55 protein-coding genes (1 of these 55 cut by a window edge) are annotated in these 55,528 nt (G+C 72.4%); 24 read left to right on the forward strand and 31 right to left on the reverse strand.

What is annotated here, in order from left to right:
• Positions 1-141: 141 nt before the first annotated feature.
• A complete protein-coding gene (locus tag HII36_RS14610; protein WP_173523705.1) occupies positions 142-1,056 on the reverse strand; it encodes an SDR family NAD(P)-dependent oxidoreductase in 915 nt (304 codons plus the stop codon).
• A 677-nt stretch (positions 1,057-1,733) separates the two neighbouring features.
• Here HII36_RS14610 and HII36_RS14615 point away from each other — a divergent pair.
• The 4 genes from HII36_RS14615 to HII36_RS14630 all read left to right on the forward strand — a co-directional run bounded on the left by HII36_RS14615 (position 1,734) and on the right by HII36_RS14630 (position 4,735).
• Positions 1,734-2,186: a hypothetical protein gene (locus HII36_RS14615; RefSeq protein ID WP_173523706.1), complete on the forward strand. Its 453-nt coding sequence runs from the start codon at positions 1,734-1,736 to the stop codon at positions 2,184-2,186.
• 45 nt (positions 2,187-2,231) lie between these two features.
• A complete protein-coding gene (locus HII36_RS14620; protein ID WP_173523707.1) occupies positions 2,232-3,461 on the forward strand; it encodes a sensor histidine kinase in 1,230 nt (409 codons plus the stop codon).
• The gene (locus tag HII36_RS14625) at positions 3,458-4,123 is read left to right on the forward strand and encodes a response regulator (RefSeq protein ID WP_173523708.1); all 666 of its coding nucleotides are present in this window, start codon (positions 3,458-3,460) and stop codon (positions 4,121-4,123) included. Before HII36_RS14620 ends, HII36_RS14625 begins: the two co-directional genes overlap by 4 nt.
• A 78-nt stretch (positions 4,124-4,201) precedes the next feature.
• Entirely contained in the window at positions 4,202-4,735 is a 534-nt protein-coding gene (locus HII36_RS14630) for a VOC family protein (protein ID WP_173523709.1), read from the forward strand.
• A gap of 188 nt (positions 4,736-4,923) precedes the next feature.
• On the opposite strand, the gene HII36_RS14635 is transcribed toward HII36_RS14630, so the two are convergent.
• The 3 genes from HII36_RS14635 to HII36_RS14645 are packed head-to-tail and all read right to left on the reverse strand — an operon-like array spanning position 4,924 to position 6,406.
• Entirely contained in the window at positions 4,924-5,550 is a 627-nt protein-coding gene (locus tag HII36_RS14635; RefSeq protein WP_173523710.1) for a DNA-3-methyladenine glycosylase I, read from the reverse strand.
• Positions 5,547-5,831, reverse strand: a complete 285-nt coding sequence (locus HII36_RS14640; protein ID WP_173523711.1) for a YciI family protein — start codon at positions 5,829-5,831, stop codon at positions 5,547-5,549. Before HII36_RS14640 ends, HII36_RS14635 begins: the two co-directional genes overlap by 4 nt.
• Positions 5,831-6,406, reverse strand: a complete 576-nt coding sequence (locus tag HII36_RS14645) for a TetR/AcrR family transcriptional regulator (RefSeq protein WP_173523712.1) — start codon at positions 6,404-6,406, stop codon at positions 5,831-5,833. Before HII36_RS14645 ends, HII36_RS14640 begins: the two co-directional genes overlap by 1 nt.
• A gap of 283 nt (positions 6,407-6,689) precedes the next feature.
• Here HII36_RS14645 and HII36_RS14650 point away from each other — a divergent pair, with 283 nt between their 5' ends.
• Positions 6,690-7,757: a GNAT family protein gene (locus tag HII36_RS14650; RefSeq protein ID WP_173523713.1), complete on the forward strand. Its 1,068-nt coding sequence runs from the start codon at positions 6,690-6,692 to the stop codon at positions 7,755-7,757.
• 58 nt (positions 7,758-7,815) lie between these two features.
• On the opposite strand, the gene HII36_RS14655 is transcribed toward HII36_RS14650, so the two are convergent.
• Positions 7,816-8,670 carry a TauD/TfdA family dioxygenase gene (locus HII36_RS14655; RefSeq protein WP_173523714.1) on the reverse strand — a complete coding sequence of 285 codons (855 nt, stop codon included), beginning with the start codon at positions 8,668-8,670 and terminating at the stop codon, positions 7,816-7,818.
• On the opposite strand from HII36_RS14655, the gene HII36_RS14660 reads away from it, so the two are divergent.
• Positions 8,662-9,066, forward strand: coding sequence for an acyl carrier protein (locus HII36_RS14660; RefSeq protein ID WP_173523715.1), 405 nt, complete (start codon positions 8,662-8,664; stop codon positions 9,064-9,066). The genes HII36_RS14655 and HII36_RS14660 overlap by 9 nt on opposite strands.
• On the opposite strand, the gene HII36_RS14665 is transcribed toward HII36_RS14660, so the two are convergent.
• Positions 9,017-9,565: a hypothetical protein gene (locus HII36_RS14665; protein WP_217369529.1), complete on the reverse strand. Its 549-nt coding sequence runs from the start codon at positions 9,563-9,565 to the stop codon at positions 9,017-9,019. The genes HII36_RS14660 and HII36_RS14665 overlap by 50 nt on opposite strands.
• Before the next feature lie 88 nt (positions 9,566-9,653).
• Between HII36_RS14665 and HII36_RS14670 the strand changes: the two genes are divergently transcribed.
• Together HII36_RS14670 and HII36_RS14675 are read left to right on the forward strand one after the other, a co-directional pair.
• Positions 9,654-10,595, forward strand: a complete 942-nt coding sequence (locus tag HII36_RS14670; protein WP_173523716.1) for an LLM class flavin-dependent oxidoreductase — start codon at positions 9,654-9,656, stop codon at positions 10,593-10,595.
• A 30-nt stretch (positions 10,596-10,625) separates the two neighbouring features.
• Positions 10,626-11,282, forward strand: coding sequence for an O-methyltransferase (locus tag HII36_RS14675; protein ID WP_173523717.1), 657 nt, complete (start codon positions 10,626-10,628; stop codon positions 11,280-11,282).
• Between the two features lie 33 nt (positions 11,283-11,315).
• Here HII36_RS14675 and HII36_RS14680 read toward each other — a convergent pair whose 3' ends face one another.
• From HII36_RS14680 to HII36_RS14700, 5 genes are all read right to left on the reverse strand, one after another.
• Positions 11,316-12,380: a serine hydrolase domain-containing protein gene (locus tag HII36_RS14680; protein ID WP_173523718.1), complete on the reverse strand. Its 1,065-nt coding sequence runs from the start codon at positions 12,378-12,380 to the stop codon at positions 11,316-11,318.
• A 16-nt stretch (positions 12,381-12,396) separates the two neighbouring features.
• A complete protein-coding gene (locus HII36_RS14685) occupies positions 12,397-12,645 on the reverse strand; it encodes a phosphopantetheine-binding protein (RefSeq protein ID WP_173523719.1) in 249 nt (82 codons plus the stop codon).
• Positions 12,629-14,065 (reverse strand): AMP-binding protein, encoded by a 1,437-nt coding sequence (locus HII36_RS14690; protein WP_173523720.1) that lies wholly within the window; start codon positions 14,063-14,065, stop codon positions 12,629-12,631. The genes HII36_RS14685 and HII36_RS14690 overlap by 17 nt, the downstream gene beginning before the upstream one ends.
• Positions 14,058-14,291 (reverse strand): acyl carrier protein, encoded by a 234-nt coding sequence (locus tag HII36_RS14695; protein WP_173523721.1) that lies wholly within the window; start codon positions 14,289-14,291, stop codon positions 14,058-14,060. Before HII36_RS14695 ends, HII36_RS14690 begins: the two co-directional genes overlap by 8 nt.
• 63 nt (positions 14,292-14,354) lie before the next feature.
• Entirely contained in the window at positions 14,355-15,173 is an 819-nt protein-coding gene (locus tag HII36_RS14700; protein WP_173523722.1) for a hypothetical protein, read from the reverse strand.
• 72 nt (positions 15,174-15,245) lie between these two features.
• On the opposite strand from HII36_RS14700, the gene HII36_RS14705 reads away from it, so the two are divergent.
• Positions 15,246-16,253, forward strand: coding sequence for an aldose epimerase family protein (locus HII36_RS14705; RefSeq protein ID WP_217369530.1), 1,008 nt, complete (start codon positions 15,246-15,248; stop codon positions 16,251-16,253).
• A 12-nt stretch (positions 16,254-16,265) separates the two neighbouring features.
• On the opposite strand, the gene HII36_RS14710 is transcribed toward HII36_RS14705, so the two are convergent.
• The 12 genes from HII36_RS14710 to HII36_RS14765 all read right to left on the reverse strand — a co-directional run bounded on the left by HII36_RS14710 (position 16,266) and on the right by HII36_RS14765 (position 30,000).
• Positions 16,266-17,651: an aldehyde dehydrogenase family protein gene (locus HII36_RS14710; RefSeq protein WP_217369531.1), complete on the reverse strand. Its 1,386-nt coding sequence runs from the start codon at positions 17,649-17,651 to the stop codon at positions 16,266-16,268.
• Positions 17,652-17,705: 54 nt separating this feature from the next.
• On the reverse strand, positions 17,706-18,971 hold the full coding sequence (locus HII36_RS14715; RefSeq protein WP_173523723.1) for an MFS transporter: 1,266 nt from the start codon (positions 18,969-18,971) through the stop codon (positions 17,706-17,708).
• Positions 18,968-20,269, reverse strand: a complete 1,302-nt coding sequence (locus HII36_RS14720) for an ATP-grasp domain-containing protein (RefSeq protein WP_173523724.1) — start codon at positions 20,267-20,269, stop codon at positions 18,968-18,970. The genes HII36_RS14715 and HII36_RS14720 overlap by 4 nt, the downstream gene beginning before the upstream one ends.
• Complete coding sequence (locus HII36_RS14725; protein ID WP_173523725.1) at positions 20,266-20,529, reverse strand: acyl carrier protein; 264 nt, start codon at positions 20,527-20,529, stop codon at positions 20,266-20,268. Before HII36_RS14725 ends, HII36_RS14720 begins: the two co-directional genes overlap by 4 nt.
• Complete coding sequence (locus HII36_RS14730) at positions 20,444-21,769, reverse strand: serine hydrolase domain-containing protein (protein ID WP_173523726.1); 1,326 nt, start codon at positions 21,767-21,769, stop codon at positions 20,444-20,446. Before HII36_RS14730 ends, HII36_RS14725 begins: the two co-directional genes overlap by 86 nt.
• Positions 21,766-23,370, reverse strand: coding sequence for an amino acid adenylation domain-containing protein (locus tag HII36_RS14735; RefSeq protein ID WP_173523727.1), 1,605 nt, complete (start codon positions 23,368-23,370; stop codon positions 21,766-21,768). The genes HII36_RS14730 and HII36_RS14735 overlap by 4 nt, the downstream gene beginning before the upstream one ends.
• Positions 23,367-24,515 (reverse strand): acyl-CoA dehydrogenase family protein, encoded by a 1,149-nt coding sequence (locus tag HII36_RS14740; RefSeq protein WP_173523728.1) that lies wholly within the window; start codon positions 24,513-24,515, stop codon positions 23,367-23,369. The genes HII36_RS14735 and HII36_RS14740 overlap by 4 nt, the downstream gene beginning before the upstream one ends.
• 15 nt (positions 24,516-24,530) lie before the next feature.
• A complete protein-coding gene (locus HII36_RS14745) occupies positions 24,531-25,397 on the reverse strand; it encodes a phytanoyl-CoA dioxygenase family protein (RefSeq protein ID WP_217369532.1) in 867 nt (288 codons plus the stop codon).
• A gap of 39 nt (positions 25,398-25,436) precedes the next feature.
• Positions 25,437-27,047 carry a class I adenylate-forming enzyme family protein gene (locus tag HII36_RS14750; RefSeq protein ID WP_173523729.1) on the reverse strand — a complete coding sequence of 537 codons (1,611 nt, stop codon included), beginning with the start codon at positions 27,045-27,047 and terminating at the stop codon, positions 25,437-25,439.
• Positions 27,044-27,838, reverse strand: coding sequence for a BtpA/SgcQ family protein (locus HII36_RS14755; RefSeq protein ID WP_173523730.1), 795 nt, complete (start codon positions 27,836-27,838; stop codon positions 27,044-27,046). Before HII36_RS14755 ends, HII36_RS14750 begins: the two co-directional genes overlap by 4 nt.
• Positions 27,835-29,394: a pyridoxal phosphate-dependent aminotransferase gene (locus tag HII36_RS14760; protein WP_217369533.1), complete on the reverse strand. Its 1,560-nt coding sequence runs from the start codon at positions 29,392-29,394 to the stop codon at positions 27,835-27,837. The genes HII36_RS14755 and HII36_RS14760 overlap by 4 nt, the downstream gene beginning before the upstream one ends.
• A 165-nt stretch (positions 29,395-29,559) precedes the next feature.
• A complete protein-coding gene (locus HII36_RS14765; protein WP_173523731.1) occupies positions 29,560-30,000 on the reverse strand; it encodes a cupin domain-containing protein in 441 nt (146 codons plus the stop codon).
• 143 nt (positions 30,001-30,143) lie between these two features.
• Here HII36_RS14765 and HII36_RS14770 point away from each other — a divergent pair, with 143 nt between their 5' ends.
• The gene (locus tag HII36_RS14770; protein ID WP_173523732.1) at positions 30,144-31,217 is read left to right on the forward strand and encodes an acyl-CoA/acyl-ACP dehydrogenase; all 1,074 of its coding nucleotides are present in this window, start codon (positions 30,144-30,146) and stop codon (positions 31,215-31,217) included.
• An 85-nt stretch (positions 31,218-31,302) separates the two neighbouring features.
• On the opposite strand, the gene HII36_RS14775 is transcribed toward HII36_RS14770, so the two are convergent.
• The 3 genes from HII36_RS14775 to HII36_RS58635 all read right to left on the reverse strand — a co-directional run bounded on the left by HII36_RS14775 (position 31,303) and on the right by HII36_RS58635 (position 35,181).
• On the reverse strand, positions 31,303-32,406 hold the full coding sequence (locus tag HII36_RS14775; protein ID WP_173523733.1) for an SIS domain-containing protein: 1,104 nt from the start codon (positions 32,404-32,406) through the stop codon (positions 31,303-31,305).
• A 130-nt stretch (positions 32,407-32,536) separates the two neighbouring features.
• Positions 32,537-33,490, reverse strand: a complete 954-nt coding sequence (locus HII36_RS14780) for a ParB/RepB/Spo0J family partition protein (RefSeq protein WP_173523734.1) — start codon at positions 33,488-33,490, stop codon at positions 32,537-32,539.
• Positions 33,491-33,912: 422 nt separating this feature from the next.
• Entirely contained in the window at positions 33,913-35,181 is a 1,269-nt protein-coding gene (locus HII36_RS58635) for an FG-GAP repeat domain-containing protein (protein WP_173523735.1), read from the reverse strand.
• Positions 35,182-35,702: 521 nt separating this feature from the next.
• Between HII36_RS58635 and HII36_RS14790 the strand changes: the two genes are divergently transcribed.
• Together HII36_RS14790 and HII36_RS58640 are read left to right on the forward strand one after the other, a co-directional pair.
• Positions 35,703-39,395: an nSTAND1 domain-containing NTPase gene (locus HII36_RS14790; protein ID WP_173523736.1), complete on the forward strand. Its 3,693-nt coding sequence runs from the start codon at positions 35,703-35,705 to the stop codon at positions 39,393-39,395.
• Positions 39,396-39,513: 118 nt separating this feature from the next.
• The gene (locus HII36_RS58640) at positions 39,514-40,692 is read left to right on the forward strand and encodes a pentapeptide repeat-containing protein (RefSeq protein WP_173523737.1); all 1,179 of its coding nucleotides are present in this window, start codon (positions 39,514-39,516) and stop codon (positions 40,690-40,692) included.
• Between the two features lie 28 nt (positions 40,693-40,720).
• Here HII36_RS58640 and HII36_RS14800 read toward each other — a convergent pair whose 3' ends face one another.
• Positions 40,721-41,629: an RNA polymerase sigma-70 factor gene (locus HII36_RS14800; RefSeq protein WP_173523738.1), complete on the reverse strand. Its 909-nt coding sequence runs from the start codon at positions 41,627-41,629 to the stop codon at positions 40,721-40,723.
• Between the two features lie 203 nt (positions 41,630-41,832).
• Between HII36_RS14800 and HII36_RS14805 the strand changes: the two genes are divergently transcribed.
• Both HII36_RS14805 and HII36_RS14810 read left to right on the forward strand, forming a co-directional pair.
• Positions 41,833-42,264 carry a carboxymuconolactone decarboxylase family protein gene (locus HII36_RS14805; protein WP_236003504.1) on the forward strand — a complete coding sequence of 144 codons (432 nt, stop codon included), beginning with the start codon at positions 41,833-41,835 and terminating at the stop codon, positions 42,262-42,264.
• A gap of 14 nt (positions 42,265-42,278) precedes the next feature.
• Positions 42,279-43,034, forward strand: a complete 756-nt coding sequence (locus HII36_RS14810) for an SDR family oxidoreductase (RefSeq protein WP_173523740.1) — start codon at positions 42,279-42,281, stop codon at positions 43,032-43,034.
• A gap of 499 nt (positions 43,035-43,533) precedes the next feature.
• Here the strand turns inward: HII36_RS14810 and HII36_RS14815 are convergent, their stop codons facing one another.
• The 3 genes from HII36_RS14815 to HII36_RS14825 all read right to left on the reverse strand — a co-directional run bounded on the left by HII36_RS14815 (position 43,534) and on the right by HII36_RS14825 (position 46,259).
• Positions 43,534-44,208: a GAP family protein gene (locus HII36_RS14815; protein WP_173523741.1), complete on the reverse strand. Its 675-nt coding sequence runs from the start codon at positions 44,206-44,208 to the stop codon at positions 43,534-43,536.
• Complete coding sequence (locus HII36_RS14820; RefSeq protein ID WP_173523742.1) at positions 44,205-45,572, reverse strand: DUF1254 domain-containing protein; 1,368 nt, start codon at positions 45,570-45,572, stop codon at positions 44,205-44,207. Before HII36_RS14820 ends, HII36_RS14815 begins: the two co-directional genes overlap by 4 nt.
• A gap of 84 nt (positions 45,573-45,656) precedes the next feature.
• Positions 45,657-46,259: a helix-turn-helix domain-containing protein gene (locus tag HII36_RS14825; protein ID WP_173523743.1), complete on the reverse strand. Its 603-nt coding sequence runs from the start codon at positions 46,257-46,259 to the stop codon at positions 45,657-45,659.
• 139 nt (positions 46,260-46,398) lie between these two features.
• Here HII36_RS14825 and HII36_RS14830 point away from each other — a divergent pair, with 139 nt between their 5' ends.
• The 10 genes from HII36_RS14830 (at position 46,399) to HII36_RS14875 (ending at position 54,309) form a co-directional block, all read left to right on the forward strand.
• Positions 46,399-47,388, forward strand: a complete 990-nt coding sequence (locus HII36_RS14830) for an alpha/beta fold hydrolase (protein WP_173523744.1) — start codon at positions 46,399-46,401, stop codon at positions 47,386-47,388.
• A 226-nt stretch (positions 47,389-47,614) separates the two neighbouring features.
• Positions 47,615-48,625 (forward strand): AraC family transcriptional regulator, encoded by a 1,011-nt coding sequence (locus HII36_RS14835; protein WP_173523745.1) that lies wholly within the window; start codon positions 47,615-47,617, stop codon positions 48,623-48,625.
• Positions 48,626-48,817: 192 nt separating this feature from the next.
• On the forward strand, positions 48,818-49,714 hold the full coding sequence (locus tag HII36_RS14840) for an alpha/beta hydrolase (RefSeq protein WP_173523746.1): 897 nt from the start codon (positions 48,818-48,820) through the stop codon (positions 49,712-49,714).
• 30 nt (positions 49,715-49,744) lie between these two features.
• On the forward strand, positions 49,745-50,353 hold the full coding sequence (locus tag HII36_RS14845; RefSeq protein ID WP_173523747.1) for a YceI family protein: 609 nt from the start codon (positions 49,745-49,747) through the stop codon (positions 50,351-50,353).
• Between the two features lie 60 nt (positions 50,354-50,413).
• Complete coding sequence (locus tag HII36_RS14850; protein ID WP_173523748.1) at positions 50,414-51,004, forward strand: zinc-binding dehydrogenase; 591 nt, start codon at positions 50,414-50,416, stop codon at positions 51,002-51,004.
• A complete protein-coding gene (locus HII36_RS14855; protein WP_173523749.1) occupies positions 51,001-51,987 on the forward strand; it encodes an alpha/beta hydrolase in 987 nt (328 codons plus the stop codon). Before HII36_RS14850 ends, HII36_RS14855 begins: the two co-directional genes overlap by 4 nt.
• Before the next feature lie 19 nt (positions 51,988-52,006).
• Positions 52,007-52,693 carry an isochorismatase family protein gene (locus HII36_RS14860; protein WP_173523750.1) on the forward strand — a complete coding sequence of 229 codons (687 nt, stop codon included), beginning with the start codon at positions 52,007-52,009 and terminating at the stop codon, positions 52,691-52,693.
• Between the two features lie 90 nt (positions 52,694-52,783).
• Positions 52,784-53,104 (forward strand): hypothetical protein, encoded by a 321-nt coding sequence (locus tag HII36_RS14865; protein WP_173523751.1) that lies wholly within the window; start codon positions 52,784-52,786, stop codon positions 53,102-53,104.
• 41 nt (positions 53,105-53,145) lie between these two features.
• A complete protein-coding gene (locus HII36_RS14870) occupies positions 53,146-53,946 on the forward strand; it encodes a helix-turn-helix domain-containing protein (protein ID WP_173523752.1) in 801 nt (266 codons plus the stop codon).
• 9 nt (positions 53,947-53,955) lie between these two features.
• Positions 53,956-54,309 carry a YybH family protein gene (locus tag HII36_RS14875; protein WP_173523753.1) on the forward strand — a complete coding sequence of 118 codons (354 nt, stop codon included), beginning with the start codon at positions 53,956-53,958 and terminating at the stop codon, positions 54,307-54,309.
• Between the two features lie 37 nt (positions 54,310-54,346).
• Here the strand turns inward: HII36_RS14875 and HII36_RS14880 are convergent, their stop codons facing one another.
• Positions 54,347-55,528 carry the 3' portion of a hypothetical protein gene (locus HII36_RS14880; protein WP_173523754.1) on the reverse strand. The gene runs 174 nt beyond the window's last position, so 1,182 of the gene's 1,356 nt are visible here — the last part of the coding sequence; its start codon lies beyond the right edge, outside the window; its stop codon occupies positions 54,347-54,349.

Genomic DNA, 55,528 nt, shown 5'->3' on the forward strand with positions numbered 1-55,528 from the left:
GCCACCGCCCCTCACCGCCACCGCCCCGCGCCGCCCGCGCGCCGCGCCGCGATCGTCGGGGCCGGATCGCCGGGATCGTGGCGATCCTGGGAACGTCGGGACCCCAGGAACGTCGGGACGGCGCCCGGCGGCCGCTGGGCGTCAGCCGGTGAGGTAGCCGCCTGAGGCGTCGATGTCGGTGCCGAGGACGGCGGTGGCGTCGTCGGAGGCCAGCCACATCACCACCCGCGCCATCTCCTGCGGTTGCACGATGCGCTTGATCGGGTAGTCCTGGGCGATCTGCTCATAGGTGACCCCGAAGGCCTCGGCCGCGCGCCGCAACATCGGCGTGTCGACGGCGCCCGGCGCGAGCGCGTTGATCCGGATGTTCTTGGCGGCGTATTCGAGTGCGGCGACCTTGGTCAGCGAGGCGACCGCGTGCTTGCTCGCGTTGTAGGGCGCGATCGTGGCGAACCCCACCTCGGCGGAGATGGACGCGGTGTTGATGATGATCCCGGCGCCCTGCCGGAGCATGTGCGGGATCTCGTACTTCATCGCGAGGAACACCCCCGCCGCGTTGACGCGCCAGACGGTCTCCAGGTCGCTCAAGGACTGCTCGTGCAAGGGCGCGGCCTTCGGGCTTTCGATCCCGGCGTTGTTGAAGGCGATGTCGACCCGCCCGTAGCGCCGTACGCACGCGTCGACGAGAGCCCGTACATCGGACTCCTTCGACACATCGGCCCGCAGGTACGTGGCCTCTCCCCCGAACGCCCTGATGGCCTGCTGGTGCCGGCGGCCCAGTTCTTCGCGCCGTCCGCAGAAGAACACGTGAGCGCCTTGCCTGGCCATCTCGTACGCCGTCGCCTGACCGATGCCGGACGTCGCTCCGGTGATCAGCACCACCTTGCGGGCGAACCGGCCCCGGCGATCAGCTCGTCCGGTGGACGGTTCGGGCGGATTCTGGGTGTTGGCCGAGGCGGGCGCGGCGGTCGCCACCCCGGCCGCCGCCAGGGCCACCAGCCCCGCGGTACCGGTGGCGAGAACTCCGCGTCTGGACATCTGGGGATCGTCAGTCATGGATCTTCCTCCTGCGCCGTCGTCAGAGGGACCCATGCTGATCAGGACGGGCTCCGGCCGTCCAATACCTGTGGCCATAACCATCGGCTATCGCCGCCGTGTCGGAACGGCCCGCAGACCGTTGGCGACCGATCCCGATGCGCTTGCCGGTGGAGGACGGACCTGATGATCGTCCACGACCTCTCGAAGGGATAAGGTCTGACCGCTGTGGCGGCCCCACCAGCGGCGGACGTCCTCGTCGCGCGTGCGCGGGTTCGCCGCCGGCCGGCCGATCGACGGGAGGGCGGAGATCGAGCCAGCGCCCGTGGCGTACCGGTTCAGGCGTGGTCATCGCGTTCGGGTGCGCGGCCGTCCACCACCATCCCGCCTTCGCCGTGACGGCCGGTGTGACCAGCCGGTGTGACCGGCCAGCGTGACCGGGCGGTGTGACCGGCTGCCGAGACAGGGCCGCTGTGACAGGCCGCCGCGACAGGGCCGCTGAGGCGTACGTCGAGACGCGTACGGCGGTCGCGACTTCGGGCCGACGACGGGCCGGACCCCGGTTCCCTAGCGTGACCAGGGTCCGAACCGTTGCGAGCCCGTGAGTGAGATGCGATGCGACACCGATCGTCCCCCGCCGCCCCCAGACCCGCCGCACCGGCCGTCGCCGCCCTGCCCGGGGCCGCCGGGAGTGCGTCGTGAGGCGGCGGCGGCTGGGCCTGTCCGCGTGGGCGATCCTGGGGCTGGCCGCGCTCGGCGTGCCGCGCGTGGTCGCGCACGACCTGCGGCTCGCCGGGCCGGCGGTGAACGCGTTGCTGGTGTTCGTCCCGATCGCGGTCTGGGCGGCCGTGGTGTTGTGGCGGCGGGTGCCGAACCCGTTCCTGACGCTGCTCGCCGTGGGGGCCGTCCACGGCGTCCTGCTCGGCGTGACCCATCAGCTCCTCTGGGACGCGTCGTTCGGCGGCGAACCGCCGCGCCTCGGCGGCACGCTCGCCGGTGCGCTGTCGCCGGCCGCTGAGGGGCTGCTGCTGCGCGGGTTCGCGCTGCTCAGCAGCCTGGCGACCGGCCTCGGGACGGGTGCGGCGGTCGGCGCGGCGGCCTGGGTGATCAGCAGGATCGTGCCGGGCTTCCGTCCGCACCCGCGAGACTGACCAGAGCAGACGTCACGGAAGCGGGCGAAGAGTACGAACGACATCATGCACGGCGAACCGTCCGAGGCGCGCGGTATCGCGGCCGATCTCGCCCTGGCCATGCTGGTGCTGGTCGTCGTCGGCACCGCCGTCACCGCGGACGTCGGGAACGCCTCGGCCGGGCCGGGGCCGGCGGCGTACGCGTTCGGCGGGCTGCTGGCCGGGCTCATGTTCGTCCGGCGCCGCTGGCCGGTCGCGACGCTCCTCGCCACGGCCGCCGCCCTGATCGTGTACTACCGGCTGTCGTACCCGCCGATCGGCCTGGCCGCGCCGCTGGGAGCGGCGTTGTTCTCCGCCGCCGAGCAGGGCAGGCTCCGCTGGTCCATCGGGACGGCGGCCGTCCTGCTCGCCGTCTCGACCACGCAGCGGATCGCCGAGGGGGACGACCCGGCGTACGTGCTCGGCTTCGAGAGCGTGACCACCGTCGGGCTGATGGCCACCGCCATCGCGCTGGGCGACGCCGTGCGCGCCCGCCGAGGCTGGCGGGCCGAGCTGGCCAGACGCGAGCACGCGGCGGCGCTGGAACGCGAACGCGAGGCGGCCAGGCGGCTGGAAGGCCAGCGCCTGCGCATCGCCAGGGACCTGCACGACCTGCTCGCGCACACGGTGTCGGTGATCTCGCTGCACACCGACGCGGCACGCGAGTCGCTGCGCGACGCCCCCGACGTGGCCGAACGGTCGCTCGCGGCGGCCCGCGCCGCCTGCGCCGACGTCAACCGCGAGCTGCGGATGACGCTCAAGGCGCTGCGCGGCGCCAACGCGGGCACCGGGAGCACCGGGAGCACCGGGAGCGACGGAGACGGAGACGGCCCGGTTCCCGGTCTGGACCGGCTCGGCGCGCTCGTGGACACGGCCGCCGCGGCGGGGCTCGACATCGAGGTACGCGTCTCCGGCCCGTCGGTACGGCTGCCCGCGATCTCGGACGCGACCGCCTACCGGGTGGTTCAGGAGGCGCTGAGCAACGTTCTCCGGCATGCCGCGGCGCGGGCCGTCCGCATCGACCTCGACTACGGCGCCGACGAGCTGCTGCTGCGCGTCCGCGACGACGGACGCGGCGACGGACGCGGCGACGGACGCGGCGACGGACGCGGCGATCAGGGCGCCGGCCGGCCCGGCTGGGGGCTGGCCGGCATGCGCGAACGGCTGACGCTGCTGGGCGGCGACCTGCGCACGTCCTCACCGCCGGACGGCGGTTTCCTGGTCGAGGCCGGCATCCCGCTGCGGGACCCGGCATGATCCGGGTGGTGATCGTGGACGACCAGCACCTGGTCAGGGAGGGACTGCGGCTGCTGCTCGACCGCGCCGAGGACATCACCGTCGCCGGTGACGCGGGAAGCGCCGACGAAGGCGTGGAGCTGGTCGGCCGCCTCCGTCCCGACGTGGTGCTCATGGACATCCGCATGCCGGGACGCGACGGCCTGGACGCCACCCGGCACATCACCGCAGATCCAGACCTGCGGCACGTCCAGGTCATCGTGCTCACGACGTTCGACACCGATGACAACCTGCACGAGGCGCTGCGGGCCGGAGCCGCCGGGTTCCTGCTCAAGGACACCACGCCGGAGGGCATGCGCGAGGCGGTGCGCGTGGTCGCGGGCGGGGACGCGCTGCTGTCGCCCGCTGTGACCCGCCGCGTCATGCGTGCCGCCGCGGCAGGTGCCCGCCCTGAGGCCGCGGCGCGGCTCGACGTGCTGACCGACCGGGAACGGGAGGTGCTGGCGGAGGTCGGCGCGGGACGCGGCAACGCCGAGATCGGCCGGCGGCTGTCGATCAGCCCGGCGACCGCCCGCACCCATGTCGGACGGCTGCTGACCAAGCTCGGCGCGCGCGACCGGACGCAGCTCGTCGTGCTGGCGTACGAGACGGGACTGATCACCCCCGGCGGCCACGAGCACTGAACACCGCCCAGAAAGGCGTCCTTCGGACCGATTCCATCGCGGCACGAATCTGACCGCGATCGTCTCTAGCCTCACGGTATGCAGAAGACCAAGCAAGATCCCGAACCTCAGGGCGAGAACACCGTCAACGGATTCGTCGTCGTCGACGGAGCCGCGCCTTTCATCGACTTCCTCGTCGCCGTCTTCGACGCGACCGAGCGGGAGGAAGCCCGCACCCCTGACTTCTACGCCGAAGACGGAACGCTGATCCACGCCGAGGTCAAGATCGGCAACTCGTTGCTCATGGTCGCCGACCGCAAGGCCGGCTGGCCGTTCACCCCGGCCCTGACCCAGGTGTACGTCGCCGACCCCGAGGAGACGCTGCGCCGAGCGGTCGAACGCGGCGCGACCGTCGTCACTCCGGCGTCTCCCTTCTACGGCGGGTACGGCATCGCCCGGTTCCTCGACCCGTGGCGCAACCTGTGGTGGCTGTTCTTCCCATCGGCGGAACCCGATCCGGCGGCCGGGGAAGAGCCGAGCTGGGAGGAACCCGTTGAACCCGGACCCGTCTACACGACGCTGCTCGAAACGATGGCCACGCTGACCGATCCCCGCGCGGGTGTCGCTGGATAGCCTGACCGTAACCTTCACCCCTCGGCCCCGTGACGGGCGCCACGGGTGCGCCGACGTGCCGCCCCGCCGCCCCCGCTCGGGCCGGCACGTCGGCGCCGTGCACTGCTTCACCTGCAAGACGTTCCGAACTTCCAGCGGGTCGGGCAGGAACCAGCGCACGGTCAGCTTCCGGCCCGCGATCGGCGACCCTACATAGCGGCCATACGCCGTCGGGGCCGGACGAACGCCTCACGAGCCGCCCCAGCCTCGGACCGGATGACGCACTCCTCGACGTGATCGTTGATCAGCCCAATCGCCTGCAGAAACGCGTACACGGTGGTAGGCCCGACGAACTTCCAGCCCTGCCTGCGCAGATCCTTCGACAGCGCGATCGAGGCCGGTGACGTCGAGACGGTCTGCGGTTCGGGCAGCTCACCGTCGTCGGGCTCGTAGCGCCAGACGAAGGCCGCGAGGCTTCCCTCGCGCTCGATCAGCTCTTCGGCGCGGCGGGCGTTGTTGACGACGGCCTCGATCTTGCCCCGATGACGGACGATGCCGGCGTCCAGCAGCAGACGCTCCACGTCGCGCTCGCCGAACCCGGCGACGGCGGCGATGTCGAAGCCAGCGAAGGCGGCGCGGAAGTTCTCGCGCTTGGCCAGGATGGTGCGCCAGCTCAGACCGGACTGGAAGCCTTCCAGGCTGATCTTCTCGAACAGCCGGGTGTCGTCGGCGACGGGGAATCCCCACTCGGTGTCGTGGTAGGCGAGGAATTCCGGGGCGCCGCCGCTCCAGGGGCAGCGCGGTTCGCCGTCCGGGCCGATGAACGGTGGCGTCACAGCAGGAACCCCAGCCGCTCGTCCGCCCTGCCCGGCGCGATCTCGATGATCTCCGCGGTGACGACGTTCTCGGCCACGAAGGGGTCCTCCTTCACCCGCTTCTCCAGCTCGGCGAGCGAGGTGCCGTGCGCCAGAACCGCGCCGCCGAGGCCCGGCAGGATGCTGCCTACCAGCAGGAACACGCCGTCGTCCAGGCCGCGCTCGATCCACTCCTGGTGGCCGCTCAGGTGCCGGCCGGCGGCGTCCTTGTTCTCGGCGAACCGCAGCAGGACCACGAACATCAGATCTCTCGTTTCTCGTAGGCGCTCAGCCAGTCGCGCATCCGGTCGACCTCGCGCCGGACGAATTCCTCGTCGCCGAAGGCCTGGGACAGCACCGCGACGCCCTGGCTGAAGGCGAGCACGTGCATGGCCAGCTCGTCGGCCTGCTCGGCGTGCCCCAGCAGCGTGAACTGCTCGCGCAGCCAGTCGCGGAACAGCGTGAACAGCCGCCGGGCCTGATCCCGCAGGGTGTGGTCGAGCTTGGCGAGCTCGGTGTTCAAGGTGCCGACCGGGCAGCCGTACCGCCGGATGTCCGGGCCGTTGGTCAGCACGATCTCGACGAACCGCAGGATGCGGCCGCCTGGCGTCGGCTGCTCGTCCTCCCACTGCTCCAGCATCCGCCGGGTGCCGGCCAGCCGGGATTCGATCACCGCGTCCAGGATCGCGTCCTTGGACTTGAAGTGGTAATAGAAGTTGCCGCGCGACAGGCCCACCGCCGCGGCGATGTCGGCGAACGAGGTGTGCTCGTAGCCGCGGTGGTAGAACAGCCGGTCCGCGGACTCGACGATCTGGTCACGGGTCGCCGCGCCACTCATCAGCCCCTCCTTCGACCACGCCCGCCCACTAGGACGCTTGACCTAACGGACCCTAGGTCAGTTGTCCTAGCGAGGTCAAGCCGGCCCATGTCACCCCTCTCGGACTGCCGGCTCACCACTTACGGCTGAGGTGCGCGGGCGCGTTCCCGATGAGGGATGAGGACGCCACCGCGAAGGGCCGGCGCCTCGGGTGGTGCGCTTCCGACGGTGGCCATGGCCGCTTTCGTGGAGCGGAGGCTACGGTGGCCTCCCCGATCCCCGTTTCCCGTACAGGACGGACCGCATGCACACTCCCCTCCCGCGTACGGACGACCCGTCCCTGGTCATCGAGGTCGTGGAGCCGGAGGACGCCCAGGACGTCCTGGAGTTCAGTGACTGGACGGCGGCCGGGCTCGCGCTCTCGCCGTCGCGGCTTCGCGCGGTGAGCCGTGACCGGCGACGGCACACCCGCTGGGCGGTCGCGCGACGGGGCGCGAGGGTCGTCGGGCTGCTGGGGATGTACCGCTGGACGAGCGCGACGGCAGGCGATCCGAGCTGGGATCCCCGGGTGGTCGCCCCGTCCCTCTGGGGCTCCTCGCCCGACGACGCGCGGAGGTGGTGTCACGTCGGCGGGTGCGTGGACCTCCTGTCGGGGGTGACGCTCAGCGCGGCCGACGAGCCGGCGCGGCGTGAGGCCGTCGGCCGTCGGCTCGTGCGGGCCGCGTTCGACGCGTGCCTCGATGAGGGGCTGGAGCCGGTGAGCCTCTACCTCCGGCCCGGGGACTTCGAGCTCTTCCGCCACGCGCTGGGGCCCGCCGCCGTGTTCGCCCCGCTGTCCGCCAACGCGATCATCGACGTGGCCGGCGGCTCCGTGGACGAGTACGTGGCCACGCTCGACAAGAAGCGCAGATACCGCATCCGCCAGGAGGGCGCGCGGCTCGACGCGCTGGGGCTGCGCGCGGACCGGGCCGACCCGCTCGGCGTCCTCGGGGAGGCCGCGCCGCTGATCGCCCTGGTCAAGGCGCGGCACGACGTGGCCGACCACCCGGCGTTGATCGAGCTGAGGCTGCGGGAGTGGGCGGCGGGCGACGCCGACGAGTTCCGCGCGCTGGTCGTGCGCGACGGCCGGGGGCGGATGGCCGGTGTGTCCTTCGTCGCCCGGCGCGGCCGGCGGGTCGAACTGTACGAGATCGGGCTGGCCGACGAACCTGAGGAGCGGCATCTCGTCTACACCGAGTTGCTGGTGCACGCTCCGTTGCGGTACGCCGTCGACCATGGCTGCTCGGTCCTGGACCTGGGCATGGACGCGCCGCGGCCGAAGACGCTGAGGGGCGCCCGCCTGGAACAGGTCTGGGCGCTCGGCGTGCGCTGACGAGGGCTCGGCGTACGGTGACGGGGTTCGGCGTGCGCTGACGCGGTCCCGAACGGCCTCAGGTCACCGGCCGCCCCACGATGCGCAGGCGTTTGAGGTGCCGGCGACGGGTGGCGGGGTGGGGCCGGGCGGTGCGGCCGTGGAAGAAGACCCGGTTGTCGAAGACGACGAGCAGTCCGGGCTCCCACTGGACGGCCGTGGCGGGGCCGGGGTCGTACATGGCGGCCAGCAGCGCGCCGATGGCGGCGTTCACCTCTTCCGCAGCGGCGTCCGCCTCGGTGACCCACTCCAGCGGCTGCGCCATGAAGTCCCGGAAGGAGAAGACCGGCCGGCCGTTCTCCGTCCGCGTGAGCCTCAGCCGGGGGTCGCCGTGCCGGTAGCGGGTGGCCCGCAGGATCGCCAGTTCGTCCTCCGTCAGCCGCCCGGCGACGCTCGCCATGGGGGTCAGCACGGTCAGCGCGGCCCCGGGATCGTCGCCGGGCTCGCGGCACATGAGCGCGAGGTAGCGCGGCTGTTCCGCCACCGGCCGGCCGCTGCTCTCGCTGTGCAGGGACAGGTAGTTGGCCGCGAACGGCTGCAGGCTCGCGTCCATGGTCTCCTCGTGCGAGCTGATCAGGTTGAGCACGACCCGGTCCTCGACGAACGGCTGCACCGCGGGGTCGGTCTCGGCCATGGGGCTGCCCAGCGCCGCGCCGAGCTCGCGGAATTCGCCGTTGGTCAGCGGCCGGTCGAAGCGGCGCAGGGCGAGGCCCGTCTCCGCCAGGTCGGCGAGCAGGCCGTCCGCGGGCACCGGGCCGGACCGGACGGCCGGGGCCGGGCCGACGCGTGGCAGGCCCGAGCCGTCACGCAGCAGCCCGTCCCTGAGCCGCGCATGCGGGTCGTCCGGACTTTCCACGAATTCGCCATGACTCACGCCTGGGACTCCTTTTCCGGCGAACACGTAAAATCGATGACCACCTCACTCTGCAAGAAAGCCGGGCCGCCGGACAAGCATTCTCCGGCACCGCATCCCATCATTGACGGGGAATCCGCACGGCTGTTAGTAAGCGTCGATATGGATGAATGCATCGACGAGATCACCGCCGCCGTCCGCCGGCACATCGCGGATGAGCACGAGTCCCGGCTGGTGGGTCCCGACACCGCGCTCTCCGACCTCGGGTTCGGGTCGCTGCGCATGGTCGCCCTCATGGTCGACGTGGAGGAGAACCTTTCGGTCTCCTTCCCCTCGGAGATGATCAACGCTCAGACGTTCAGGACCGTCAGGAGCGTGGCCGACGCGGTCGCGAAGCTGCTCTCGACGCCGTCATGACCGGGCGCAGCGGCTTCCTGAGGCTCACGAAACGCCGGGGGCCGTCCGACCCGACCGGGCCGGACTGGACGAACCCCAGGCCGCGCAGCAGCGCGAGGGTGTCCGCGAGGTCGGGGTTGGCCTCGGCCAGCAGTTCGCCGGCGCCCGACGCGACGGCCAGCTCGACGGCCCTGCGCACGCACCGTACGCCGATGAGCCGCCCCGCATCGATCAGCCGGGGTGCCACGCACAGGCGGCTGAGGTTGGCCGGACGGTCGCCGGGCTCGGCGCGCGGCCGGGTGAGGGTGAAGGAGCCGGCGATCTCGTCGCCGGCCATCAGCAGGTGCACGGCGCCTTCGGCGACCAGTTGCTCGGTGCGCGCCAACCGGCGCACCGGCCGCGGAGAGCCCCATCGGGCCGCCTGGTGGGCGTCACAGTCGCGCAGCAGCGCGTGGACCGGCCAGGCGTCACGGGCCACCAGCCACGCCCAGTCCGCCGCGGGAATTTCCGGAGCTGACATATCTCACCCGTTCGCTCGCAGGCATCGAGAATCGGCGAACAATCTTCCTATCTCCCTTCTCCAGAAAAAGCGAGGCGAGAAAACGCATATGCACGACACCGGGATCCGTTTCGGGCTGCACTCTGGCCAGCAGTATCGGAGCATCGACGAATGCCGCGAGCTGTGGCGGCGTGCCGAGGAGCTCGGCTTCGACCTTCTGTCGGTCTTCGACCATCTCCGGCCACCGCTGGGCGGCCCCGCCGGGCCCTGTTTCGAGGGCACGACCCTGCTCGCCGCGATGGCCGCGAGCACGAGCCGGATCCGCTGCGTCATGCTGGTCTCGGCGGTGACCTGGCGGCATCCGGCGATCACGGCGGCCGTGGCGGCCACCGTCGATCACATCTCGGGGGGCCGGCTGGAGTTCGGCATGGGGGCCGGCGGCCCCGACCTGGGCTACGAGCAGTACGCCATCGATCTCCCCCGCCGCCCGGCCCGGCTGGAGATGCTCGACGAGGCATGCGAGGTGCTGCGCGGGCTGTGGAGCGGCCGTGAGTCGTCCTTCGCCGGGACGCACTACCGCCTCGACCGCGCCCACCTCCAGCCGCCACCGGTGCAGCGGCGTCTCCCGCTGGTGATCGGCGGCGAGAGCGACGAGATCCTGCGGATCGCCGCCCGCCACGCGGACGTGTGGAACACGATCGTGTCCGACCCCGGCGAGTACCGGGAGAAGCTGGCGCGGCTGGCCCGCCACTGCCGGGACGCCGGCCGCGACCCCGGCGAGATCCGCAAATCGGTGACGTTCCGGGCGGCGCTGGCCGGCGACGAGAGCGAGGCACGGCGCCGTCGCGCCCGGCTCTCCGCGACGCTGCCGCCGGAGGTCCTGCGGGAGTACCTGACCTTCGGCACGCCCGAGCGGTGCGCCGAGGACCTGCGCGTCTACCGGGAGCTCGGGGTCGGTGACTTCGTGCTCGGCGCCAGGCCCCCGATCGACTGGACGACGGTGGAGCTGGTCGCGCGAGAGGTCGCCCCCGCGCTGCGCGAAGCCTTTTGAGACGCCGCGATCGGGGTTAGCGTCGCCTCCGTGTCCCCCAAAACCTTCACTCTCAGCAATGAGCTGCACGCCTACGTCGTCGCCCACGGCAGCGAGCCCGACGACGTGGCCAAGCGGCTGACCGCGGAAACCCGCGAGCGGTTCCCCGACGACGCGGGCATGATGATCTCTCCGGAACAGGCCAGGTTCCTCACCCTCATGACCAAGGTGTGCGGGGCCGGGCACGCCGTCGAGGTCGGCACGTTCACCGGCTACTCCGCGCTGGCCATCGCCCGCGGGCTGCCCCAGGACGGGAGGCTGACCTGCTTCGACACCTCGGCCGAGTACACCGGCGTGGCACGCAGGTTCTGGGCGGAGGGCGGCGTGCTCGGCCGCATCGAGTTGCGGGTCGGCCGGGCCGAGGAGAGGCTGCGCGAGCTTCCCGCCGAGCCCGGGATCGACCTGGCCTTCATCGACGCGGACAAGACCGGCTACCCGACGTACTGGGAGGAGATCGTCGTCCGGACGCGGCCGGGCGGCCTGATCTTCGTGGACAACGCGCTGCGGGGCGGGCGGGTCCTGAGCCCGGGTGATTCCGCCGACGTGCGGGCCGTGGTGGAGTTCAACGCCATGGCGCGCGAGGACGACCGGGTGGAGATCGTGCTGCTGCCGATCGGCGACGGGCTGCTGATGGCCCGCCGCCTGTGACGGGCGGCGGCCCGGTCGCCGGGGCCGCCGCCCTCACTGCCCGGCCAGCGCCTGGTACACGTCCGTGACCAGCAGGTTCGCCAGGCCGCGCAGCAACGGCTCGCGTACGGTGGTGTTGGCCACGAACGCGATCACCAGCCCGCGGTCGAGGTCGGCGACCGACAGGACGGTCACGTATCCGGTGTGCCCCACGATCCTGGCGCCGGAGGGGGCCCCGAACCAGCCGGGCTCGGTGCAGAACCCTCGGCTCCAGCTCAGGTCCAGCCCCTGGAAGTACTCGTCGGCCAGCCCCACCCGGAGCGGCGCGCAGAAGTGCTCGACGGCCTGCTCGGACAGCAGCCGCGTGCCGTTCCACACCCCGCCCGCCGCGATCGCTTCGAGTGGCCGCGCCAGCTCCGCCACGGGGCCCCACATCTCGGTGCCCGGCCACCGCTCCTCGTCGGGGAACGAGATCTGCGTGCGCAGTTCGCCCTCCGCCGTCCGCTCGGACAACGCCCCCTCGGGCACCGGAACGTCGTCCCGGTCGAAGCCCGGCCCCAGGAACGCCACGGTCCGGGACATGCCCAGCTCGTCCAGGACGTCCTCGCGGATGACGTCGTGGTAGTCGCGGCCGGTGACCCGCTGGATCACCTCGGAGAGCACCAGCCAGGAGCTCATCGCCTCGTACGCGGCCCGCTCTCCCGGAGGGGCGGCGATCGTGGCCCGGCAGACGTGGCGCAGCGCCGCCGCACGGTCCAGCCCCCAGGGAGGCTCGCCCCCGCTCTCGTAGACCACCGTGTGCGTCAGGAGATGGTCGAGCGTCACGTCCTGCTTGCCGCCGGTCGCGAACTCGGGGATGACGTCGCCGACCCGCATCCCGGTGACGAGCCGGCCGCGGTCGAAGAGGCGGGCGAGGGCGATGACCGTCAGCGGTTTGCCCGCGCACATCCACGGCATGCGGTGCTCCACGGTCAGCGGCTCGTCGGCCAGGAACTCGCCGAACGCCTCATGCCACACGGGCCGCCCGCGCAGGGACACGTACACCTGCACGCCCAGCCGTCCGCCGGGGCCGACGGCCGCCGCGACCCGCGCTCGCGCCCCGTCCAGCGGTCCGGTCATCGCGGCGAGCTTCCCCTTAGGCATCTGTGTCCCGCAGCTCCGCCAGACGCTCGGCGAACAGCCGCGGCGTCGGTGCGGTGATCAGGGCGTCGAGCGGGATCCGCAGCCCGAACGCCGTCCGCGCGCGCTGCAGCAATCGGACCGCGTGGATCGACGTGCCGCCCGCGTAGAAGAAGTCCGTGTCCTGGCCGGCCTCGGGCTGTTCCAGCAGCTCCCGCCACAGGTCCAGCAGCGCGGGCAGGAACTCGTCAACGGCCGTGGTCATGCGTGGCGCTCCTCGGTGTCAGGGTCTCGGCGATGCGCACCCGGTCGAGCTTTCCCGCGGTCGTGCGGGGCAGCGACCCGGCCAGGTGCAGGCTGCGCGGCAACATCGGGGCGGGCAGCCGGTCGGCCAGCCATCGGCGCAGTTCGCGGGTGGTGACCTGGCCGCGCGTGGTGACGGCCGCCGCCAGTGTGCCGCCGTCGTGCCGGTCGCCCGCCACGAGCACGACGATCGCGTCCACCACCGACGGGTGCTCCTCGAGCACCGCCTCGATCTCGCCCAGCTCGATCCGGTGGCCCCGGAGCTTCACCTGCGTGTCCGACCGGCCGAGGAACTCCAGCGAACGGTCGGCCCGGTAGCGGGCGCGGTCACCGGTGCCGTACGCGGGCGCGGCGTCCGTGCCCCTGGCGGCGAACCTGGGGTCCTGCTCGGGGCCGGCGCCGAGATAGCCGTCGGCGAGGCCGGCCCCCGACAGGACGATCTCGCCCGCCGTCCCCGGCCCAGTCACTTGGCGGTCGCCATCGAAGAGCCGCAGCGTCGTGCCGGGCAGGGGCTCGCCCAGGGAGATCTCGTGGTCAGGCGACACCCGCCAGGCGGTGGCCCAGATGGTCGCCTCGGTGGGGCCGTACAGGTTCCACAGCTCGTCACCGCACGGCAGCAGCGCCTGTGCCAGGGACTTCGTCATCGGCTCACCGCCGCACCACAGCGTGAGCCCGCGCCGGCCGGACCAGCCCGACGCCAGCATGAGCCGCCAGAACGAGGGGGTCGCCTGCACGACGGCGGGCCGGTAGGTCTCCACGGCGGCGCCGAAGCGGTCCGTGTCCACGCGGGCGCGCCGGTCCACGGCGACGACGCTGCCACCGGTGACCATCGGCAGCAGCGTCTCCGCGAGCGCGATGTCGAAGGAGACGGCGGTCAGCGCGAGGAACGAGTGGTCGGCGCCGAAGCCGGGAACCCGGCGCAGGCCGTCGAGCCGCTCCGCCAGCGCCCGGGCGGAGACGTGCACGCCCTTGGGCCGGCCGGTGGAGCCCGAGGTGAACATCACGTAGCCGGGGTCGGCGAGCGGCCACGCCGGTCCGGGGTCCGCGACCCGGGACACGCGCAGGGCGAAGGGCCCCGTCTCGGTGAGCACGGCGCGCGCCCCGGCGGACTCCAGCACCTGACGCCGCCGGGCGGCCGGCATGGTCGTGTCGAGCGGCAGGAAGGCCATGCCCAGCCGTAGCGCGGCCAGCATCCCGACCAGTGCGGTCTCGGGCGCGGTCACCTCCAGCGCCACCACGTCGCCCGCCGCGGCGCGGCGGCCCAGCTCGGGGGTGACGGCCTCCACCCGGCCGATGAGGTCCGCGTAGGTGAGGTCGTGCAGACCGGTCACCGCCGCCCGCTCCGGCGGGTGACCGGTCACCAGCGACCACAGGTCAGCCATGGCGCGCCTCCGCGAGCGCGGCCACGAGCCCGCTGACCGTGGGGTCGGCGAAGAAGTCGCCGAGGTCCATCTTGACGCCGAACTCGTGGTGCACGCGGTCGACCAGTTCCACGGCCATGAACGAGTTTCCGCCCAGTTCGAAGAAATTGTCGTCGTCGGCGACGTCGTCTCCGTCGAGCGCCTCCCGCACGAGGCGCCGCATGGGCCCGAACAACTCCTCGTCCACCGATTCTCTCCCCTTTCAGCCTGGTCATTCCGGGGTATGGCAGCGGACCACGACCGGCGTCGTTCACACAAGAAATATCGGCGGCCGTACGAGAAACGCCGTGATCGCGGCGGCGACACCGTCATCGGCGAGCAGGCGGGTCCTGGACACGTCCGTCTCGACCCGCTCCCCCCAGCCGGCCGTCTCGTCCAGGGCGAAGCCGCTGGACGTGATCGTGAGGGTGTGCGGCAGCCCCAGGGGACGCTCACCGGTGAGCGCCGCGACCGTGAGGTAGGCGAGATACCGCTCGAAGAGCCGCGCCAGGTCCGTCATGAGGTCCTGGCTCACCTGGAGCCGCCGCGCGACGGCGGACGCGTGGGCGTGGTAGCTCCGGCTCAGCCGCCGCGCCAGCACCGCAGGACCGATCGGCCCACCGGGCCTTCCGGCCTGGTCCACCTCGTCCGGTGGGGCGGGCCCGTCCGGTGGGGCGGGCCCCTCTGGTGAGGCGGGCAACGACGCCAGCGCCGTGCGGTACGCCTCCAGCATCACGTCGGCGGTGGCGAACGCCGGATCGACCAGCACCAGCCTCGTCCCGCCCGCGCCCGCCAGGGACTCGGCGAGACGGCCGGCGATCGAGGCGCCCGCGCAGTTGGCCAGCACCCCGGCGACCTCGACACCCCCGGCCGCCAGGTCGTCACGCCACCCGGCGAGCACGCGGGCCGCCTCCGCCTCGTCCTCAGGCACCCGCTCCGGCGGGCGCGCGGCCAGCACCGTCCACTCCGGCGGCAGGAGCCTGGCCAGCATGCGGAACCCGGCCGCCGCCCGCCCGCCCTCGAAGTCGAGCGTCAGCACGACGGGACCGTCCGGCCCACCGGTCCTGAGCCGGTGCCACCTTGTGAGCATCGCGCTCCCCCTCACCGCGTTCCGACTGCGGAAAATCCGCAGTCGCACTCCTCTGCTCTACGATCTGCGCCGGTGGACATTCGTCATGAGATCGCCGGTCTGACCACCATGGGCCCGGCCCCGGGAACACCGGTCGACGCCTACACGCTCTCCACGGCAGGCTCCATGGCCGTCACCGTGTGGAGCTACGGCGCGACACTCGTCGAGGTCCTGGTCGAGAACAACATGGGTGATCCCGTCAACGTGGTCAAGCGGCTGCCCGGCCTCGCCGCCTACGAGGACCGGGCGCTGAACGCCTACCTCGGCTGCACGATGGGCCGGTTCTGCCGCTGCGTCCGCGAGGGGCGGCTCGTCCTCGACGGGACCGAGCACGCGCTGGACCGCAACGAGGGGCGTCATCACGTGCACGGCGGCCCGGACGGCTTCGACCGCAGGGTGTGGGAGTCGCGGGTCGAGGAGGCGCCGGACGCGGCGTCGGTGGTGTTCCGGCTCGTCAGCCCGGACGGCGACCAGGGATATCCGGGCCAGGTCACCGTGGAGGCCGCGTACCGGCTGCACGAGTCGGGGCGGCTGACGTTCGACTTCACCGCCACCACCACGGCGCCCACCATCGTCGGCCTCACCAACCACGCGTTCTGGAACCTGGCCGGCGCGGGCACGATCGACGATCACCTGCTGGCCGTCAACGCCACGCGGGTCATGCGGTTCGACGACGAGCTGATCCCCCTCGGCGGGGCGCTCGACCCGGTCGCGGGCGGCCCGCTCGACTTCCGCGCGCCGCGGCGGATCGGCTCCGCCAAGGTGGACAACTACCTGGTGCTGGACGGCGATCCCGGCTGGGCGGCGGAGCTGCGCGACCCGCGAAGCGGCCGCAGGATGCGCGTCACCACCGACCAGCCGGGCTTCGGCGTCTATTCCGGTGACGGGCTCGCCGAGCCGCGCACCGGCCTCTGCCTGGCGGCGAGCGCCTGGCCGGACGCCCCCAACCTGCCCGGGGCGCCGTCCGTGCGCCTGGACCCCGGGACGACCTACACCCATCGCACGGTGCACGAGTTCCCGCCGCCCGACGGGATCACCTGACGGGCGCGCCGCTCACTCGTAGCGCATGGTGATCGTCTTGGGGCGCTGGTACTCGGTGAGCGCGAGCACGCTCAGGTCGGTCCCGTGGCCGGAGCCGCGGCGGCCGCCGTGCGGAAGTTCGGCGGTCTGTTCGAGGTGGCAGTTGATCCAGACCTCCCCTGCGTCGAGGCGCGTGGCCACGGCCATCGCCTGCCCGGCCGGGCCGCCCCACACGCTGGCGGCCAGCGCGTGCTCGCCGCCGTTGGCCAGGCGTACGGCGTCGGGTACGTCGGCCGCGGCCTGGACCGTCAGCACCGGCCCGAACACCTCCTCGGCCACCGCCGGATCGTCCTCATGGAGATCGGCCAGGATCCGCCCGGCCCGCCAGAACCCGCCGGCCTCCCCGTCGGTCACGTCGATCCCGGCGACGTGCCGGAACCCGGCGGCGCTGCCGTCCATGAGGCGGTCGAACCTGGCGAGCTGGCCGGGGTTGTTCAGCGGCCCGAAGTCGGCTCCCGCGCGCCGGGCCGACATCGCATCGGCCAGGCGCTCCACGGTCGCGTCGTGGTTCGCCGCCAGCGTGATCACCCGGGCGGGCGCCGCACAGCTCTGGCCGGCGTTGTAGAGGCAGGCCGCGACGATGGCGTCGTAGCTGTGGTCGGGCGCGTCGGGCAGCACCACGACCGGGCAGTTGCCGCCGAGCTCCAGACTGACCCGGCGCAGCCCGGCCCTGGCCAGCACGTCCAGGCCGCCCTCCCGGCCGCCGGTGAAGGCGATGGCGTCGACGTCGCTCCCGGTCAGCAGCCGGCCGGTCGCCCGGTCCCCCGGCAGGGCCGTCAGCACGCCTGGGCCCAGCGCCTCGGCCGCGTGCGCGGCCAGCAGGATGGCGCTGTCGGGCGTGGTCTCGGCGGGTTTGAGCACCACGGTGTTGCCGGCCGCCAGCGCGGGCCCGACGCGCCAGGCCGCCATGAGGAGCGGATAGTTCCACGGGACGATCGCCGCGACGACGCCCATCGGCTCCCACCGGACCCAGCTCTCCCGTCCGGGGAGGCGCTGCCCGCTCGCCGGGGTGAGGTCCGCGCGGGCGGCCCCGGCGTAGAAGCGCAGCACGTCGACGCCGGCGGCGATCTCCGACCTGGCCTCGTGCCGCGGTTTGCCGGTGCCCGCCGCCTCGGCGAGCGCGTAGTCCTCGATCGTCGACTCCACGAGAGCGGCCAGGTCGAGGAGCCGGCGCGCGCGGGCGGCCGGGGTCAGGCCCGCCCACCCGGGCAGGGCCCGCCGGGCGGCGGCCACGGCGGCGGTGACCGCGCGCTCGTCACCGCGTGGCGCCTCACCGCGCACGGCTCCGGTGCGCGGATCGACCAGCTGGCTCACATTCGACACGGACGGCGTGGACGGCACGGTCGGCATGATCGGCATGGCCCGGGAGCCTAACCACGATCACCGGCGGCGGTCACGGCGTGCGGACGGCGCTCACGACGATTCGCATGCCGGCTCCCTGTCGCCGGCCGGCGGCGGGGCGGCGAGCGCGCGTACGGCCCAGACGCTCGGCAGCGTCAGCCCCGCCAGCCTGGTGAGCACCAGCGTGCCCGCCGCCACCGCCAGGACGGCCGGCACCCCCGCGTGCGCGCCGAGGGTGCCCGCCAGGGCGTAGCCGATGGGGCGCAGCGCGAACGAGCCCATCCAGTCGTACGACGAGACCCGGGCCAGGACGTGGGGTGAGAGCTGCTGCTGCAGCGCGGTGAACCACAGCGAGTCGGGCAGCGTCACAGCCAGGCCGCCGGCGACGGCCGCCGCGAGCAGCACCGGTAACGGCGCGTCCAGGACGAACGCCACGAACAGCGGCACCGCCAGCAGTTCGACCAGCCTGGCAGTCACGATCGGCCGGCGAGGCGTCAGCCGCAGCGCCGCGAGGTCGCCGGCCGCCTGCCCGACGCCGAGGCCCGCCACGACGGCGCTCCAGGTCAGGACCCCCTGGTCGCTCCCCGCCAGCGTCGCGGGCCCGAGCACGAACAGGACCGCGCCGCAGAGGTGGGTGAACATGAACGCCACGATGCTCGACCAGACCCAGGCCCGCCCGGCCACCTCGCGGAACCCCTCGGCCAGTTGCCCGGCGAACGAGGAGCGTTCCGTGGCGGGCGGCGGGGGGCCCACGCGCAGCCGTCTCAGGCACATCGCCGCCACCGCGAACGTCACGCCGTCGAGGAGCAGCGCCCAGCCCGCGCTCGACGCGACCACGAGCAGCCCGGCCAGCAGCGGGCCCAGGCTCGCGGACAGGCTGGTGGTGAGCGACAGCAGCGCGTTGGCCTTCTGCAGCAGTTCCTTCGGCACCGTCTGGGCGGTCAGCGCCCCGGTGGACGGCAGGAAGAAGGCCATGGCGGTGCCGTAGAGGATCTGCAGCGGGACGGCCGCCTCCGCGCTGAACGTGCCGGTGATGAGCATGACGGCGAGCGCGGCCTGCGTCACGGCGCAGATCAGGTTGCTGGCCGTCATCACCTTGTGACGCGGCAGCCGGTCGGCCCACACGCCGCCGACGAGCAGCATCACCACCGTGGGGACGCTGCTCGCCGCCAGCACCACGCCCAGGACCGCCGGGGACCCGGTCGCGTCGAGGACGCCCAGCGACAGCGCGACCGGGCTGAGCGTGCTGCCGAGCATCGAGATCGCCTGGGCGGTGAACTGCCGGCGGAAGGCGGGGATCCGCAGGGGCGCGAGAGAGTCGCGTGCGGCCGTCTTCATGGGCGCTCCTGGCTCGCTGGGCAGACGCGTGCCATCCAGGGGTCGCGGGTCAGCCCGTCGGCCTCGAAGAGCCGGGCCACCCCGATGAACACCTCGCGGAGGTGGCGGTCGAAGGCCCGCTGGTCCTCGGCGTAGACGGTGAGGTTGGCCAGCCGGTGCCCGTTGGCCGAGCGTGGTTCGCCGTGCCTGGCGACCTCGTCCACGCCGACGACGCCCGGCAGCCGCCGGAGGTCGGAGCGGCGGACGTCGGCGCGGACCGGCCCGTCACGCTGGGGGAACGGCATGAAGAGGCCGGCCGCGTGCCCGGTGGCGGGCGCGGCGTCCGGGGGCGGGCCCGCTCCGGTGGCGGCGGCGAGGGCGCAGCGCACCAGGTCGGGCCCGCCGGTGAGCCGGAGCAGGCGGTTGAGGTGGCCGCCGACCCGGCCGTTCACCTCGATGATCTCCACGTCGTCGCCGGTGATCCACAGCTCCGTGTGCGTCACCCGCCGGCGTACGCCGAGCGCGTCGAGTGCCGCGTCCACCCGGCGCAGCGCCTTCTCGCGCAGGCCGGCGCCGAGGCGGGAAGGGGTCAGGTCGCCCGTCGTGGCGATGGAGTCGCCGCCCTCCGGCCCGGCCCGGCGGACCACGGAGACCGGCGTCTTGTCGAACATCGCGACGTGGTCGCGCCCGCCGTCGTGGCTGACGGTCTCCACCGACGTGAAGCCGCTCAGCCATGGCAGTCCTGCCGGGTGGGCGGTGGCGGTGACCCGGGTCTCCACCAGCAGGCCCGTCCACCGCCGCCGCTCGGCGAGCTGGTGTGCGACGTCCCTGGCGTCGTCCACGAAGGCGATGCCGTCGCCGCTCGCCCCCCGGCGCGGCTTCAGCACGCAGGGACCCGCCAGCTCCGCGCAGGCGGCGGCGAAGTCGCGCCGAGAGTCCACCGGCAGCGCGGTCACGCCCGAGATCCCGGCCTTGGCGAAGACCCGCCGCTGGACCAGCTTGTCCCACGCGGACGGAAGCCCGGGGCCGGCGGGCAGGCCGAGCCGGGCCGCGAGCCGGTCGCAGTGGTCCAGCTCGGCGTCGTGGAAGGTCACCAGGCCGTCCAGGGGCGGCACATCGGTCTCGTCGTCGTCCGGTCCGAGCACGCGTACGTCGAAGAGACGCCCGGCCGCCGCGGCCAGGCCGGGGTGCTCGGCCGCGACCTCGGCCCGGAACAGCAGCACCACATCGCAGAGGCCGCGGGCGGCGGTGTGGAGGTCGTGCAGCCCCGCCGCCCCGTGCGGCGCGTGCAGCACGCCGACGCGCGGGCGCGCCGTCATGCGCACTTGGCCGCCATGAAGGCGGTGATGGCGTCGATCGAGCCGAAGTTCTCCGGCAGCAGCTCGTCGTCGCGCACCTCGACGGCGAAGCCGTTCTCCAGGAAGGTGACGAGGCTGTAGATGCCCAGGGAGTCGAGCACGCCGTCCAGCAGCGGATGGTCTCCCGGGATGCCGTCATCCGCCATGCCCAGGCCGGGCCCGCTCAGCAGGTACGCCCGCACCCTGGTCTCGATCTCCGCCCTCGTGGTGGTGCCCGTCATTTCGCTCCTCACCTGGTCCTCCCAGCTCGTCCGCCGCGGACTGCGGCCGCAGGTCGATGGTTCGCACGCGGCCCGGCCGCACCGCGGCCACCGGCGCGGGCCCGTGCCGCGCCAGGCCGAGGTGGGTGTAGACCGCGTCGCTGATGGCCCGCCAGATCCGTTTGCCGACCACCCGGCCGGGCAGCCCGTTGCCGTTGAACGACACCACCAGCTCGTGCGCCGGATCGGCGAAGGCCATCGGCGACCCGTGCCCCTGGTGACCGAAGGCGCCGGGCGAGGTGTGCGAGCCGAAGTAGGCGTACGCCTCACCGTGCCGCCGGCTTTCGAGCGTGAGGCCGAGCCCGAAGTCGATCAGCGGGGCCTCCTCGAAGTAGCTCGGCCGCTGGGGCCGGATCATCTCCGCCACGGTCCCGGCGCTCACCACGTCGCCGTCGTGGCCGCAGGCCCTGCGGAGCAGCAGCTCGTAGAAGCGGCCGACGCCGCGGGCGCTTGCCCACAGTCCGGCGCCGGGGTCGACCGAGCGGTGGAACGTCCCGCCGGCGAGGACGCGCTGGATCGCCTCTCCCTCGGCCGCGTCGGCGCCGTGCACGTAGTGGGCCGACCTCGGGGTGCGATAGGTGGTGACCCGGTTGCCGAGCGCTTCGAGCGCCTGGCGGGTGAAGCCGTAGTGGCTCTCGACGCCCAGCGGCGCGCAGATCTCCTCGGCCACGTAGGTGTCGAAGGGGCGCCCCGTGACGCGTTTGACCACCTCGGCCAGGAGGATCCAGCTCAGCGTGGACGACGCGTACGACGACTGGCGTCCAGGCCGGTCCTGCGGGTGCAGGCGCGCGCCGAGCACGACGCGCAGGGCGCGCTCGTAGTCCACGCGGAACGCCGAGGTCACGCCGTCCGGATCGGCGACGACCAGGCGGCCTCCCGTATGCGTCAGCAGGTGGCGGCACGAGATCTCCCGCGCCCGCCCGGTCCCGAACTCGGGCACGTATCCGCGTACGGGGGCGTCGAGGTCGAGCAGGCCCGACTGCCACAGCCGGCAGACGGCGGCGGCCAGGAACGGCTTGCCGCCGCTGAACCACACGAGCAGGTCGTCGGCGTCGATCGGCGAGCCGTCGTCGCGGACGCCCGCGGCGAGGTCGCAGACGGTCTCACCCGCGACGGAGACGTAGAGCTGCGCGCCGAGATGACGGGCGGGGCCCAGCGCGCCGGCGACGGCTTCGGTGATCGTGCCGGTCAGGGTGGTCACCGGGCCTCCTTCACGGCCGGCTCCCGCTCCGGGCGCTCGGCCAGGGCCCGGCGGTCGATCTTGCCGGTGGTGGTCTTCGGCAGGCTCGGCACGATGGTGAACGTCACGGGGATCATGTGCTTGGGGAGCCGGTAGGCGCAGAAGCCCGTCAGCCCGGACAGCTCCAGGCCGCCCCGGGCCACCACGTACGCCCGCAGCACGTTGGTGACCAGCTCGTCGGGGACTGCCACCACGGCGCACTCCACGACGTCGTCGTACTGGTCGATGACCTTCTCGACCTCGCCCAGCTCGATGCGGTAGCCGCGGCTCTTGACCTGGCGGTCCCTGCGCCCGAGGAACCGGTACAGGCCGTCGCCGCGCCGGACCGCGAGATCGCCGGTGCGGTACACCGGGTGCGGCGGCCCCGGCAGGGCCGGATGCGGCACCAGCGCGGCGGCGGTGCGTTCGGCGTCGCCCCAGTAGCCCCGCATCACGGTCGGTCCGCGGACCACCAGCTCGCCCACCTCCCCGGCGGGGGTCTCGGCCCCGTCGCCGGTCACGGTGAACACCTCGACGCCGTCGATCGCGCGCCCGATGGGGAGCTCGTCCATCGGCCGGCCGCCGTCACCGGTCAGCGGGGGCACCTCGTACCAGAGGCAGACGTTCGTCTCTGTCGGGCCGTACAGGTTGCAGAAGCGCGCGTGCGGCAGCAGCGTCATCAGCCGCCGGAGCTGCTTGATCGGGAAGACCTCCCCGGCGAAGAGCACGAGCCGCAGCCCGGGAAGGTCACCCACGCTCAGGCCGCCCCGGACGGTGAGCATGGTCAGGGCGGAGGGCACCGAGTACCAGACGCTGATCTCCCGGTCGGCGATCAGCCGTGCCAGCAGCGCCGGAAAGGCGGCGGTGCGGGCGGGCACCAGGACCACGGCCGCGCCCGCGCGGGCCGCCGCGAAGACGTCGAAAATCGACAGGTCGAAGTGCAGCGGCGCGTGGCTGGACAGCCGGTCGGCGGCGCGCACGCCGAACGCCCGCACCGCCCACTCCACGAACGCCAGGCCGTTGAGGTGCGACAGCATCACGCCCTTGGGCGCGGCGGTCGATCCTGAGGTGTAGAGGATGTACGCCAGGTCGGAGCGGGTGGAACGCTCGGGCAGCGGCCCGGTGGCCTGGGCGCGGACGATGTCCGCCGCGATGGTCGTCAGGCCCTCGACCGGGGGCGGCGTGGGCGCGTCGACGACGACCAGCGTGGTGAGCGGCGCGCCGAGGCGCTTCAGCTCGGGCCACCGCGCGGCCAGCCGCGCCTGCGTCACCAGGCAGGTGATCGCGCAGTCGGCGAGGATGGCGGCGAGCCGGACCGGCGGGCCGTCCGGGTCGAGGGGCACGTAGGCGCACCCCGCCTTCAGCACGCCGTAGAGCCCGACGAACGACTCGATCGACTTGTCGAGATACAGGCCGATCCGGTCGCCGGGTGTCACGTCCGCCATGAGCAGGGTGCGCGCGAGCTGGTTGGCCCGCTCGTCCAGCTCCTGGTACGTGATCACGCGGTCGCCGTCGACGACCGCGACGGCGTCGGGCGCCCGGCGCGCGGACGCCTCCAGCAGGTGGTGCAAGAGCGCGGTCATAGTCCGAGACTCCTGGCGACGATGTTGCGTTGGATGTCCGAGGTTCCCGAGTAGAGGCGGGCGGCGAGTGCGTCACGGACCTGGCGTTCCAGCCCTTCCTCGGTGAGGTAGCCGCCGGCGCCGTGGAGCTGCAGCGCGTCCATGCTCGTCTGGACCAGCGCCTCGCTGAGATGCAGCTTCACCAGCGCCGAGGCGCCGGGCAGCCGCCGGGTGCCGGTGAGCGACCAGGCCAGGTGATAGAGCATGAGCCGGCTGGTCTCCAGCCTCAGCTTCATCTCCACCACCTTGTGCGACACCGCCTGGAAGCGCCCGATCGGCTTGGCGAAGCGCTCGTGGCCGCCCGCGTACGAGACGCAGCGCTCCAGCAGGTGACGCATGGTTCCCACGGCGCTGGCCAGGATGCAGGAGCGTTCCCACTCCATGGCGACGGTGAAGACGGACATCCCCGCGCCCACCGGCCCGAGCCGCGCGTGGCCGGGCACCCAGCAGTCCGTCAGGGTGAGCGCGCCCATGGGGGCGGTGCGCAGGCCCATCTTCGGCACGGGCGGCCCGGTGACCAGTCCCGGCGTCTCGCGGTCCACCAGGAAGGCCGAGAACGAGCCGGGGCCGTCGGCCTGGCCGGTGCGGGCGATGACGACCAGGACGTCGGCGACGGGCGCGTTCGTGACGTACACCTTGTCGCCGTTGAGCAGGTACCCGCCGTCGCGGGGCAGCGCGGTGGTGCGGAGGTTGTACGCGTCCGAGCCGGAGCCGGCCTCCGTCATCGCCAGCCCGCCGACCAGCGAGCCGTCGCACAGGCCGGGCAGGTAACGCTTCTTCTGCTCGTCGGTGCCGAAGGCCAGCAGCGGCGTGACGCAGCCCCACAGGTGGGCGTTGAGCGCGAAGAGCAGGCCGTTGTCGCGGCAGGCGTACCCCAGCTCCTCCAGGGTCGCGACGATGGTGAGCCGGTCGTGGCCGCCGCCCCCGTACTCGGGGGTGACGGGCAGTCCGGGGATGCCGAAGCCCGCGCACCGCCGCCAGCCCTCCCGCCAGAAGACGCCCTCGGCGTCACGCTCGGCCAGGTCGTCGGCGACCAGGCTCTCCGTGGCGAAGCCGCGCACCGAGGCGAGATAGTCCCGCTGCGCGGCCGACCATCCGAAGTCCATCCCGGGCCTGCCCCCTCACCCGTGCCGCTGGGGCGTGTAGCCGCGGGCGAGCACCTCGGCGCCGACGAGCCGGTCGTAGGAGCCGTAGCCGGGGACCGTCTCACCGGGCCAGACGTTGAAGGGCATGATGAAGGTCGCCGCCTCGCACCGGGCCCGCGCCGGGAAGGAGCCGCGGACCTGGCGGCCGGTGTCGCGGAAGACGACGCCGCCCAGCTGCACCGCGTCCGCCGCCCGGTACTGGAAGATGAGCCCGCGTCTCGGCCGGCCGCTCGGGTTCGGGGCGGAGGAGTGCAGCGCGAGGCAGTGGTGGATGCTGATGCCCCCGGCGGGCACCTCCACCGGCACGACGCGGCTCTCGTCCGCCCACATCTCCGGCGTCTGGCAGCTCGCCAGGAACGTTCCCGCGCCGTCGGTGTGGTCGAGCAGGCCGGCCTTGTGACTGCCCCGGACGATCCGCATGCAGCCGTTGTCGACGGTGGTGTCGTCCAGGTAGAGGAACGCCGCGACCAGGGCGGTGTTGCTGTGCGGCAGGAACGCGAGGTCCTGGTGCCAGCGCACGCCGCCCTTGCCCGCCTCGCTCGGGGTCGCGGCCAGCTTGGAGTGGTGGAGCTGGATGTGCTCGCCGATGATCGACTCCACCGCGTCCAGCACGCCGGGGTGGGTGGCGAAGTCCCACAGCACCGGCTCTGAGCAGGCGATGTCGTAGTCGTGCACGGTACGCTCGGTGCCGCCCTGGTCGTGGCGGCTCTTCCGCACGGCCGGGCTCTCCGCCACCTCCCGCAGCGTGTTCACCTCGTCGCGGCTCAGCACGCCGGGCACGACGACGAAGCCGTCCTCGTCGAAGCGCGCCCGCTGCTCCGCGGACAGCCTGTGTGATGTCACGGATCTCTCCTTTCCTCTCGGCACTTCTCGCCGCCCGGCCTATTCGGCCGGCCCGGACAGCAGGCTCCGCAGCCGCGGCCGCAGGATCTTTCCCGTCGGGGTGCGCGGGATGGCGTCCAGCACCTCGAAGCGCCGCGGCACCACCGCCTCCGCGAACGCGGTCAGCAGGTGCGCGCGCAGGCCGGCGCGCAGGTCCGGCCATTCGCCGCGGTCCAGCACGACCGCCGCGACGATCTCGTCGCCGACGAAGCGCCGCGGCACGCACGCGCACGCGGCGTCCCGCACTCCGGGCGCCGCCCGCAGCGCCCGCTCCATCTCCTCCAGCGACACCGTCTCGCCGCCGACCTTGGCGATGTTCTTGGTACGGCCGGTGATGTGGAAGAACCGGTAGCCGGTGTCGGCGTCCACCTGCTCGAACCCGAGGTCCTGCGAATGGAACCAGCCCCCGCGGAACGCCTCCGCGGTGGCCTCGGGGTTGCCGGCGTAACCGTTCATGACGTTGTGCCCGCGCATGCAGAGCTCGCCCGTCTCGCCGGGCTCGGCCCGGCTGCCGTCCTCGCGCAGCACCGCGACCTCGTTGCCCGGGATGGCCACCCCGATCGAGGGGATGTCGGCGTTCAGGAGAAACCGGTCGTAGGCGGTCTCCGAGAGGTCGCGGGGCATGGTGGTGGAGAAGTTGGTGGTCTCGGTCAGGCCGTACCCCTGCAGGACGCGCGCGCCCAGCCTGTCCCGCACGTCTCGCGCGGTGCCCGCGGCCAGGGGCGCCGCGGCCGACACGAAGTACTCGAAGCCGGGCGGCGGGGGCGGGCCGTGCCACACCCGTACGAGGCCGTCGAGCAGGCTGGGCACGACGCCGGCGATGCGGGGCCGGTGGCGGCGCAGCAGGTCCGGATAGGCGAAGGGGTCGAAGGCGCGTGCCTGGACGAGGTGCGCGCCGGCCACGAGGGCGCCGAGCACGGTCAGGTGCAGCCCGTTCACGTGGTGGACGGGCAGGCAACCGAGGATCCGGTCGCCCGGCCGCAGGCCATGGTGCAGGCCCACGCCCACCGCGTTGACGATGGCGTTGTAGTGCGACTGCGCCACGAGTTTGGCCGAGGCCGTGGAGCCGGAGGTGCCGAAGTACAGCGCGTCGGCGGCCGGGTCCTCAGGAGCGCGCGGCGCGGGAAGCGGCGTCTCCGGCAGGCGCGACGGCACGGGCAGCACGATCGCCTCGGGCAGCACGGACGAGGAGGCCGCCGCCGCGCGCAGCACGGTCCGGGCCCCGATCGCGGTGATCTGCTCGCGCAGCCGGGCCGGCGGGTCGGCCGGGTTCAGCAGCAACACCGGGCAGCGAAGGCGCAGCAGGGCGAGGACGGCCAGGATCGAGCGCGGCTCGTTGAGCGGCAGCAAGGCCAGCGTGTCGCCGGGCGAGACGCCCACGTCGCGGCACAGCCATCCGGCGACGCGCGCGGACAGCTCGTCGGCCTCGGCGTACGTCAGCGTGCTCTCCTCGCCGTCCGGCCCGATCGAGGTGAGGAAGGGCGCCCCGCCACGGGTCCGCGCGTGCCCGGTCAGGCGGGAGATCACCGAGCCGGGCACGGCCCAGGGCGGGCCGTAGGGCATGTCCCGGTAGGTGTGGGCCAGGCCCAGGTCCGTTCGCCGCGTGGTCATCCCAGCTCGCCTCGCACTTTCGTCACGTACGTCCGGACCCGTTCCTCGTCGATTCCGCTCCCCCAGCCCGCGCGTTCCCAGCAGGTGCCGACGAAGGCGCCGTCGGCCGCGGCGAGCAGGCGTACGGCGTTGTCGTGGTCGGTGTGGCCCGCCAGGATGACGGGCAGCTCCGGGGCCGCGGCCCGCACCTGCGCGATCTTGGCGAGGGCCGTCTCCACGTCCGGATGGCAGAGGGTCACCGCGTCCGCGCCGGCCGTCTCCGCGTGCCGGGCCACCTGTCCGGTCGGCAGGTCGGAGCCGTGCCACCGGAAGTGCATGGAGTCGATGTCCGCGATCACCTTGACGTCCCACGCGTCGATCTGGCGCCGGTACGCCATGACCTTCTGCGGGTCGGCCCGCACCAGGCCCTGCGGGCTCATCGTGGCGCCCACCAGCGCGCCGAGCCGGACGAACGATCCCCCGGCCACCTTCGCCACGGCCAGCGACGCGCGGGCCGCGTTGCGCATGATCTGCACCCCGACGGGGAAGTCGTCCCCGGCGGCCCGCCGGATCTCGGCGACGACCATCCCCATCGCGGTCGACCGGGCGGGGTCGCACTCGTCGGCCACACCGTAGACCCGGTCTACGGTCTGCACCAGGCAGCCGTCGGCGCCGCCGGCGCGCAGCGCGAGCGCCGACCGCACCCCCGTGCCGATCGCCTCCCGCAAGGAGCCCGGCGTGGCGAACGGGGTGCCGGGCAGCGGCGGCAGATGGATCATGCCGAGCAGCAGCTTGCCGCCGGTGAGCCTCATCGCGCGGCCCCCACCCTCGGCGCCGTCATCGGGCCGGACGCGCGCCTCGCGAGGTAGGCGTGGATGCGGTCGAGCGCCAGCGACTGGTCCCGCCAGTTGCGCGAGGTGGTCACCCGGCCCACGCCGCCGGAGAAGCAGAAGGTGAGCAGCCCGGGGAAGACCGAGACCCCGGTCTCTCTGAGCAGGTCGCGGAAGCACAGGTAGGAGTCGTCCCAGCCGCCGAACTCGGCGACCGCGTTGATCGAGTAGCGGGGCAGGTGGGTCACCGCCCCGGCGTCGGCCAGCCGGGAGACCGTCGCCGCGCGCAGGATGTCCAGCGACTGCTCACGCTCGGCGCGGTCACGCCGGTAGGACTGGTACGCGGCGTCGAGCGCGCCGGCCCGGAGCCCGTAGTGGGGCTCGAAGCAGCCCAGCTCCGCCGCGCCGGCCTCCTCCACGCCGGTGATCAGCCAGTGCTCCATCCGGGCCAGGACCTCGACCACGGTGTAGAAGAACGACGGCGGCCCGCCGAACGTCGTGGACGCGTGCTCGTAGTAGTCGTCGATGAAGGCCGCGTCGGCGGTGATCCAGCCCACCTTCAGTCCGGGGGCCGACCAGGTCTTCGACAGGCTGGACACCCGGATGACGTTGGGGGCGGCCCGCCGCGCGCTCGCCGTCCGGGAGGGCCCGAGCCATTCGTGGCACTCGTCCAGGACGATCATGGTCGTCGGGGCCGCCGCCGCGATCAGCCGCGCCAGTTCCTCCTCCCGGACCATCGCGCCCGTCGGGTTCCCGGCCGTCTGCAGGAGCACCAGCGGGGTCGAGGGGGTCAGCGCGGCGATGAGCGGCTCCAGTGAGGTCGTCCCGTCGACGGAAGGCAGCGGGACCAGCGTGACCGCGCCCCGCCGGGCGACGGTCTCGACCAGCGGCGGGTAGTTGGGGATGGCGCACAGCGCGGGCTCGCGCGGGTCGCCGCCGTCGAGGATGAAGTCGGCCAGGGTGCTCACCGCGAAGGTCGCTCCGATGGTGAGCGCGATCCGGCTCGCGCCGTAGGGCTCGCCCTCGATCCGCGCGTTCTCGTACGCGGCCACGGCCTGGCGTGCCGAGGCCCGGCCACGGGAGTCGGAGTAGCCGTACCAGTCCTGGTCGAGGGCGAAGCGGATGCACTCCTTGAGCGACTCGGGCAGCCCCCAGTGCCGCTCCTCGACCGCTCCGCTGGACATGACCAGGTTGTCCGGCGAGGCGAACTCACCGTAGAGATCGTCCCGGAAGTAGGCGTTGAACAGCTCCTTCACGAACCGTACGGTCGCCCGCGACCGCAGCACCTCCTCGGGCGTGACCTCTCGCGCCCTGCGTGCCGACCGCCACCGCTCCGCCAGCCACGGCCGGGTACCGGCCGCGCCCAGCTCGTGCTCGACTCTGCCGAGCCACAGGTCACGCAGCTCCATGGGGTCGTCGGGACGGCGGGCGCGGCGGAACACCTCCAGGGTCCGATCGTCGACGGCGGGTGAGAACGACCGGCTCTCCGTTTCCCGCGTCCGAGCCCGCCAGGACTCCGCCACGGCGTCTTCCGGCACCGTGATAGAGCGACGCGCGGGCAGCCGGGAAAAGAGCTGCACTTCATCTCCAATCGTCGACGCGAGATGCGAGGCGGGCCCATTTACGGGCGTGGCGCGGGAATTCACCGGACTTCCGGAATTCTTCGCTCGAAATGCGTTCGTCAAGAGGCCGATGGGCCGGGACTAATCGACCGGGGCCGGGGGTTGATCGACGAACTCCATCCGATGCTGGGAGTCGATGGGCATGTGCGGCACGCCGAACGCCAGGATCTCGAACGCGTCCCCGGCCTTCGGGTCCGTCTTCACGCCGTGCGCGAACCTGGCGGGCACGTACACGCTGTCGCCCCGCGCCATCTCGTAGTCCACGCCGTCGACGTGGATGAAGCCGTGGGCGCGGAGCACGTAGAGTATGTGCGCGCCGGGATGGGTGTGCAGCGCGAATTCGGCGCCCGGCTGCATGATGATGCGGTCCACGCCCAGCTCGACCCCCGGCTCCAGCAGTTCGGCGACCCCGGCGACGCCGGCGATTCCCGGCAGGACCGATCCGTCCGAGCCGAGGAGCTTCACCTCGGCTCCGGTGAACAAATTCCGGATGTGCTGGGTCGCCTCGAATTCGCGGCTCAAGAATCGGCCCCCCGTGCTCGCTTTGCCCTTCTTCGGTGCCTCAAAGGATTACCGCAGGAATGGCCGCGGCGTCGATACGCGTTCGCGGCGGCGTGCCACTCGATTTGTTTGACTCCGCCCGCCGATCGCAGGACCGTGCGGCCATGGTTCTTGAAGCGATGAGTGTCGTGGCCGCCAACGCGGGCGAGAGTCACGACCCCGAAGTCATGACCCGGTCGTTGCGGGCGATGGTCGGCGCCGGCGCCTTCGGTGCGTGGCTGCCCCGCGAGGCCCGGCCGCCGGGCGCGGTCGAGATCGATGGGTTCGTCACGATCGAGCGGTACGCCGAGTGCGACCTGGCCGCCGCCTTCGTCCTCAGCCAGCACCCGATGTTCGTGGAGACCGCCCTGCGGAGCGGCAGTGACGCGCTGCTCGCCGATGTCGCGCCGCTCGTCCGGGGTGCGGGGATCTCCGCGGTCGGGTTCAGCGACATGCGGCGCGGGCGGTCGCCCGAGGTCCTGGCCCGCGCCGGCGAGATCGTCCTGACCGGCTCGGTCAGCCGCGTCAGCGGCACTCCCTGGGCGTCGTGGCTGCTCGTCGGTGCCATCGACCGGAGCCGGGGCGCCGACGAGGTGATCTTCGCGTTCATCGAGCTGGACGACGCCGCCCGGGGGCGGATCTCGTACGGGCCGAGGGAGGACGCGGCCGGGCTGACCGCCAGCGACACCCGCACGGTCACGCTGGACGGCGTACGCGTGCCGCTCTCCCACGTCACCGGCCGCCGGCCGCTGCTGGAGTGGCTGGCCGACGACCACAGGCGCATCGTGAACGTCAAACCCTTCCACTACGGCTACGGCCGACGGCTGCTGTCGCTGATCGAGGGGTTCGGCGACGCGGGCACGGCGCGGCGGCTGCGGCTGCGCCTGGATCGCAACCGGGCGGAGGCGCTGGAGCTGCAGGCCGCCTCCGGTCCACGCCGCAGCCGCGAGCGCCTGGTGCTGCGGCTGCGGGGGTACGCCGTCCTGCGCGAGATCGCCGGCGCGTACGCGCGCGCCCACGTCGCCGCCGAGGGCGTCCCCTCCCCCGACCTGGTCACCCGGACGGTCCGCATCCTGGAGTTCCCGGCCACCAACCGCTACATCCAGCGCCAGGCCGAACTCTTCTTCGCCGACCCCGGCCAGCCCGCCGCCGAGATGCCCGCGTTCAACCCCGCCGAAATGCTCGCCGCCCTCACCTGACGACCTTCGCTTCGCTCAGCCCGGCCCGGCCCGCCGGGGCAACGGAGTGCCGGGGACGGCCGCGGCTCGCGACTGCGGAGATTCCTCAGTCGGACGACGGGATGGCGGAACGGCGGAAGGCGGTGAGTGAGCCGGGGAAGCCGGGCGGGTCGCCGTCGAAGGCACGCCGGCCCAGGTGCCGCGCGACCTGGGCGGCCAGGGAGGCGGCGAAGACGTGGTAGAGCAGCGGCGAAAGCTCCTCACGCGTGTCCGTCGCCACGGGGACGACGTGCCGCGACCCGATCCCGCCCGCCGGGCCGGTGACAGCGACCACCCGCCGCCCCAGTTCGCCCGCGGCCGCCGCGACGGCGCGCGTCTGCTCGAACGAGCGGCCCGGCGCGGCGAGCACCACGACCGGCGTACCGGAGGGCCGGAACCTGCGCTCGACGTGCCACCACTCCTCGGGGTCCTGGGCCACCGCCATCGTGCCCGCGGTCTCGACGAGTTTGGCCGCCACGAACTGGGCCGTCCCGTGGTTGGGCCCGCCGCCCGTCACCAGGACGGTCCCCCATTCGGCGATCACCTCCGCGATGTCCCCGGTGGCCGCCCGTGCCGTCGCGGCGGTGGCGGCCACGTGCTCGGGAAGGGCTTCCAGCTCGGCGACGACCCCGTCGAGCCCCGCGGGTCCCAGCTCAGCGGCGAGCAGCAGCATGGCCAGCAGCGTCGCCTGATAGGTCCGGACGCCAGGAGATCTCTCCAGCCCCGGCAGCGGCAGCGCCACGTGGTGCCGGGCGGCCTCCGCCACCGGGCCGCCGGCGTCACCGGTCAGCGCGACGGTGCGGGCGCCCGCGCGCCGCGCCGCGTCGATGGCCTCGGCGACGACCGGGGTGCGGCCCGAGGCGGACGCGCCCACCACGACGGGCCGCCCCCGGCGGAAGGCCGGGGATGCCACGTCGTAGTCGAGGAACCGCCGCGCGCTGACCGCCTCGCAGGCGACCTCACCCATGCTGTGGTAGCTCATCCGTGCGGCGTTGGCCGCATGGTGTGAGTCGCCGCAGCCGACGAGGTAGACCGGGCCGTGCGGCGTCGAACGCAGGTGCTCCGCGACGGCGCGCACCCGCTCGCCGACGATCGGGATGAGCGTGCGCAGATCGTCGGCGAGCCGGTCGGCCTGCCGGAAGAGCACGTCAGGGTCGATCGATGCCGCCATCGCGGCCACCTCCGAGATCGGGATAGACGGGCGCCACCGTCGTGGCCACCTCCGCGACCGGGGTCGGTGGGCGCCGCCACCATGGCCACCTCAGTGATCCGGGTCGAGACGACGAAGACGCGGTGGGCTGTCAGCCCGCGTCCGAGAGCATAAGTTCCTCGATCTGCCGCGCGAGATCGTTCCAGTCGCCGGCGAAGCGCCGCGCCAGCCGCACCACCGCCGGCAGGCAGTGCGGCGGGATCGCCGCGACGGTGTCCTGCCAGGCCGGCTCGTCGATGATCGGATGCCCGTGCAGCCAGCGCAGCAGCGTGCGCCCGGCGTCGGTGTAGCGCAGGGACGGATCCCGCATGAGGTGGGAGAGGGTCCTGCCCGGGTCGGGGTCCACGTCGTTCGCGCCGCCCTGCCCCGCGCGCGGCGGGCGCGCGGCCAGGGTCTCGATCGTGCCGCCCGACTTCAGGTGACGGCGGATGACACTCACCGTCGAGGTCGACAGCCCGGTGAGCGCGGCGATCTCCCGTAGGGGCGCGCCGGGCCGCTCGGCCATCAGCCGCGCGGCGAGGCGGCGGTGCTCGGTGCCGTCGACCGCCCGGACCCGCCCGTCCCGTCCGACCCGCGCGGTCGGCTGTGGCAGGTCGCCGAGCCTTCCCCGCAGCATTCCGACCGTCTTGCCGGACAGTCCGACCAGTGCCGCGATGGCGCGGTCGGACTTGTCCGGGCAGATTCTGAGCAGCCGCTCGGCCCCCGCCTTCCGGTCCCGCAGCGTGAGGGGCAGCCCGTGGGCGATGTTGGCGGTGAACGACCGTACGTATGCCTCGGTGTCGTCCTCGTCGAGCACCACCGCCATGATGTACGAGTCCCCGCGCAACCGGGCGGCGCAGACGCGGTGCATGCCGTCGATCACCTGCATCGAGCGCTGCACCAGGATCGGCGGCAGCGGCGTCGGCGACTCGGCCAGCACCAGCACATGATCTTCGTTGACCCCGCCCAGCCGGGGATAGTGCGGCGCCGGCACCAGCGAGTCCAGCGCGAGCGGTACGGTGCCGCCCGCCCGGATGCCGCCGGCTGCCGGGCGCTCATCCGTCATCGTGAGCACTTGCCCTCCACTTCGTTCGGCGTCGTCGGTGGTCGCATCGTTCGCCGGTCCCCGTGGCACCCCGTCAACGGGGCTTCGCGGGCCGGAAACGGCGACGAGCATGTTCGCCGTGGAGTTCACCCCCCGAGTTCTTCCGCCCTTGAGCGGTCCTGATGAGCGCCGGCCACGACCCGTGAAGGGTCGCGGGCCCGCGTTCGATCATCTGGGCGCCTGCCTCCCCGTTCCGCAGGCGCCCTCGCATGCTGCCAGGGCCTCATTTCAGTTGATTTACAGTCTCAGCCCCCACCCCCGATCGTCCGCGCCGAGGGCGGCGGTGCCGTGCGAGCACCGCGGGCCCGCCGCTCCTGCCGGAGCGGCGGGCGCTTTCGCGATCCCTCACCGGGGACGCGGGAACACCGTGCACCCCATGCCGGCTACAGAGCCATCAGCTTGAATCCGGCCTGGTCGATGTAGCGGGCGGACCAGAAGGTGCCGTCGCCCTTGCCCGGGTACCAGTGCATTCCATTGCTTCCTTCGTAGATGGCGAACATGTCCTGCTTGCCGTCGCCGTTGACGTCGGCGAGTTCCAGGTGACGGAAGTTCGCCGTGTCGAGCTCGCGGGCGGACCAGTAGGTGCCGTCCCCCTTGCCCGGATACCAGGCGAGCGTGTTACTGCCGTCGTAGATGGCGAGCATGTCCTGTTTGCCGTCGCCGTTGAGGTCGCCCAGGGCGAGGTTCTTGAAGTTCGCGGTGCCGAGCTCGCGGGCGGACCAGAAGGTGCCATCCCCCTTGCCCGGATACCAGGCGAGCGTGTTACTGCCGGTGTAGACGGCGATCATGTCCTGCTTGCCGTCCCTGTTGACGTCGGCGAGTTCCAGGTGGCGGAAGTTCGCCGTGCCGCCCAGGCGAGCGGACCAGAAGGTGCCGTCGCCCTTGCCGGGATACCAGGCGAGCGTGTTGCTGCCCTCGTAGAGCGCCAGCAGGTCGGCCTTGCCGTCGCCGTTGAGGTCGCCCTTGGCCATCAGCTTGAATCCGGCCTGGTCGATGTAGCGGGCGGACCAGAAAGTGCCGTCGCCTTTGCCCGGGTACCAGTACATGCCGCCGCTGCCGTCGTAGATCGCCAGCAGGTCGGCTTTGTTGTCGCCGTTCAGGTCCGCGCGGTTACGGGGCGGCGCCGGCACCGGTTCCGATTTGATCGGGGGCGGGGGTGACGAATCCGGCGGCTCCGGAGGTGGCGGGCCGGGCGGATTGGCCGGCGGCGGAATGTTGCACGTCACGTTGTCGATGTAGGCATGCTGGTCACTGTGCACCCGCACCCAGACGGGGCCGCTGGTCCTTCGGTCGATCGGTGACTGGCGATACCTGCCCAGGGAGTTCCACGCGTATTGGATGCTCCATTCGTATCGGCATCCCTGATCCACGCGGAACAGGTCCCAGTCCTCCCAGGACGGCGTGTGATCGTTCTGGCGTAGTGTGAGCGTGGGATTCTCTCCATCGCAGGACGGAGGGTCCCACGCTTCCCACCGGTTGCCGTCGTTGCAGGTCCAGTTCTTGGCCACCTGCACGGGCCAGCTGGTCAGGTTCTTCGTTCCGCCGAGCGCCGGCCACAAGGCGGCACCGGCTGGAGGAACCCAGACGATCAGATTGAGGCCGAGGCCGGCCAGTAAGGCCGCCATCAGCGTCGAGATGCGACTCTTGAGCACAAGGTCCTCCCGAGATTGAGGTTGACAGGTCGATTCCGCCGGGTTTTCCCGCCTCCGTACGGTCATCCACGCCGTCGCGGTCCGCATCGAGAGGCCGGGTCCTCCGCCGGCGCGAGAGACGCGCCGGCGGAAACGGGAGCTGAGATGACAGGGATGGCCGGCATCACCCATCGCCGCGATGCGGCCATGGTCCCCCGATATGCCGGCTCCTGATCCTGGTCCTGGATTTACGAGACGAGACAAGACATCACGACCCCGGCGAGCCTTGCGCTCGCCGGCAGGCGCTCGTGAACGGCGCCGGCCGCGATCCACCGTTGCCCTGCTCTTCGTCGGTTCACATGCCGCCTTCCTCTGCCTGAGGCAGTGGTCTACCGCATGCTAGGTTTGCCCCGACTTGTTCAGCCCCAGGTCGAGCACTGAACAAACAACTACAGCGAGGCGGGGCGGAGATGGGCAGGCCTGAGCGGGCTTTGGACCCGGCCGCCGGACCGGTGCAGCGACTCGCGCACGAACTTCGCGGCTTGCGCGACACGGCCGGGCGGCCCAGTTACCGGACGATGGCCAAGGCCGTTCACTACTCGGTGACCGCGCTGGCCGAGGCCGCGGGCGGCGAGCGCCTGCCGAGCCTGGCGGTCACCCTGGCCTATGTCGCCGCGTGCGGTGGTGACCGCGCGGCGTGGGAGAAACGCTGGCGCGAGGCCGAGGCCGAACTCGGGGGCAGCGGCTCCGGGGGCGACTCCGCCGCGCCCTATCTCGGGCTCGCCGCGTACGGGCCGCAGGACGTGGACCGGTACTTCGGCCGGGAGCGGCTGGTCGAGCACGTGGTGCATCTGGTCACCGGGACGCCCGTGGTCGCGGTGTTCGGCGCGTCAGGCAGCGGGAAGTCCTCGCTGATCCGCGCCGGGCTCCTGCCGGCGTCGCGGTCGCACCCGGCGTTCTCCGGGCACGAGTGGTCGTGGATTCTCCTGACCCCCACCCGATCGCCGATGCAGGAGCTGGCCGGCGCCGTGGCCGGCTGGGCCGGGCACGCACCCTGCCACAGCGGATCAAGCCACAGCGCACCCGACCACGATGCCCCCGGCCACGGCGAACCCGGCTGGCTCGATCGGACGCTGCGGCTCGCCGACCCCGGCGGCGACAAGCGGGTCCTGCTGGTGGTCGACCAGTTCGAGGAATTGTTCACCCTGTGCCCCGACCTCGCCGAGCGGGCGGCCTTCATCGACGAGCTCCTGGACGCGGCACTCGGCGCGGAGCGGGTGGCCACCGTCGTGCTGGGAATCCGCGCCGACTTCTACGGCCACTGCGCGACGCATCCCGGCCTGGCGGAGGTGCTCAACCAGGGCGCCCAAGCGCTCATCGGGCCGATGACGAAAGACGAGCTCCGGTCGGCCATCACGCAGCCCGCGCTGCGTGCCGGGCTGAACGTCGAGCGGGAACTCATCGCCACGCTGCTGGCCGACATCGCCGACGAGCCCGGCGGCCTGCCGCTGCTGTCCCATGCCCTGCTCGAAACCTGGCGCCGCCGGCGCGGCAACGTACTGACCCAGTCCGGATACCACGCCTCCGGCGGCGCGCAAGGGGCGCTGGCGCAGACCGCCGAGCGCACCTACGCCGACTTCGACGACGCGGAGAAGGACGCGGCTCGCCGGGTGTTCCTCCGGCTGACGGCTCTGGGCGACGGCACCGAGGACACCCGGCGGCGGGCCGCGCACACCGAGCTGGCCACGGTCGCGGACCGGGCGACCGTGACCGGGGTGCTGGACCGGCTGGCGACGGCCCGGCTGGTGGTGATCGGCGAGGAGAGCGTGGAGGTCGCGCACGAGGCGCTCATCCGCGCCTGGCCGCGCTTGCGGCGCTGGCTCACCGACGACCGCGACGGGCTGGTGCTGCACCGCCGGCTCACCGACGCGGCTCAGGTCTGGCGGTCCGCGGACCGCGATCCCGAGCTGCTCTACCGTGCCGCTCAACTCGATCAGGCGACGGCGTGGGCCGATCTGCCGGACCACGCCGCGGCGCTCAACGCCGGCGAACGCGAGTTCCTCGACGAGGCGGTCCGGTTGCGGGACAAGCGGATCCGGGTGCGCAAGCGGCGGGCCCTGCGGATCCGGGTCATCACGGCGGTGGTGGTGGCGCTGCTGGCCGCCGCGACGGTGATCACCGTGATTCAGCGCAACGACGCCCGCGAGGCGCACCGGGGGGCGGTCGCGCGCCAGCTCGTCGCCGAGGCGACGGCGCTGCGGGAGGTCGATCCGCTGCGTGCGGCCCAGCTCAGCCTGGCCGCGTGGCGGATCGCGCCGGACCTGCCTGACACCCGCAACAGCCTGATCAGCACCCAAGCGGTGGCGCTGCCCATCAGGGTCCCCGGCCGCGGCGGCGAGGTTCGCGATGTGGCGTTCAGCCCGGACGGCCGGGTCATGGCGACCGCGGCGGACAAGGGCGCCGTCCAGCTGTGGGATGCCGCGACCCACGAGCCGCTGGGCCCGCCGCTCGCCGGCCACACCGCGATGGTGAACGGCGCGGCGTTCAGCCCGGACGGGTCGATGCTCGTCACCGCTTCCACCGATCAGACCCTGCGCCTGTGGGACGTCACCGGACGCCGAGGGATCGGCGCGCCGCTCACCGGCCACACGGGAGTCGTCACCGGCGTCGCGTTCAGCCCGGACGGGCGCCTGCTGGTGAGCGGCGGCGCCGACGGCACGCTGCGGATCTGGGACGCCGCCACCCGACTGGCCGTGGGAATGCCGATGACCGGGCACAGCGGCCCGATCACGGCGATCGCGATCAGCCCCGACGGCTCCACGGTCGCGAGCTCCGGCAACGACAAGACGGTGCGGCTGTGGCGCCTCGCCACCGGGAAACCGATCGGCCGCCCACTGACCGGGCACACCAGCGTCTCGTACGGCGTGGCGTTCAGCCCGGACGGCCGGCTCCTGGCCTCGACCGGCGGCGACAAGTCGGTGCGGCTGTGGGACGTCGCGACCAGGACGCCGGTGGGCGACCCGCTGAGCGGGCACACCAACGTCACCTACGGCGTGGCGTTCAGCCCGGACGGCCGGATCCTCGCCAGCAGCGGCTGGGACAAGACGGTCCGTTTGTGGGACGTGGCCACCGGTCGGCCGCTCGGCACCCCGCTGATCGGCTCGACGAGCAGCGTGTTCAACATCTCCTTCAGCCCCGACGGCTCGGCGCTCAGCGGCGGCGACTCCGACGGCTCCGTCCTGATCTGGCGGCTGCGGACGACCCTGCTGCCTGGGCACACCGACGCGGTGTACGCGGTCGCGTTCACCCCGGGCGGCGTCGCGGGCACCGCCTCCGACGACCGGACCGTGCGCCTGTGGCAGGTCTCCGGCAACCGGCCGCTCGGCGCTCCGCTCACCGGGCACACCGCCGAGGTCCGCGCGATGGCGTTCGGCCCGCGGGGAAAGCTCCTGGTGACCGCCAGCTGGGATGGAACGCTTCGCCTGTGGGACACGGCGAGCGGCGAGCCGCTCGGTGATCCGCTCACCGGTCACACCGGCTGGGTCCGTGGAGTCGCGTTCAGCCCCGACGGGGCCTTGATCGCCACCGCCGGCATGGACAATACGGTCCGGCTGTGGGACGTGGCGGCACGCGAACAGGTGGGCATCCCCCTGACCGGCCACACCAACTCGGTCACCGGTGTCGCGTTCAGCCCCGACGGGCGTCTTCTCGCCACCGCCGCGCACGACACGACCGTGCGGCTGTGGGACGTGGCGACCCGGAGGCCGCTCGGCGGGCCGCTGACCGGCCACGCCAGTGTGGTGCGCGACGTCGCGTTCAGCCCGGACGGCGCCACGCTGGCGAGCGCCGGCGACGACAAGACCGTCCGCCTCTGGGACGCCGGGAGCCGCACGCGGCTCGCCGTCCTGACCGGGCACACCGCCGAGGTGCTGAAGGTGGCCTTCAGCCCGGACGGGCGCGAGCTGGCCAGTTCGGGGCTGGACAAGACCGTCCGCCTGTGGGACGTCCGAAGCCGCTCGGCCACCGTGACCTTCACCGCGAGCACCGGCCTGGCCGGCGTGGCCTACGTCCCCGGCGGGCTGCTGACCGGCGGCGTGACCGGCGACGTCCTTCGCTGGACCACGGATGTGACGCGCGCCGCGGCACATGTCTGCGCCGCGACCAGGGCCGACCTGACCGACGAAGAATGGCGCAGACACGTGCCGTCCTGGCCGAACCAGGCCCTGTGTCACTGAAATCCGAAGGACGGGACGGGTCTTCGGTCCCGCATCGCCCGCGGGACGGCGCTCCGGTCCGGCGCGTTTCCCGGTGATCCGGCACCGCGCCGGGGCACGGTCGGGCAGTCTGGGGATCGTGAGCGGGTTACGCCTGCGCCGAGCCGCGCGGACCACCGATCGACGGCAGCGCCGAGCCGAACTCCAGGTACGGCTGGTCCCGATCAGCGTCGCCTTGGCCGCCACCATCGTGCTGGCCGGCGCCGTGGCCGCCGGCCTGATCACGCTGATCCTGTCGGCGCTGGGCCCGGTGGATCTGGCCGCGATCAAGCCCGGCACGGGCGAGGTGCTGGAGATCGTGAAGATCTCGCTGGCCGTCGTGGCCGGCATCGGCGGGGTGGTGGCGCTGGTGGTCGCCTACCGCAAGCAACGCGTCACCGAGGCCGGCGAGAACCGCGAGCAGGCCAAGCTGTACACCGAGCGGTTCGACAAGGCCAGCGACAAACTCGGCGACGACGCGGCCGCGGTACGGCTGGCCGGCGTGCACGCCCTGGCCGCGCTGGCCGACGACTGGGCCGGCGGCCGCCAGACCTGCATCGACGTGCTGTGCGCTTACCTGCGCATGCCTTACGAGGTCAGCCCCGAGCCGGACGCCTCGGTGGAACATCGGCTCCTGCTGCGGTCGATGGCGGAGGTCAGACGCACGATCTGGGGGCTCATCGGTGCTCGCCTGCGGCTGGCGGCGGGACCGTCGTGGCGTGGGCACGACTTCGACTTCACCGGCGCCGTGATCGACTGCGATGTCCCCTTCTTCGGCGTGCGGCTTTCATCGGGAACGCTGATGTTCAACGGCGCCCAGATCGTCGACGGAAACGTCTGGTTCCACGACACGGAATTCTCCGGCTGCGAGGTGGTCCTGTCCAACATGGAGCTGATCGGCGGCGAGCTGTCGTTCCAGGGCGCGAAGTTCTCCAGCGGCGTGATCTGGCTGGTTGGCACGCAGTTCCGCGGCGGAGAGGTGTCCTTCGGGGCCGACTTCTGCGGCGCCGAGGTCTGGTTCCACGGCGCACGGTTCGGTGGCGGCAAGGTCTGGTTCGACCAGGCGCGCTTTCTGAACGGCAAGGCCTATTTCGGCGCGGCGCGATTCAACGGCAGCGAAGTCACCTTCGAAGGCGCCCGGTTCGACGGCGGTGAGGTGGATCTGCGGGCCGCCTCCGGCGTGGATCCCGCCTCGTTCGGCTTGCCCGCCACGGCTCCCGGCCTGCTTCTGCCGTCCAGGGAGGAAGTGACGCCCGGCGCCGATCAGCAGAGCCCGTGACGTCGAGCAGGGGCCGGGCTCGCCGGGTTCAGCGGGTGACGGCGGTCTCCCGCGCCACCCGCGACAACTTCTCGGGATTACGCACGTGGTAGGCGCCGGTGACGTAGCCGTTCTCCACGCGCACCGCCACCACTCCGTCGATCTCGCCGTCGGCTCGCACGAGCAGCCCGGGCCCGCCGTTGATCTGCACCAGTTCGACCGACCTTTGCGCGTCGCGCTTCCACCAGCCGAGGGCCAGCAGGCGAGCCACGTCGCCGATCCCCACGACGGGCCGCGGCAGGGCGTGTCTGACTCCGCCGCCGTCGCTCAGGGCGACGACGTCCGGCGCGAGGACGTCGAGCAGGCTCTGCAGCTCACCGGTCTCGACCGCTCGCTGGAAAGCCTGGAGCACGGCCCGCGTCTCGGCCGGGGAGGCGCTGCCGCGTGGCCGGCGCGCGGCGACGTGCGCCCGCGCCCGGTAGGCGAGCTGGCGGACCGCGTTCGGGCTCTTGCCGACGGCTTCGGCGATCTCGTCATAATCCAGGTCGAACACCTCGCGCAGCACGAACACCGCCCGTTCGATCGGCTGAAGCGTCTCCAGCACCAGCAACATCGCCATCGAGACGCTCTCGGCGAGCTCGACGTCCTCGGCCACGTCGGGCGCGGTCAGCAGCGGCTCGGGCAGCCACGGCCCGACGTAGGACTCCTTGCGCCGGCCGAGCACGCGTAGCCGGTCCAGCGCCTGCCGGGTGACGATCCGCACCAGGTAGGCGCGTTCCTCCCGGACGGCGTCGAGATCGACGTCCACCCAGCGCAGCCAGGTCTCCTGCAGGACGTCCTCGGCGTCGGCGGCCGAGCCGAGCATCTCGTAGGCGACGGTGAACAGCAGGTTGCGGTGAGCGACGAACGCCTCGGTGGCCACGTCCCGCTCCTGCCTGTTCGTTCTCAGCACTGCCATACGCACAAGACGTCGATCCCCACCGCTTCGTAACACGCGGGAAGGATGGCCTATGTCACATGGCCGCGCTGTTACGGGAACCGGGGCGCCGACGTCTCGTGGTCGTCAGGTTGAGAGCGAGAAGGGAAAGCCCTCCCATGTCCACGTCCCCGGCGACCGGTCAGCGGTCGCGTATGCCCAACCCCCTCCCCTTCCTCCCCGAGATGGCGGAAGTCGGCCAAGGTCTGCACAAAGCCCTCCAGAACGGTGTCATCCCCCCGACGACCATCGGCCTGCTGCAGCTGCGTGCCGGGCAGCTGCTCGGCAGCACGTACTTCGCCGTCCGGGAGACCGGGAACCTGCGCGGGCGCGGGGAGTCGGAGGAACGCATCACCGCCGTGGCCACCTGGCGCGACGCCACCTGCTTCACCGCCGCCGAACGCGTGGCGCTGGAACTCGTGGAGGCGGTCCTCACCCCGAACCCGTCGGGGGAACGCGTCCCCGACGAGCTGTACGCGAGAGCGTCCGCGCACTACGACGACAAGGCGATGTGGTCGCTCATCATGGCGATCGCGCACATCGGCTTCTTCACCCCCGCCGCGCTCATCGCCAAGCCGATCCCCGGCATGCCTCCCGGCCGGAACTACAGCGAGTGAAGAAGGCGGACAGCATGAGCAGCAGCATCAGGTTCGCGGTGGCGGGAGCCACCGGGCGGCTGGGCCGCCACGTCGTCGACGTCCTCACCGAGAGGGGGCACCAGGTCGTACCGATGTCCCGGGCCACCGGCGTGGACATCACCACCGGCGAGGGCCTGGCCGAAGCCCTCACCGGGGCCGCGGCCGTCATCGACGTCGCCTCGTGGCACTCCTCCGACCAGGACGCCGCGACGGAGTTCTTCCGCACGTCGGCCCGCGTCCTGCACGAGGCCGGCCAGAAGGCGGGGGTCGCGCGGATCGTCATGGCGTCCATCATCGGCGCCGACAGGTCCACCGCCGGTTTCCTCGCCGCCAAGAAGGTGCACGAGGAGCTCCTCCTGTCCGGCCCGATCCCGGTCCGCATCCTGCGGTCCGCGCAGTTCCACGAGTTCGTCGGCCGGCTCCTGGACTGGCGGCAGGGCGACGTCGCTTACCTTCCGGCGCTGCCCACTCAGCTCGTGGCCTGCCGCACCGTGGCCGAGGAACTGGTCGACCTGGCCACCGCCCCCGCCGCGCCTGGTACGCCGATCCCCGAGATCGCCGGACCCCGCAAGGAGATCTTGGCCGAGGCGGCCCGGCTCCTCGGCGCCCGCCGAGGCATCAAGGTCGTCGCCGTCGACGGCTCCGGCATGCCCGACGCCGAACTCGCCGCCGGCGGCGCCTTCCTACCCGGCCCGCACGCCAAGCTCGCCGGACCCACCTTCCAGGAGTGGCTCGACACCCAGCCCTGAGCCGCCCTGCCCCTGCCCTTGTCCTCGGCACCGCACCCGAGGACAAGGGCCCGTACGGATCAGACGACGACGCAAGCCCCGGACCTGCCGCTGCACATGCGCAGGAACGGGCTCGACCCGGTCGAGGGCTTCACCGCCTGGGTGGGATCACAGGAGAGAGGAGCTGAGGGCTGCTTCCTGGATCGGGGTCCTGGACGCGTTCTCTCGAACAGCTATTTCCGGCGATAATCACCTCCGCCTTTCGCATCTGTATCAAAGTGGCAAGTGGCTTCGTTGTTTCAAGGCCGCTCTGTCCGAACGATCCGAACAGCGAAAAGGACGGGACGTGGACGTACGGATTCGCATCACCGGCGGAGACGCGGTGGAGGAACTGGCCGCGTTGTGGGAGTGGCGCTGGGACGACTCGGGGACAGAACCGTCGTCCTCACGGCGGAATACGAGGGCAACGGGGGCAGGTCATTGACCCGGCTGTGGGACCTGGGACCCGTCTAGCCGACGGTCACCACCCTGCCAGCCCCTTGCCGATCATGACGACCCCGAGGAGCAGCAGGACCACGAACATCACGGTGGCGTTCTCGGCGACGAGCCAGTCCTTGGCCGAAAGCAGCGGCGCCCGGATCCGGTCGCGCATGAGCAGGAAGGCCAGGACGGGCCCGGCGACGGTGAGGCTGCCCAGGACGACGAAGATCAGAACGGCCGCGGCGGTGCCTCCCACGGTGAGATTCGACTCGGCGATGACCAGGGCGGCCGCCACGGCCAGCGCCAGGTTCTTCGGATTGAGCCCGGACAGCAGCGCACCCAGGCCGAACGCCTGAGGCACGGGCATCCGGTCGACGGCCGCCATCCACCCCGGCATCCGCGGCTCCTGGCCGTCGCGTGGCCGTGATCGCCATTGCTTGACGGCCATCACCAGGAAGAGCACGCCGAGCAGCAGCTTGACGATCGCCGTCCAGGTACGGCCGCCTTCCTCTCCCGCCTTCGCCGGATCGGCGACCAGGACGACCACGGTGGTGACGGCCAGCAGCCCGCAGATCCAGCCGAGCGCGAACGCCGGGGCGGTACGGGCCGCGGCGGGCGACATCAGCATCAGCACCGCCGCGATGATCGGCACCGGGCTGAGCGCGACGCCGACCGCGGACGGCAGCAGGTCCCCGATCGCTGCGCCCAGGCTCACCGCGCACCCTCGACCTTGTGGAAGTCGCCGGGCTTGTACTCGTGCTCGAAGAACTCCCGCGTGGGGCCGTAGAAGCGGAACAGGCTGAACCAGCCGCGACCCGGCACCGACCTGAGCCAGTTCTTGGCGCCTTCGGGTGGTTCGGGGCCGACGTAGAGGGTGATGGAGCCGTCGTCGTTGCGGTCGAGGTCGTTCATGCCGTTCAGCGACGGGTACACCTGGCCCGGCGCGTCCACGCCGCCGGCCGTGTCCGCGTCGTAGACGGTCACCGACCAGAACAGCGAGGCGGGCGGGTCGGGCGGCAGGTCGATGCGGTAGACGTGCTCGCCCCTGAGGTGGTCGCCGTCGGCGTCCTTGTAGGCGTTGCCGTACTTGGCGCCCATGCCGACGATGGAGGTGATCATGCCGGTGCTGATGGAGTAGTGGTTGATGAACATGTGCGCCTTGGCGTCCACGTCGGTGTGCGCCTTGTCGGCGCCGTCGCGGCCGGCCGCGATGTTCTTGGCCATCCGCCGGCCGGTACGGGCGGCCAGGTCCAGCAGCTCCCGCTGCCGGGCCGTGGGCCGGAACGGCTTGCCCTTCGCGATGCCCAGGGCGGCGAGCATGCCGTGCATGTACGGGTCGACGGCGTCCACCCGCTCCTTCTGGACGAACTCCTCCAGCAGGTCGAAATAGGTCCCGTCGACCGGGAAGAGCGCGTTCGCGGGGACGTCGGAGACGTGCGGGAACACCATCGGCACGGCCTCACCCCTCAGTGGGCGGATCGTGATGCTCTCCACCGAGTCGACGCCGGGTGACAGGTCCTTCACCGAGGTGAAGAAGCCACGCACGAAGACGAACACCCCGTTCGTGCGGCTGGTGTAGACGTAGTGGTCCCGCGTGTCCACCTGCTCCTCGTGGCCCTCGGGCACGAGGAGGTACCGGCCGCCCTCGCCGTGGTCGGGGCCGGGGATGCCGACGTCGCCGAGGTACCGCCTGCCGTCGATGACGGGGCCGGTGAGCGGCCGGTGCCAGAAGTCGTCCATCAGCGCCTGGAGCCGGGGCGGCGCCTCGATCACCAGGGGCCCGGTCCGGCTGAGGTCGGCGAAGGCCAGCCCGTAGATCACGTCGGAGTTCGGGGTGGTGATCAGGGTGTTGGGCTTGAGCCGTTTCTCGAACACCGACATCACGTTGTATCCGGTGCCGGACAACTCCCCCAGGCTCTTGCACATCGCGTACATGTTCATCGCCGGCAGAGCCCACAGGTACACCTGGGTCGCGCGCTGGAAGAACAGCTCCTCATCCAGCGCGCGGGTCGTCTCGGCGGTCGGGTATCCGCCCTCGAAGGGCAGCTCGGCCGGCTCTCGGTAGCGATCAGCGGTCATGACGTCCCCCGGCCCCTTTTGCCATCCAACGGATGATCGGGACCTACCCGCCGGACCTCACGCGGCGGCTTGGGCGAGGTATGGTCAGCGTCTGTTTCGAAGGCGGGCCGAGGTGCGCGGCCGCGGGCGCTCGCCCTGCGGCCCGAACATGATCAGGTACTCGGTCGGACCGCCGGGGCCGGCGTTCGTCACCCCGTGCGGGGTGCGGGTGTCGAACTCGGCGACGTCCCCGTGGGTCAGGATGAGGTCCTGGTCGCCGAGCGCGAGCCACAGCCGCCCGTACAGGACGCACAGCCACTCGTGGCCGTCGTGGGAGACCTGACGTGGCCGCGTGGGCGGGTCCTCGACGGCGGGCAGGACGTGCTTGTGGGCGTGCAGGCCGCCGACGTACCGGGTCAGCGGCAGCACCGCCTTGTCGTCGCCGAAGCTCAGCGGCGCCCGGGTGCGCGGTTCGGCCGTGGGTGTGGTGCCGGTCAGCTCGTCCAGGGAGACGCCGTACTCCTTGGACAGCTGCAGCACCACCTCCAGGGTGGGTTTGCGCCGGCCGGTCTCGATCCTGGACAGCGTGCTCGTCGAGATGCCGGTCGCGCGGCTGACACCGGCGAGCGTCGCGCCGTGGTGCTCGCGCGCGGCCCGCAACCGGGATCCCATCGCGGCCAGTGTGCCGTCCACGTCGTCCACCGCCACCTTTCCGCTCCTTCCCGCCGTGCCGCTCCATCGCTCTGTCCTGCGAGTTTGCCAGAATGGCAAGGCGAGTCGCGCCGGGCGGGCGCCGCGCCGCATGATCGATGGGTAGCCGCGTCCGCCGCGAACCGAGGAGAAGCCCGTGCCACCCGAGCCGACCGCCGAGCTCCGCCACCGCATCGTCGAGGCCCCGGCCGGGCGCCTGCACCTGGTCGAGCAGGGCAGTGGCCCGCTGGTCCTGCTCGTGCACGGCTTCCCCGAGTTCTGGTACTCCTGGCGCCACCAGCTCCCGGCCCTCGCCGCGGCCGGCCACCGGGCGGTGGCGATCGACGTGCGCGGTTACGGCCGTTCCGCCAAGCCGGCGGCGATCGACGCCTACCGGATGCTCGACCTGGTGGCGGACAACGTCGCCGTCGTGCGCGCGCTCGGCGAGGAGAACGCGGTGATCGTCGGCCACGACTGGGGCTCCTCCATCGCCGCCGCCTCCGCCCTGCTCCATCCCGAGGTCTTCCGCGCCGTCGGCCTGCTGAGCGTCCCCTACGCGCCGCCCGGCGGCCCTCGCCCCAGCGATGTCTTCGGCCGGATCGGCGGCCCCGAGCAGGAGTTCTACGTCTCCTACTTCCAGGAGCCCGGCCGCGCCGAGTCGGAGATCGAGCCCGACGTCCGGGGCTGGCTCGCGGGCCTCTACGCGGCGCTGTCCGCCGACACCATGCCCGCCCCGTCCGAGCGCGACCCGCACTTCGTCACCCGGGACGGTGGCCGGCTGCGCGACCGCTTCCCCACGGGGGTCCTCCCGGCCTGGCTGAGCGAGGACGACCTCGACGTCTACGCCGGGGAGTTCGAGCGCACCGGGATCGTCGGCGCGCTCAACCGCTACCGCAACATGGACCGGGACTGGGCGGATCTCGCCCCGCACCGGGGCGCCCCGATCAAGCAGCCGTCCCTGTTCATCGGCGGCGCCCTGGACGCCTCCACCACCTGGATGTCCGACGCCATCGACGCCTACCCCACCACCCTGCCCGGCCTGTCCGGCTCCCATCTCCTGGACGGCTGCGGCCACTGGGTCCAGCAGGAGCGCCCCGACGAGGTCAACCGCCTGCTGACCGGCTGGCTCGCCACCCTCCGGCGCTGAACCCGGTGCCGTTGCAGCTTTCCTGCAGCCGTCCCGCATATCCCACATGCGATCTTGGAAAGAGAACGCGTGTGTGCGTGGATCCGGTGGAGATGCCTCATGATCCGAGTGAACACCCCTGGACCTGATCGTCAGCATGGCCCCGCCGTCTCGCCGGGACGGGTGGATGGCGACGCCCGCTGACGGTCCCCGCGGCCCGGGGGACCATGGGGGCGGCGGTGCTGGGGTGATCACCGCCGCCCCCTACCCGGCGCGGGTGTGGCTCAGGGCCGCGATGTCGGCGGGGCTGGACCGGTCTCAGGCCAGGCTGCTTCCCGGGCTGACCGTGCTGCACGAGGACGGGATCCGGATCCCGGCGACCGCGGTGTACCGGATCGCGGAGGCGTCGCTCGACCTGATCTGGGCGGCGGGCGGCGCTGAGCGGGTGCTCGAGCTGTGCACGCCGGGAGCGATGGGGGTGTGGGAATACCAGTTCGATTTCGCCGCCACCCTCACCGAGGCGTTGCGGAGCGCCAGTCGTCACATGCCTGCCCTCGGCACTCCTGATGACAAGTTCCTGGTGGAACGCGACGTGACGGGCGTGACCGTCCGCTGGCACGCAGCCGCTCCGGTTCATCCGAGCTACCCGCTGATATCCGAGGCGTTCGCGGCGCTGCTGGTGGCCAAGGCGAGCTCGGTGGCGGGACGTCCGGTGCGCCCGTCGCACATCGGGCTGCCGGGCCCGGCGCCGCGGCGCCACCGCCGCCTGATCGAGCTCTGCGGAACGCGACGGGTGGACTTCGGCACCGGCGTCATGTCGGTCACCTTCACGGAGGCCGACGCCGACGCGCCTCTGCCGGGCGCCGATCCCGTGCTCGCGGCGATCCTCGACCGCCACGCCGAGATGGCGGTGATCACCGCCCGCCACGTCCTCGGCTGGATGGACCGGTTCCACACCGTGCTCGAGAAGTCCCTGGCCGCGGGCCCCCCGGACCTGATGCGGGTGGCCCGCACCCTCGCGCTCAGCCCGCGTACGCTGCAGCGCCGGCTGCGCGAGGAAGGCACCAGCTGGCGTGCGGAGGTCGAGCTGATGCAGCAGCGACGCGTCGACAGGCTCCTGCGGGAGACCGCGCTGAGCATGGACGTCATCGCCGCTCAGGTCGGCTACAGCGACGCCCGCGCGCTGCGGCGTGCGGTCCGGCGCTGGCACGGCCAGGGGCCCGCGGCCGTCCGCCGCGCGACGGCCACCGAGCGTTGACCGGGCCCCGGCCGGCTCGGCGGCCGCCATCGGTGACGGAGGAGCGGCCGGACGTGGCGCGGACGGTCCCCATCGTGACGCCTGTGGTCCTCCTGGAGCCCGGGCCGGGTTCCTACCGTTTGGACGGGAAGCCGACCAGGCCGAACGTCCGGCGTGACACCCACGCGCCGGACCGAGAAGAAGGGGATGTTCATGGCTGTCACCATGCTGGAGATCTACACCAGGCTGCACGAGGTGCGGTTCCTGCCGTTCGAGCCCGAAGGGCCGGCCGGCCTCGAGGCGCAGCGGGAGCGGTTCGAGAGCCTCGCCCTTCCGGTGCCCGCCGACGCGGTCATCGACGAGGTCGCGGAACTGCCGGGATTACGGATCGCCGTCCCTGAGTCGGACGCCGGCCGGATCGTGCTGTACGTGCACGGCGGCGCCTACCACCTGGGCTCGACCCGCCAGTTCCGGGGCTTCGGCACCGACATCGCCCGGTTCACCGAGGCCACGCTCTACAGCGTGGAGTGGCGCCGCGCACCCGAACACCACTTCCCCGCGCCGATCGACGACACCAGGAACGCCTACGCCTGGCTGCTGGAACAGGGCCACCGGCCCGAGCAGATCGCGTTCGTCGGCGACTCCTCCGGCGGCAACGCCGTACTCGCCGCGTTGCTGTCGATCCGGGAGCACGGACTGCCGCTGCCCGCGGCGGTGGTCGCCATGTCGGCCTGGACCGACCTGACCAACAGCGTGCCCAGCAGGGAGAGCCGCGTCCATCGGTCTCCTGGGGTCCTGCCGGAGGTGCTCAGCACCTACGCGCCTTCCTACCTGGGCGGCGCCGACCCGCGTGACCCGCTCGCCTCACCGCTGTTCGGCGACCTGGCCGGGCTGCCGCCGCTGCTGCTGCAGGTCGGGACCGAGGAGATCCTGTACGACGACTCGGCGCTCTTCGTCGAGGCCGCACGGCGGGCCGGGGTGGACGCCACCCTCGAGAGCGGCGAGGGCATGCCGCACGTGTACCCGATCTACCACGCGAACGTCCCCGAATCTCGGGCCGCGATGGAGAACCTCGGCGCGTTCGTCCGCGAGCACACCAAGACCACCTGACCGGACGGGCACGAGAGAGGGCCGATCCCCATGACCGAGCTCAGCACGGCTGCTTCCCTGACCGAGCGCCTCATCGGCAACCGCCTGTGGCACCTGGACCCCTGGCACACGGGCGTGCACTTCCGCGCGGTCCACCGCGGGGCCGGGTGGGTGCGTGGCCGGTTCACCCGGGTGAACGGCACGATCGCCTTCCCCGACGGGATCGAGCGGCCACGCGTGACCGTGCACGTCGACCTGGACGGCATCGGCACCGGGGTCCCCGCCCGCGACGCGCACCTGCGTTCCGCCGACTACCTGGACACCGGCGCCTTCCCCCGGATGCGGCTGTCCGCCGACCGGCTGGAGCGGACCGGCGAGACCGCCGGTGTCCTGCACGGCGAGCTCGACCTGCACGGGTTCGTCCGCCCGATCGAGCTGGAGACGCGCTGGCGGGGCGCGGCGCCCGATCCGCTGTCGGAGGAGGAGCACCTCGCGTTCACCGCCACGGGCGAGATCTCGCTGGGCGGGTTCGGCATCCGCCCGCCGGTCCTGCCGGGCCTGCGGCTCCCCACCGTCGGCGACCGCGTCGCCATCGAACTGGACGTGGTGCTGCTGCCCTACGACCCGGCCCCGCTGCTGGCCGACATCCCCGTCACATGACCGGCGACTTTCACGAGGGGAGGCGCTCATGACCGGCGACTTTCACGAGAGGAGGCGCTCATGACCGGGCGCCGCAAGGTGACCGCGGCCGTCGTCACGGCGCCGGGAGGCGAGTTCTCGCCGGCCGAGGTCGAGCTGGACGAGCCGCGTCCGGCGGAGGTCCTGGTAGGCGTCGAGGCGGTCGGGATGTGCCACGCCGACCGGCTGAGCCTGGCCCGCAAGCTCGGCGCCACGCGCGCGCTGAACGCCACCCGCACCGACGTGGTGGCCGGGATCGCCGGCCTGAGCGGGGGCGGCGCCGACCGGGTCCTGGAGAGCAGCGGCGTCCCGGCGGTGTTCCGGCAAGCCGTCCAGGCCACCGCCACGGGCGGCATGACCGGGGTGGTGGGGGCGCCGCCGTTCGGCACCACCGCGCCCCTGGACGTCGCCGACCTGGTCAACAACAGCCGCCGGGTCGTCGGCATCGTCGAGGGCCGCAGCGACCCGCCCCGGTTCCTGCCCGCGCCGGCCCGGCTCGTGGCCGACGGCTCCCTGCCGGTGCACGAACTGATCACCACCTATCCCCTGCGGGACATCACGGCCGCCGCGGCGGCGATGGCCGCGGGCACCGTCATCAAGCCCGTTCTCCTCCCCGGACAGGAGTCGTCATGACCGAGGCGTTCCTGCCGGCCGTGCCGCCACGCGAGCACGTCGAGCAGGTGCTGGCGCTGCACGAGGCCGATCCGGCCATGCCGGCCGAGATGAGACGCGCCCACCGGCTGCTGGCCGACATGCATCCGGGCACCACCCCCGACGACGGACGCGACCCGCGCGAGCAGCGCCGTGACGAGTACGTGCGCTGGGCGGAGCGGTTCCCGGTCCCGGGCGACGTCACCATCACCCCCTGGACCGGCGGCGACGGCCTGAGCGGCCTGCAGGTCATTCCCGAGACGCACGACCAGGAACGGGTGGTGCTGTACCTGCACGGCGGCGGATTCTTCGAGGGCGGCTCGGCCAACCACCGTGAATGGGGCGCCAAGCTCGCCGTCCAGGCGCAGGCCAGGGTGATCCTGCTCGACTACCCGCGCGCGCCCGAGCGGCCCTTCCCCGCCGCGCCGCACGCGGTCCTGGACGCCTACCGCGCCCTGCTCCGCCAGGGCGCCCGCCCCGGGAAGATCGCCGTCGGCGGCGACTCGGCCGGCGGCTATCTCACCCTGCGGCTGCTGACCGATCTCCGGGCCAAGGGACTCCCGCTGCCGGCCGCCGGGGTGACAATCTCCGGCGTGTTCGACCTGACGCTCTCCAGCGCCTCGTTGTGGAATCGCCGGCACCGCGACCCGTTCATCGTCCGCGAAGGTCTCGAAGGGGCGATCGCCGACTTCCTCCAGGGCGCCGACCCCGCCGCACCCGCGGTCTCGCCGCTGTTCGCCGACCTCACCGCGCTGCCGCCGCTGCTGATCGAGGTGGGCACCGAGGAGGTCGTCCACGACGACTCGATCCGCCTGTACGGCGCGGCCAAACGCGCCGGAGCCGACGCCACCCTGGTCATCACCGAAGGGGCACCGCACATCTGGCAGCACTTCACCTCCTTCCTCCCCCAAGCCCGCGAGTCCATGGCCCGCATCGGCGAGTTCATCCGCAAGCACACCGACTAAAACCGGAGGGCACGGCACCATGTACGAGTTCCACGAGCCGCTCACCCGTGACAACGCCGCCGTCCTGCTGGTCGATCACCAGATCGGCCTGTTCACCGGCGTCCGCGACATCACCGTCCAGGACCTCAAGCACAACGTGACCGCCCTCGCCAGGGCCTCCACTCTCCTCGGCCTGCCGGTCATCGCCACGACCACGGCCGCCGACGGCATGTGGGGCCCGCTCATCCCCGAGCTCGCCGCCGCGCTCCCCGCCGGTGGGCAGGTCATCGACCGAAGCGTCGTCAACGCCTGGAACGACGAACGCGTCCGCGCCGCGATCGAGGCCACCGGCCGCAAGAAGATCATCATCGCCGGCGTCTCGATCGAGGTGTGCGTGGCGCTGCCCGCCCTGGCCATCACCGGCGCGGGCCTCGACGCCTACGCCGCCGTCGACGCCTCGGGCACCTTCTGGGGCACCAAACGCGAAACCGGCCTCCTGCGGATGCAGCAGGGCGGCGTGATCGTCAGCGACTACGCCGCGCTCATGGTCGAAGCCCTCGCCGACAACGCCGATCCGATCGCGAACGACGTCTACGCGGCTCTCGACATGCCGTTCGCCACCCTCGTCGGCCAGCTCGCCGCGTCCCCTCACGCGTCGCATCCCGAGAACGGGGCGACCCGATCGAACGGGGAACACGCCCTACGCCGTGGCACGCCCCGCACGTGACGATGACTCACCCGCGTTAGCCGGGACGTCGAGCGGGCACCACGTGGTGACCGACGTTCCGGTCGCCGGCGCGAACCGAGGAGGTATGCGATGTACATGATGATTCGCCGCTACCGCATCGGCGAGGGAACGGTGGCGGACCTGATGAACAAGATCGACGTCGAGTTCGCCGATCGCCTCCAGCAGGCGCTCGGCCTGCTGGGCTATCAGGCGATCGCCCTGGACGACGGCTCGATCCTGACGACGACGCTGTTCGCGACCCGTGCGGATCTGGCCGCGGGCGAGGCGATGGCCGAGCGGGTACGCGACCAGCTCGCCGAGTTCCGGGTCGAGATGACGTACGGCGCCGGCGGCCGGGTCATGGTCTCCCGGGGCAGCGAGGAACTCCTCCAGCCGGTACATCCGGGCTGAAGGCCCGCACCTTGAATCCGGCGCTCGGAGATGATCGACGCATGGACGTCGAGGCGAAGCGGTTCGTGGCCGGCGGTACGCGCGAGGGGATCCGGCTGACCGGCACCGAGACGGCGCAGTGGCCCGGTGCGCTCATCGTGCCGGCCGAGCCCACCGTGTCGCTGGTGGTCGACCTCACCGGAGGGACGTCGGACGGGTTCGTCACCACGGCCGGACGGATGTATCGCGCCGCGGCTCCCGTGGTGCGCGGCCGTCGGGCGTGGGCCTCGCTCACCTTGACGTTGCCGGAGGCGCACCGGCTTCTCGGCGGGCGCCTCGGCGAGCTCGCCGCCCCGTCGCACCGGCTGAGCGAGGTGCTCGGCGCATCCGGGGCGGAGCTGGCGGAACGTGTCGGAGAGGCACGTACCTGGGAGCAGCGGTTCGCCGCGATGCGGGGCTTCTGGGCCGACCGGACCGTGCGGGGGCCCGCGGTCGCTCCCGGGGTGCTGTCGGCCTGGACGCGGCTGGTCGAGTCGGGAGGCCGGGTTCCCATCGGGGCGGTGGCCGCTGACGTGGGGTGGAGCTCGCAGCATCTGGTCAGGATGTTCCGGCGTTCCTTCGGCCTGCCGCCCAAGACGCTGGCGCGGCTGCTGCGGCTCAGGGGGACCCTGCGGCGCGTCCGGGCCGAGGGACGCTGGGAGCAGGCGGCGTTCGAGGCCGGCTATCACGACCAGGCCCACTTCGCGCGCGACCTGCGTGCCTTCACCGGCACGAGCCCGAGCCGGTACGTGCGCGCCGCGCTGCCGTGCGGGTGTGTGCGGCAGGTGAATTCCTTACAAGACCGGGCGCGCGAGGTTCCGTAGCGTCGCCGCATGCCCGATCTCAACCCGATCTTCACCGCGCGCTTCAACTCCGGCGACGCGGCGGCGCTCAGCGAGCTCTACGAGAAGGACGCCGTCTTCCATACGCCGGCGGGTCCGGTGAGCGGGCGCGAGGCCATCCGCACGATGTACGCCGCCATGCTCGCCGACTCCCCGACGATTGACAGCGAAGCACGCCGGATCCTTATCTGTGGTGACATCGCGCTCATCATCAGCGAATGGAGCTTCACCTCAGGCGATTCGGGCGACGCCACCAGCTCCGGCATCTCGGTCGAAGTGGCCAGACGCCAACCCGACGGCACCTGGCTGTACATCATCGACGAACCACGCATCCCGCGACACTGACCGCCGGCGACACCCGAGTGGCTGGATGACCCCGGGGTCAGTGGCGGGAGGCGTTCAGTCGGTTCGCCACGCGCGCCGCCACGCCGAGCAGGGCCTCGCACCGCTGCATCGGGTCGAAGCTCCCCCGGGGACGGCTCGGGTCCGCCATGGACAAGGCCGCCACGAACCGTCCTTGGCGGATCATCAGCGTGCCCGCCGCCCGCGCCTGGTCGGTGCTCACGCAGTACGCCTCCGCGCGCCGCAGCGGCTTGCCGCCTTCCATCGCCCTCCAGACGGTCATCGCATGCTGGGCGGCGGCATCGGCCGTATAGCCGGTGACGGTGACGCTGAGGGAGTGCCGATCGACGGAGTCCGCGCCGGTGAACCGCTTGCATCGGGTGGTCGTGTACGCGTACTCGCTGGCGTCGGAGATGTGTGTGCCGATGCTGAAGTCGATCCGGCCGACCGCCGAGCCGAGCCCCTCCTCGGCGAACGGCGCCGGCGGCCGGCGGAACAGAGCGCGGAAATCGTCGGGCCGGAGGACGGCGCACGGGGCGGCCGGCGCCGAGGTGAGCAGCGGGCTGTCGTAGGTGATGTGGCTGGTTCCCGTGGCATGGGCGGAACGCCGTTTCAGGTTCTCCGCGACCGTCACCAGCAGGGCCTGTTCAAGGCTGCGGGCCTTGGCATCGGACGGCAGCGACATCCTCAGCCGCACGGCGGTCCTTCCCAGGCGTAGAGCGTATCTGGAGTAGGTGGTCCCGCCGGCGGCTCGGTCGGCGGTGGCTCGTCGTATCGATACTTCGCCTATCGGGGGCCGATCGTCGTACCTCTTGAACTCGTACACCATCGCCGAGGGGTTCGTGTACGTCTCCTGGAACACCTCGATCTTCACCAGGCCCTTGGGCCGGATGAGGTACTGGCAGAAGTTGGGCGGCTGGATCTGGAAGAACAGTTCGCTTCCCCGGTCCACGGGCCCGTGGCCGCTGCCGTCGAAGACGGACCGCTGGTAGGCGTCTCCCAGCACGTCGGGGGCGAGCAGGAGGCCGTGCTTCTTCAGGTCGGCGAGCGTCAGGAGTGTGCAGGCCGGGATCAGCGTGGTGACGCCGTATCGCGCGCTTCTCGGGTTCTCTCGTTCCACCAGCGGCGCGGGGTCGGCCACCCCTTCGGGAAGCCTCCGATAGCCCTCGCGGTCGACGGTCGGCAGCTTGGCGCCGGCCGTGTCCTGGTCCCGGGGGTGGTC

The sequence above is a fragment of the Nonomuraea antri genome (assembly GCF_013283785.1).
GTDB lineage: Bacteria > Actinomycetota > Actinomycetes > Streptosporangiales > Streptosporangiaceae > Nonomuraea > Nonomuraea antri.

What these genes read in the sequence shown, in the direction of transcription:
- HII36_RS14840 (WP_173523746.1), top strand. Translation starts at nt 48,818, where the DNA reads ATGGCTGTCACCATGCTGGAGATCTACACCAGGCTGCACGAGGTGCGG.
- HII36_RS14740 (WP_173523728.1), bottom strand. Translation starts at nt 24,515, where the DNA reads ATGGACTTCGGATGGTCGGCCGCGCAGCGGGACTATCTCGCCTCGGTG.
- HII36_RS14610 (WP_173523705.1), bottom strand. Translation starts at nt 1,056, where the DNA reads ATGACTGACGATCCCCAGATGTCCAGACGCGGAGTTCTCGCCACCGGT.
- HII36_RS14780 (WP_173523734.1), bottom strand. Translation starts at nt 33,490, where the DNA reads ATGACGGATGAGCGCCCGGCAGCCGGCGGCATCCGGGCGGGCGGCACC.
- HII36_RS14670 (WP_173523716.1), top strand. Translation starts at nt 9,654, where the DNA reads ATGCACGACACCGGGATCCGTTTCGGGCTGCACTCTGGCCAGCAGTAT.
- HII36_RS14665 (WP_217369529.1), bottom strand. Translation starts at nt 9,565, where the DNA reads ATGTCAGCTCCGGAAATTCCCGCGGCGGACTGGGCGTGGCTGGTGGCC.
- HII36_RS14805 (WP_236003504.1), top strand. Translation starts at nt 41,833, where the DNA reads ATGGCGGAAGTCGGCCAAGGTCTGCACAAAGCCCTCCAGAACGGTGTC.
- HII36_RS14660 (WP_173523715.1), top strand. Translation starts at nt 8,662, where the DNA reads ATGACTCACGCCTGGGACTCCTTTTCCGGCGAACACGTAAAATCGATG.
- HII36_RS14875 (WP_173523753.1), top strand. Translation starts at nt 53,956, where the DNA reads ATGCCCGATCTCAACCCGATCTTCACCGCGCGCTTCAACTCCGGCGAC.
- HII36_RS14620 (WP_173523707.1), top strand. Translation starts at nt 2,232, where the DNA reads ATGCACGGCGAACCGTCCGAGGCGCGCGGTATCGCGGCCGATCTCGCC.
- HII36_RS14625 (WP_173523708.1), top strand. Translation starts at nt 3,458, where the DNA reads ATGATCCGGGTGGTGATCGTGGACGACCAGCACCTGGTCAGGGAGGGA.
- HII36_RS14720 (WP_173523724.1), bottom strand. Translation starts at nt 20,269, where the DNA reads ATGACGGCGCGCCCGCGCGTCGGCGTGCTGCACGCGCCGCACGGGGCG.
- HII36_RS14855 (WP_173523749.1), top strand. Translation starts at nt 51,001, where the DNA reads ATGACCGAGGCGTTCCTGCCGGCCGTGCCGCCACGCGAGCACGTCGAG.
- HII36_RS14860 (WP_173523750.1), top strand. Translation starts at nt 52,007, where the DNA reads ATGTACGAGTTCCACGAGCCGCTCACCCGTGACAACGCCGCCGTCCTG.
- HII36_RS14715 (WP_173523723.1), bottom strand. Translation starts at nt 18,971, where the DNA reads ATGAAGACGGCCGCACGCGACTCTCTCGCGCCCCTGCGGATCCCCGCC.
- HII36_RS14700 (WP_173523722.1), bottom strand. Translation starts at nt 15,173, where the DNA reads ATGCTCACAAGGTGGCACCGGCTCAGGACCGGTGGGCCGGACGGTCCC.
- HII36_RS14820 (WP_173523742.1), bottom strand. Translation starts at nt 45,572, where the DNA reads ATGACCGCTGATCGCTACCGAGAGCCGGCCGAGCTGCCCTTCGAGGGC.
- HII36_RS14750 (WP_173523729.1), bottom strand. Translation starts at nt 27,047, where the DNA reads ATGACCACGCGGCGAACGGACCTGGGCCTGGCCCACACCTACCGGGAC.
- HII36_RS14775 (WP_173523733.1), bottom strand. Translation starts at nt 32,406, where the DNA reads ATGGCGGCATCGATCGACCCTGACGTGCTCTTCCGGCAGGCCGACCGG.
- HII36_RS14630 (WP_173523709.1), top strand. Translation starts at nt 4,202, where the DNA reads ATGCAGAAGACCAAGCAAGATCCCGAACCTCAGGGCGAGAACACCGTC.
- HII36_RS14650 (WP_173523713.1), top strand. Translation starts at nt 6,690, where the DNA reads ATGCACACTCCCCTCCCGCGTACGGACGACCCGTCCCTGGTCATCGAG.
- HII36_RS14685 (WP_173523719.1), bottom strand. Translation starts at nt 12,645, where the DNA reads ATGACCACGGCCGTTGACGAGTTCCTGCCCGCGCTGCTGGACCTGTGG.
- HII36_RS14850 (WP_173523748.1), top strand. Translation starts at nt 50,414, where the DNA reads ATGACCGGGCGCCGCAAGGTGACCGCGGCCGTCGTCACGGCGCCGGGA.
- HII36_RS14755 (WP_173523730.1), bottom strand. Translation starts at nt 27,838, where the DNA reads ATGAGGCTCACCGGCGGCAAGCTGCTGCTCGGCATGATCCATCTGCCG.
- HII36_RS14645 (WP_173523712.1), bottom strand. Translation starts at nt 6,406, where the DNA reads ATGAGTGGCGCGGCGACCCGTGACCAGATCGTCGAGTCCGCGGACCGG.
- HII36_RS14800 (WP_173523738.1), bottom strand. Translation starts at nt 41,629, where the DNA reads ATGGCAGTGCTGAGAACGAACAGGCAGGAGCGGGACGTGGCCACCGAG.
- HII36_RS14810 (WP_173523740.1), top strand. Translation starts at nt 42,279, where the DNA reads ATGAGCAGCAGCATCAGGTTCGCGGTGGCGGGAGCCACCGGGCGGCTG.
- HII36_RS14640 (WP_173523711.1), bottom strand. Translation starts at nt 5,831, where the DNA reads ATGTTCGTGGTCCTGCTGCGGTTCGCCGAGAACAAGGACGCCGCCGGC.
- HII36_RS14865 (WP_173523751.1), top strand. Translation starts at nt 52,784, where the DNA reads ATGTACATGATGATTCGCCGCTACCGCATCGGCGAGGGAACGGTGGCG.
- HII36_RS14845 (WP_173523747.1), top strand. Translation starts at nt 49,745, where the DNA reads ATGACCGAGCTCAGCACGGCTGCTTCCCTGACCGAGCGCCTCATCGGC.
- HII36_RS14725 (WP_173523725.1), bottom strand. Translation starts at nt 20,529, where the DNA reads ATGACGGGCACCACCACGAGGGCGGAGATCGAGACCAGGGTGCGGGCG.
- HII36_RS14870 (WP_173523752.1), top strand. Translation starts at nt 53,146, where the DNA reads ATGGACGTCGAGGCGAAGCGGTTCGTGGCCGGCGGTACGCGCGAGGGG.
- HII36_RS14735 (WP_173523727.1), bottom strand. Translation starts at nt 23,370, where the DNA reads ATGACCGCGCTCTTGCACCACCTGCTGGAGGCGTCCGCGCGCCGGGCG.
- HII36_RS14690 (WP_173523720.1), bottom strand. Translation starts at nt 14,065, where the DNA reads ATGGCTGACCTGTGGTCGCTGGTGACCGGTCACCCGCCGGAGCGGGCG.
- HII36_RS14710 (WP_217369531.1), bottom strand. Translation starts at nt 17,651, where the DNA reads ATGCCGATCATGCCGACCGTGCCGTCCACGCCGTCCGTGTCGAATGTG.
- HII36_RS14770 (WP_173523732.1), top strand. Translation starts at nt 30,144, where the DNA reads ATGGTTCTTGAAGCGATGAGTGTCGTGGCCGCCAACGCGGGCGAGAGT.
- HII36_RS14680 (WP_173523718.1), bottom strand. Translation starts at nt 12,380, where the DNA reads ATGACCGGACCGCTGGACGGGGCGCGAGCGCGGGTCGCGGCGGCCGTC.